Annotated in this window: 51 protein-coding genes and 1 tRNA gene (2 of these 52 cut by a window edge); 13 read left to right on the top strand and 39 right to left on the bottom strand. The window is 67.4% G+C overall.

Annotated features, from left to right (window positions below):
* The 4 genes from guaA to guaB form a co-directional block, all read right to left on the bottom strand.
* A protein-coding gene (gene guaA / locus AC1DSA_RS14405) for a glutamine-hydrolyzing GMP synthase (protein ID WP_477890285.1) crosses the window boundary here: on the bottom strand, window positions 1-515 show its 5' end (the start). It extends 1,099 nt beyond the left edge of the window; the window shows 515 of its 1,614 coding nt (coding positions 1-515); its start codon is at window positions 513-515; its stop codon lies off the left edge, out of view.
* Window positions 516-517: 2 nt separating this feature from the next.
* Window positions 518-934 carry a type II toxin-antitoxin system VapC family toxin gene (locus AC1DSA_RS14400; protein ID WP_477890283.1) on the bottom strand — a complete coding sequence of 139 codons (417 nt, stop codon included), beginning with the start codon at window positions 932-934 and terminating at the stop codon, window positions 518-520.
* A complete protein-coding gene (locus AC1DSA_RS14395) occupies window positions 921-1,232 on the bottom strand; it encodes a type II toxin-antitoxin system Phd/YefM family antitoxin (RefSeq protein ID WP_477890281.1) in 312 nt (103 codons plus the stop codon). Before AC1DSA_RS14395 ends, AC1DSA_RS14400 begins: the two co-directional genes overlap by 14 nt.
* A 94-nt stretch (window positions 1,233-1,326) precedes the next feature.
* Complete coding sequence (gene guaB, locus AC1DSA_RS14390) at window positions 1,327-2,796, bottom strand: IMP dehydrogenase (protein WP_477890279.1); 1,470 nt, start codon at window positions 2,794-2,796, stop codon at window positions 1,327-1,329.
* A gap of 124 nt (window positions 2,797-2,920) precedes the next feature.
* Between guaB and AC1DSA_RS14385 the strand changes: the two genes are divergently transcribed.
* The gene (locus AC1DSA_RS14385) at window positions 2,921-3,424 is read left to right on the top strand and encodes a DUF4124 domain-containing protein (protein WP_477890278.1); all 504 of its coding nucleotides are present in this window, start codon (window positions 2,921-2,923) and stop codon (window positions 3,422-3,424) included.
* On the opposite strand, the gene AC1DSA_RS14380 is transcribed toward AC1DSA_RS14385, so the two are convergent.
* Together AC1DSA_RS14380 and AC1DSA_RS14375 are read right to left on the bottom strand one after the other, a co-directional pair.
* Window positions 3,418-3,744 carry an RnfH family protein gene (locus tag AC1DSA_RS14380; RefSeq protein WP_477890382.1) on the bottom strand — a complete coding sequence of 109 codons (327 nt, stop codon included), beginning with the start codon at window positions 3,742-3,744 and terminating at the stop codon, window positions 3,418-3,420. The genes AC1DSA_RS14385 and AC1DSA_RS14380 overlap by 7 nt on opposite strands.
* 4 nt (window positions 3,745-3,748) lie before the next feature.
* Window positions 3,749-4,189 (bottom strand): type II toxin-antitoxin system RatA family toxin, encoded by a 441-nt coding sequence (locus AC1DSA_RS14375; RefSeq protein WP_477890276.1) that lies wholly within the window; start codon window positions 4,187-4,189, stop codon window positions 3,749-3,751.
* Window positions 4,190-4,249: 60 nt separating this feature from the next.
* Between AC1DSA_RS14375 and smpB the strand changes: the two genes are divergently transcribed.
* The 5 genes from smpB (at window position 4,250) to AC1DSA_RS14350 (ending at window position 6,886) form a co-directional block, all read left to right on the top strand.
* Window positions 4,250-4,726, top strand: coding sequence for an SsrA-binding protein SmpB (gene smpB, locus AC1DSA_RS14370; RefSeq protein ID WP_477890274.1), 477 nt, complete (start codon window positions 4,250-4,252; stop codon window positions 4,724-4,726).
* Between the two features lie 82 nt (window positions 4,727-4,808).
* Complete coding sequence (locus AC1DSA_RS14365; RefSeq protein ID WP_477890272.1) at window positions 4,809-5,183, top strand: COG4315 family predicted lipoprotein; 375 nt, start codon at window positions 4,809-4,811, stop codon at window positions 5,181-5,183.
* Between the two features lie 2 nt (window positions 5,184-5,185).
* On the top strand, window positions 5,186-5,524 hold the full coding sequence (locus AC1DSA_RS14360; RefSeq protein WP_477890270.1) for a hypothetical protein: 339 nt from the start codon (window positions 5,186-5,188) through the stop codon (window positions 5,522-5,524).
* A gap of 10 nt (window positions 5,525-5,534) precedes the next feature.
* Window positions 5,535-6,068 carry a sigma-70 family RNA polymerase sigma factor gene (locus tag AC1DSA_RS14355; RefSeq protein ID WP_477890268.1) on the top strand — a complete coding sequence of 178 codons (534 nt, stop codon included), beginning with the start codon at window positions 5,535-5,537 and terminating at the stop codon, window positions 6,066-6,068.
* A gap of 8 nt (window positions 6,069-6,076) precedes the next feature.
* A complete protein-coding gene (locus AC1DSA_RS14350; protein ID WP_477890266.1) occupies window positions 6,077-6,886 on the top strand; it encodes an anti-sigma factor family protein in 810 nt (269 codons plus the stop codon).
* Window positions 6,887-6,943: 57 nt separating this feature from the next.
* Here AC1DSA_RS14350 and AC1DSA_RS14345 read toward each other — a convergent pair whose 3' ends face one another.
* The 17 genes from AC1DSA_RS14345 to AC1DSA_RS14265 all read right to left on the bottom strand — a co-directional run bounded on the left by AC1DSA_RS14345 (window position 6,944) and on the right by AC1DSA_RS14265 (window position 25,869).
* Window positions 6,944-8,026, bottom strand: a complete 1,083-nt coding sequence (locus tag AC1DSA_RS14345) for an enoyl-CoA hydratase/isomerase family protein (RefSeq protein WP_477890264.1) — start codon at window positions 8,024-8,026, stop codon at window positions 6,944-6,946.
* On the bottom strand, window positions 8,023-8,898 hold the full coding sequence (locus AC1DSA_RS14340) for a DMT family transporter (protein WP_477890262.1): 876 nt from the start codon (window positions 8,896-8,898) through the stop codon (window positions 8,023-8,025). The genes AC1DSA_RS14345 and AC1DSA_RS14340 overlap by 4 nt, the downstream gene beginning before the upstream one ends.
* 103 nt (window positions 8,899-9,001) lie before the next feature.
* Window positions 9,002-10,828 (bottom strand): translational GTPase TypA, encoded by a 1,827-nt coding sequence (gene typA, locus AC1DSA_RS14335; protein WP_477890260.1) that lies wholly within the window; start codon window positions 10,826-10,828, stop codon window positions 9,002-9,004.
* Window positions 10,825-11,778, bottom strand: a complete 954-nt coding sequence (gene truB / locus AC1DSA_RS14330) for a tRNA pseudouridine(55) synthase TruB (protein WP_477890258.1) — start codon at window positions 11,776-11,778, stop codon at window positions 10,825-10,827. The genes typA and truB overlap by 4 nt, the downstream gene beginning before the upstream one ends.
* Before the next feature lie 2 nt (window positions 11,779-11,780).
* Entirely contained in the window at window positions 11,781-12,149 is a 369-nt protein-coding gene (gene rbfA / locus AC1DSA_RS14325; RefSeq protein ID WP_477890256.1) for a 30S ribosome-binding factor RbfA, read from the bottom strand.
* Window positions 12,150-12,168: 19 nt separating this feature from the next.
* Window positions 12,169-15,057 (bottom strand): translation initiation factor IF-2, encoded by a 2,889-nt coding sequence (gene infB / locus AC1DSA_RS14320; protein WP_477890254.1) that lies wholly within the window; start codon window positions 15,055-15,057, stop codon window positions 12,169-12,171.
* A gap of 19 nt (window positions 15,058-15,076) precedes the next feature.
* Window positions 15,077-16,582 carry a transcription termination factor NusA gene (gene nusA, locus AC1DSA_RS14315; protein WP_477890252.1) on the bottom strand — a complete coding sequence of 502 codons (1,506 nt, stop codon included), beginning with the start codon at window positions 16,580-16,582 and terminating at the stop codon, window positions 15,077-15,079.
* Entirely contained in the window at window positions 16,579-17,148 is a 570-nt protein-coding gene (rimP, locus tag AC1DSA_RS14310; protein WP_477890250.1) for a ribosome maturation factor RimP, read from the bottom strand. Before rimP ends, nusA begins: the two co-directional genes overlap by 4 nt.
* Window positions 17,149-17,315: 167 nt before the next feature.
* Window positions 17,316-17,885, bottom strand: coding sequence for a hypothetical protein (locus AC1DSA_RS14305; protein WP_477890248.1), 570 nt, complete (start codon window positions 17,883-17,885; stop codon window positions 17,316-17,318).
* Complete coding sequence (locus tag AC1DSA_RS14300) at window positions 17,882-18,523, bottom strand: nucleotidyltransferase family protein (RefSeq protein WP_477890246.1); 642 nt, start codon at window positions 18,521-18,523, stop codon at window positions 17,882-17,884. Before AC1DSA_RS14300 ends, AC1DSA_RS14305 begins: the two co-directional genes overlap by 4 nt.
* On the bottom strand, window positions 18,520-19,650 hold the full coding sequence (locus AC1DSA_RS14295) for a vWA domain-containing protein (RefSeq protein ID WP_477890244.1): 1,131 nt from the start codon (window positions 19,648-19,650) through the stop codon (window positions 18,520-18,522). Before AC1DSA_RS14295 ends, AC1DSA_RS14300 begins: the two co-directional genes overlap by 4 nt.
* A complete protein-coding gene (locus AC1DSA_RS14290) occupies window positions 19,644-20,522 on the bottom strand; it encodes an AAA family ATPase (RefSeq protein WP_477890242.1) in 879 nt (292 codons plus the stop codon). The genes AC1DSA_RS14295 and AC1DSA_RS14290 overlap by 7 nt, the downstream gene beginning before the upstream one ends.
* Window positions 20,523-20,532: 10 nt before the next feature.
* Complete coding sequence (locus AC1DSA_RS14285; RefSeq protein ID WP_477890240.1) at window positions 20,533-21,144, bottom strand: SRPBCC family protein; 612 nt, start codon at window positions 21,142-21,144, stop codon at window positions 20,533-20,535.
* A 12-nt stretch (window positions 21,145-21,156) separates the two neighbouring features.
* On the bottom strand, window positions 21,157-23,553 hold the full coding sequence (locus AC1DSA_RS14280) for an aerobic carbon-monoxide dehydrogenase large subunit (RefSeq protein ID WP_477890238.1): 2,397 nt from the start codon (window positions 23,551-23,553) through the stop codon (window positions 21,157-21,159).
* Window positions 23,554-23,574: 21 nt separating this feature from the next.
* A complete protein-coding gene (locus AC1DSA_RS14275) occupies window positions 23,575-24,057 on the bottom strand; it encodes a (2Fe-2S)-binding protein (RefSeq protein WP_477890236.1) in 483 nt (160 codons plus the stop codon).
* Window positions 24,058-24,080: 23 nt separating this feature from the next.
* Entirely contained in the window at window positions 24,081-24,944 is an 864-nt protein-coding gene (locus tag AC1DSA_RS14270) for an FAD binding domain-containing protein (protein WP_477890234.1), read from the bottom strand.
* Window positions 24,945-25,074: 130 nt separating this feature from the next.
* Window positions 25,075-25,869, bottom strand: coding sequence for a PAS domain-containing transcriptional regulator (locus AC1DSA_RS14265; protein ID WP_477890232.1), 795 nt, complete (start codon window positions 25,867-25,869; stop codon window positions 25,075-25,077).
* A 193-nt stretch (window positions 25,870-26,062) separates the two neighbouring features.
* Between AC1DSA_RS14265 and AC1DSA_RS14260 the strand changes: the two genes are divergently transcribed.
* Both AC1DSA_RS14260 and AC1DSA_RS14255 read left to right on the top strand, forming a co-directional pair.
* Window positions 26,063-27,469 carry a selenium-binding protein SBP56-related protein gene (locus AC1DSA_RS14260; RefSeq protein WP_477890230.1) on the top strand — a complete coding sequence of 469 codons (1,407 nt, stop codon included), beginning with the start codon at window positions 26,063-26,065 and terminating at the stop codon, window positions 27,467-27,469.
* A complete protein-coding gene (locus AC1DSA_RS14255) occupies window positions 27,466-28,131 on the top strand; it encodes a hypothetical protein (protein ID WP_477890228.1) in 666 nt (221 codons plus the stop codon). Before AC1DSA_RS14260 ends, AC1DSA_RS14255 begins: the two co-directional genes overlap by 4 nt.
* A 4-nt stretch (window positions 28,132-28,135) precedes the next feature.
* On the opposite strand, the gene AC1DSA_RS14250 is transcribed toward AC1DSA_RS14255, so the two are convergent.
* The 4 genes from AC1DSA_RS14250 to AC1DSA_RS14235 are packed head-to-tail and all read right to left on the bottom strand — an operon-like array spanning window position 28,136 to window position 33,706.
* A complete protein-coding gene (locus tag AC1DSA_RS14250) occupies window positions 28,136-29,743 on the bottom strand; it encodes an ABC transporter ATP-binding protein (protein WP_477890226.1) in 1,608 nt (535 codons plus the stop codon).
* A complete protein-coding gene (locus AC1DSA_RS14245; RefSeq protein ID WP_477890224.1) occupies window positions 29,740-30,834 on the bottom strand; it encodes an ABC transporter permease in 1,095 nt (364 codons plus the stop codon). The genes AC1DSA_RS14250 and AC1DSA_RS14245 overlap by 4 nt, the downstream gene beginning before the upstream one ends.
* A gap of 16 nt (window positions 30,835-30,850) precedes the next feature.
* Window positions 30,851-31,882, bottom strand: a complete 1,032-nt coding sequence (locus AC1DSA_RS14240) for a microcin C ABC transporter permease YejB (protein WP_477890222.1) — start codon at window positions 31,880-31,882, stop codon at window positions 30,851-30,853.
* A 3-nt stretch (window positions 31,883-31,885) separates the two neighbouring features.
* Complete coding sequence (locus AC1DSA_RS14235; protein ID WP_477890220.1) at window positions 31,886-33,706, bottom strand: extracellular solute-binding protein; 1,821 nt, start codon at window positions 33,704-33,706, stop codon at window positions 31,886-31,888.
* Between the two features lie 37 nt (window positions 33,707-33,743).
* Between AC1DSA_RS14235 and fabI the strand changes: the two genes are divergently transcribed.
* A complete protein-coding gene (gene fabI / locus AC1DSA_RS14230) occupies window positions 33,744-34,526 on the top strand; it encodes an enoyl-ACP reductase FabI (RefSeq protein ID WP_477890218.1) in 783 nt (260 codons plus the stop codon).
* A 66-nt stretch (window positions 34,527-34,592) separates the two neighbouring features.
* On the opposite strand, the gene AC1DSA_RS14225 is transcribed toward fabI, so the two are convergent.
* Window positions 34,593-36,863 (bottom strand): Orn/Lys/Arg family decarboxylase, encoded by a 2,271-nt coding sequence (locus AC1DSA_RS14225; protein ID WP_477890216.1) that lies wholly within the window; start codon window positions 36,861-36,863, stop codon window positions 34,593-34,595.
* 113 nt (window positions 36,864-36,976) lie between these two features.
* Here AC1DSA_RS14225 and AC1DSA_RS14220 point away from each other — a divergent pair, with 113 nt between their 5' ends.
* Entirely contained in the window at window positions 36,977-37,402 is a 426-nt protein-coding gene (locus AC1DSA_RS14220; protein ID WP_477890214.1) for an NfeD family protein, read from the top strand.
* Window positions 37,403-37,411: 9 nt separating this feature from the next.
* Window positions 37,412-38,386, top strand: coding sequence for an SPFH domain-containing protein (locus AC1DSA_RS14215; protein ID WP_477890212.1), 975 nt, complete (start codon window positions 37,412-37,414; stop codon window positions 38,384-38,386).
* Here the strand turns inward: AC1DSA_RS14215 and AC1DSA_RS14210 are convergent.
* The 3 genes from AC1DSA_RS14210 to AC1DSA_RS14200 form a co-directional block, all read right to left on the bottom strand.
* Window positions 38,350-38,733, bottom strand: a complete 384-nt coding sequence (locus tag AC1DSA_RS14210) for a hypothetical protein (RefSeq protein WP_477890210.1) — start codon at window positions 38,731-38,733, stop codon at window positions 38,350-38,352. The genes AC1DSA_RS14215 and AC1DSA_RS14210 overlap by 37 nt on opposite strands.
* Window positions 38,734-38,750: 17 nt before the next feature.
* Window positions 38,751-40,295, bottom strand: coding sequence for an adenylate/guanylate cyclase domain-containing protein (locus tag AC1DSA_RS14205; RefSeq protein ID WP_477890208.1), 1,545 nt, complete (start codon window positions 40,293-40,295; stop codon window positions 38,751-38,753).
* 466 nt (window positions 40,296-40,761) lie between these two features.
* On the bottom strand, window positions 40,762-41,448 hold the full coding sequence (locus tag AC1DSA_RS14200; RefSeq protein ID WP_477890206.1) for a recombinase family protein: 687 nt from the start codon (window positions 41,446-41,448) through the stop codon (window positions 40,762-40,764).
* A 254-nt stretch (window positions 41,449-41,702) separates the two neighbouring features.
* On the opposite strand from AC1DSA_RS14200, the gene AC1DSA_RS14195 reads away from it, so the two are divergent.
* Window positions 41,703-42,626, top strand: coding sequence for a class I SAM-dependent methyltransferase (locus AC1DSA_RS14195; RefSeq protein WP_477890204.1), 924 nt, complete (start codon window positions 41,703-41,705; stop codon window positions 42,624-42,626).
* A gap of 544 nt (window positions 42,627-43,170) precedes the next feature.
* Here AC1DSA_RS14195 and AC1DSA_RS14190 read toward each other — a convergent pair.
* Complete coding sequence (locus tag AC1DSA_RS14190) at window positions 43,171-43,938, bottom strand: LuxR C-terminal-related transcriptional regulator (RefSeq protein WP_477890202.1); 768 nt, start codon at window positions 43,936-43,938, stop codon at window positions 43,171-43,173.
* Window positions 43,939-44,381: 443 nt separating this feature from the next.
* Here AC1DSA_RS14190 and AC1DSA_RS14185 point away from each other — a divergent pair, with 443 nt between their 5' ends.
* Window positions 44,382-45,023: a hypothetical protein gene (locus AC1DSA_RS14185; protein WP_477890200.1), complete on the top strand. Its 642-nt coding sequence runs from the start codon at window positions 44,382-44,384 to the stop codon at window positions 45,021-45,023.
* A 137-nt stretch (window positions 45,024-45,160) separates the two neighbouring features.
* Here AC1DSA_RS14185 and AC1DSA_RS14180 read toward each other — a convergent pair.
* From AC1DSA_RS14180 to AC1DSA_RS14150, 7 genes are all read right to left on the bottom strand, one after another.
* Window positions 45,161-45,251: transfer RNA gene (locus AC1DSA_RS14180), tRNA-Ser, on the bottom strand.
* Window positions 45,252-45,271: 20 nt separating this feature from the next.
* Window positions 45,272-47,344, bottom strand: coding sequence for a hybrid sensor histidine kinase/response regulator (locus tag AC1DSA_RS14175; RefSeq protein WP_477890198.1), 2,073 nt, complete (start codon window positions 47,342-47,344; stop codon window positions 45,272-45,274).
* A gap of 13 nt (window positions 47,345-47,357) precedes the next feature.
* Window positions 47,358-53,636, bottom strand: coding sequence for a HAMP domain-containing protein (locus AC1DSA_RS14170; protein ID WP_477890380.1), 6,279 nt, complete (start codon window positions 53,634-53,636; stop codon window positions 47,358-47,360).
* A gap of 611 nt (window positions 53,637-54,247) precedes the next feature.
* Entirely contained in the window at window positions 54,248-55,375 is a 1,128-nt protein-coding gene (locus AC1DSA_RS14165; protein WP_477890196.1) for a branched-chain amino acid ABC transporter substrate-binding protein, read from the bottom strand.
* Between the two features lie 138 nt (window positions 55,376-55,513).
* Window positions 55,514-55,822: a hypothetical protein gene (locus tag AC1DSA_RS14160; RefSeq protein ID WP_477890194.1), complete on the bottom strand. Its 309-nt coding sequence runs from the start codon at window positions 55,820-55,822 to the stop codon at window positions 55,514-55,516.
* Window positions 55,819-56,259 carry a DNA polymerase III subunit chi gene (locus AC1DSA_RS14155; protein WP_477890192.1) on the bottom strand — a complete coding sequence of 147 codons (441 nt, stop codon included), beginning with the start codon at window positions 56,257-56,259 and terminating at the stop codon, window positions 55,819-55,821. The genes AC1DSA_RS14160 and AC1DSA_RS14155 overlap by 4 nt, the downstream gene beginning before the upstream one ends.
* 4 nt (window positions 56,260-56,263) lie before the next feature.
* Window positions 56,264-56,791: the 3' portion of a leucyl aminopeptidase gene (locus AC1DSA_RS14150; protein ID WP_477890191.1), read on the bottom strand. Its footprint extends 993 nt past the window's final position; the window shows 528 of its 1,521 coding nt (coding positions 994-1,521); its start codon lies beyond the right edge, outside the window; it ends in the stop codon at window positions 56,264-56,266.

Genomic DNA, 56,791 nt, shown 5'->3' with positions numbered 1-56,791 from the left:
TTCTCGTCCGCCATCCCGGCGATCGGGCAGCTTTCAGTGGAGGCCATGAGCCGGAACCCGGGCGGCATCTCGACCACCTTGTCGCCGTGCGACATCCACACGTTGAGCATGCCGTGGCCTTCGGCGGTGGTGTAGTCGGCGATGTCGCGCAGCAGCTCCGTATGTCCGCGGGCGCGCACGGCGGCAAAGCCGAACTCGCGTTGGTGGCCGCTTTCGACCTTGCCTCCGAGCTGGTGGGCCATGGTCTGCATGCCGTAGCAGATGCCCAGCACCGGCACCCCCAGCTCGAACACCGCCTGGGGCGCCTTGTCGGTGGATTCCTCGTACACGCTCGCGTGGCTGCCGGAGAGGATCACGCCCTTCAGCCTGCCGTCCGCGGCGTACTTTCGCACCCACTCGTCGCTCACGTCGCAAGGATGGACTTCCGAGTACACGTGCGCCTCGCGCACGCGGCGGGCGATCAGCTGGGTGACCTGGGAGCCGAAGTCGAGGATGAGGATCTTGTCGTGTTGCATGGTCAGGCCAGGTCGGTGATCAGGGGATGTTCGAGCTTGAGGCAGGCGCGCTGCAAGGCGCGGTCCATCGTGACGAGAGGGGCTTTGAGGTCCAGCGCGACCTTCAGGTACGCAGCGTCGTAAGGGGTGAGTTCCAGCGACTGCGACCAGTTCCAGAACTCCAGCGGCGAGACGCGCAGGGGAGCCAGGGACACCGGCAGGCGGCTGAGCAGGCGCAGCACGTGCTGGTGGGCGCTCGGCGTGAAGCGGCCGCGGGTGAGGGCGAGTCCCGCGGCATGCAGTGCCTCGAGCGGGAAGATCGCCGCGCTGGTGGCGCTTTCCTCCTCGGTCATCACGCGGATCAGGGCCTGCGAGACCTTGTCCCCGGACTGGTCAGGGAAGGCCCAGCTTGCGAAAGCGGAGGCATCAACGACCAGCACGCGCGCCCTTCGGGTCGTCGGTCCAGGCGCCGCCGCGGGCGCCGCCCTCGTGCTTGTGTTTTTCCCACAGGTCCTGGAACGCCGGACCGGCTGAACCCACCTTGAACCGCAGAGCTTCCAGTTCGGCCAGGATGGCCTGCCGTCGCGCCTCGATGCTGGGCTGTTCGGTCTCGGGCTCCTTGATCAGCCGGATGACGCGCTTGCCATGCCGCGTCAGGACCACCTCCTCGCCCTGCTCGACGGCGCGGATCAGTTCGGACAGCTGGCTCTTGGCTTGGTGGATGGGAACCGTCAGCATATTCTGGCTCGACTGGCTTGTAATCTGGCCATATTGTAGCCAAGACCAACGAAAAGGGCCAGATTAATCTGGCCCTTTTCTGGGATGCCGTCGTTCAGTCCGCGCGGTAGTTCGGCGCTTCCTTGGTGATCTGCACGTCGTGCACGTGGCTTTCGCGCATGCCTGCCGCCGTGATCTGCACGAATTCCGCGCGCTGCCGCATCTCCTCGATGTTCCCGCAGCCGCAGTAGCCCATGGCAGCGCGCACGCCGCCAGCAAGCTGGTACACGATCGACACGAGGGAGCCCTTGTACGGGACGCGCCCCTCGATGCCTTCCGGCACCAGCTTGTCCGCGTTCGGGTTGCCCGTGGTGGCTTCCTGGAAGTACCGATCCGCGCTGCCTTGCTGCATGGCGCCGATGGAGCCCATGCCGCGGTAGCTCTTGTAGCTGCGGCCCTGGTACAGCACGATTTCGCCGGGCGCCTCCTCGGTGCCGGCGAACATCCCGCCCATCATGACGGTGCTCGCACCGGCGGCGATCGCCTTGGCGATGTCGCCCGAGTAGCGCACGCCCCCATCGCCGATCAGGGGAACGCCGCTGCCCGCCAGCGCGGTGGCGACGTTGTCGATGGCCGTGATCTGCGGCACGCCGACCCCGGCGACGATGCGCGTCGTGCAGATGGAGCCGGGACCGATCCCGACCTTCACCGCATCGGCGCCCGCCTCCACCAGCGCGCGGGCGGCTGACCCGGTGGCGATGTTGCCGCCGATCACGTCCACCTGCGGGTAGTTCTGCTTGACCCAGCGCACACGGTCGATCACGCCCTTGCTGTGGCCATGGGCCGTGTCCACCACGATGGCATCGACGCCGGCCTTGACCAGCGCTTCCACGCGCTCTTCGGTGCCCTCGCCGACACCCACCGCCGCGCCCACGCGCAGGCGGCCGCTGGCATCGCGGGCCGCATTGGGAAAGCTGGTCTGCTTGGTGATGTCCTTGACGGTGATCAGGCCCTTCAGCTCGAAACCGTCGTTGATCACCAGCAGGCGTTCCAGCTTGTGCTTGTTCAGTAGCGCTTTCGCCTCGGCGGCGCTCGTCCCCTCGCGGACGGTGATCAGCTTGTCCCGCGGGGTCATGATCTGGCTCACCGGAACGTCATAACGCGTCTCGAAGCGAAGGTCGCGTCCGGTGACGATGCCCACGACCTTGCCGCCATCGAGCACGGGAAAGCCGGAGATGCCCAGCTGCTCCTGCATCGCGATCACCTGCCGCACGGTGTGCTCGGGCGTGATCACGACCGGGTCGCGCAGCACGCCCGATTCGTAGCGCTTGACGCGCGCCACTTCGGCGGCCTGCTGCTGCGGCGTGAGGTTCTTGTGGACGATGCCGATCCCGCCTTCCTGGGCGATGGCGATCGCCAGGCGCGCCTCCGTCACCGTGTCCATCGCTGCGGACACCAGTGGCAGGTTCAGCTGGATGTTGCGGGAGAACTGGGTGGAGAGGGAAGTGTCCTTGGGAAGGACCTGGGAGAACGCCGGCACCAGCAACACGTCGTCGAAGGTGAGCGCTTTTCCGAGAAGGCGCATTGTGAGAGCTCCAAAAGAAGAATTGTACCCGCGTGCACTTTTGCACGACCCTCGTGGGGCTTGCGCGCCACGGTGAAGCCATCGCCGCAACGCTCGCTGCGAATGGCCGGGCTACACTGAAAAGATGAAAGCTGCCCGCATCGCCTTGCTCGCCCTCGTGTGTTCCGTGCCGCTCGCGGCTTCGGCCCAGTGGATGTGGCTGGACAAGGGCGGCCGCAAGGTCTTCAGCGACCAGCCGCCGCCGCCGGACGTGGCCCCGGACCGCGTCTTGAAGCAGCCAGGCATGCGAGGCAGCTCCGCGGCCGTGCCGACGGTGGCCGCCGCACCTGCCGCCGCGCCGGCCAGCCTGCCGAAGCCGGCCGGCAAGGACAAAGCGCTGGAGGACAGGAAGAAGCAGGCCGAAGCCGCGGAAGCGGACAAGAAGAAGGCCGAGGAAGCCAAGGTCGCGGCGGCGCGTGCGGAGAACTGCAGCCGCGCGAAAACGAGCCGGGCCAACTACGAGTCCGGCGTGCGGCTCTCGCGCATGAACGACAAGGGCGAGCGCGAGATCCTGGACGACAGCCAGCGCGCCGCGGAGATGAAGGTCCTCGACCAGGTCATCGCCCGCGACTGCCAGTCGCCTCAGTAACCGGGCTTGGCACCCGGTCGCCGCTTGGCGAACAAGCCCGCGGCCCGCGCCCCCTGCTTCGTGAATCGCTCCCGTCGCGCCACCTTGGGATCGACCAGCAGTCCACGGTAGATTTCCACGCGGTCGCCTTCGCGGACCGGTTCCGCGGGCGTGCAACGGCGTCCCCAGATGCCCACGTCCTGCGCATCCAGGCCGGGGCAAGCTTCGCCGAAGCCACTGGCCAGGATCGCGTCCCGCACGGAGGCGCCTACGGGCACTTCCAGCACCCACTCCAGGATACGTCGCGGGCCCGGCGAATACATGACCGTCACGCGCGGCATGGTGTCAGCCATACACCTGTTCGGCGCGCTTGACGAATGCATCCACCATGCTGCCGGCAATGCGGTCGAACACCGGCCCCACCAGTGCGGCGAGCGCCGCGCTCTTGAACGCGTACTGGAGTTCCAGCGTCACCTTGCAGGCGCGCTGCCCCGCTCCCCCCAACGGCTCGAACTTCCAGCACCCATCGAGGTTGGAGAACGGGCCCTCCAGAAGCTTCATGCGCACCTCGCGACCGGGCACTTGCGTGTTGCGCGTCGTGAAGGTCTGGTGGATGCCGGAGAACGCGATGCCGATTTCGGCTTTCATGACGTCCGGCGCGACTTCCAGTACGGAGGCACGGTCGCACCAGGGCAGGAACTCGCAGTACTTCGCCACGTCGGTGACCAGCGCGAACATCTCCTCGGCGCTGTACCAGATGAGCACGGACTTATGGACTGTTTTCATGGAGAATTGCGGTCCCGCGCGGGATTGTAGAGAGCCGTTGCCGGGCCCATCTGTCAGCCCATGACGACAAAGAAAAAAGAAACCCCCGCCCGCATTGCCGACAACAAGAAAGCCGCCTTCAACTACTTCTTCGAGGAGCGGTTCGAGGCCGGCATGGTCCTGGAAGGCTGGGAGGTCAAGGCGGCCCGCGAGGGAAAGGCCCAGCTCACCGACGGGTATGTGGTGATCCGCAACGGCGAGCTGTACCTGATCGGCTGCCTGATCAACCCTCTGAAGACGGCGTCCACCCACGTCAATCCCGACTCCGCGCGCACGAAGAAGCTCCTGATGCACAAGGACGAGATCCGGCGCCTGGTCGGCAAGGTGGAGCAAAAGGGCTATACGCTGGTCCCGATCCAGCTGTACTGGAAAGCGGGCAAGGTCAAGTGCGAAATCGCGTTGGCCAAGGGCAAGGCCGAACATGACAAGCGCGACACGATCAAGGACCGCGAGGGCAAGCGCGAGGTCGAAAGGGCGATGAAGGAGCGGCACCGCTGATCCCCGATGGGCGGCGCGGGGAATAAACCCAACCGTGGGCGCGTTCATGGAGGTGAAGCCCACCCCCAAGGAGAAAAACCCCATGAGCCCTCGCATCGCCGCCCTTGCCCTCGCCTCCCTGCTCACCGCGTGCGCCTCGATGACGGCACCCGCCCCCGCCAAAGTCGCTGACGGCGTGTTCGTCGGCGCGAACGGCATGACCTTGTACACCTTCGACCGCGACGCCATGGGCTCCGGAAAGTCGGCGTGCAATGGGCCGTGCGCCGCCAATTGGCCGCCCCTGATGGCAAGCACCAGCGACAGCGCCTCCGGCGACTGGAGCATCGTCACCCGCGACGACGGCAGCCGCCAGTGGGCGTACAAGGGCAAGCCGGTCTACTTCTGGGTCAAGGACACCAAGTCTGGCGATCGCACGGGCGACGGCGTCAACAACGTCTGGCACCTCGCCCGTCCCTGAGCGTGGCCTTTTTCCCCTTCTCCTCCTCGTTCCAGGCTCGCTTCGACGCGCCGGGATGGCAGGTGAGCGTCCGCAACGTGGATGTGGACGGCGACCCCGTGCACGAAGCCATGCTGCGCCTCGCCGCCTCCCTGCGTGGCAGTCGCGCCACCGTGCTGGCGGAAGCCATCGGCGGCTGCCGCACGCTCGGCGAACTGTGCGAGCTGAGGCGCCCTTTGCTGCAGGCGCTGACGGAGGACCGGGGCGAACTGCACGCGGTACGGCAGATCATGCGGATCGACGCGATGGTGCTCGACGTCTGGCCGGAAGCTCCTGTTTCGCGTCCGGCCGCTCTCGGATAGGCTTGGCACCATGGCCACCCCTTCCGCCTCCAACAGCCTGGTCGGACACATCCCCGACCTTCGCCGCTACGCCCGCTCCCTCACGGGCGACTCCTGGATGGCGGACGACCTCGTGCAGGACACGCTCGAGCGGGCCTGCGAAAGGTGGCAGCTGTGGGCCGCGGGAAGCGACCTCCGGGCCTGGCTCTTCACGTTGATGCACAACCTGTTCGTCGACACGGCCCGTCGCGCGGTGCGGCAGCAGGCCGGCCAGCACGTGGACGTGGATGACGTCGCCCATGAATTGCAGTCGCCGGCGGGCGTGCCCGACCAGGCGATGGACCTGCAGCGCTGCCTGCTGCGCCTGCCGGCGGAACAACGTGAGGTGCTGCTGCTGGTCACCTTGCAGGATCTTGGATACGAAGAAGCGGCGCGCATCACCGGAGTGCCGATCGGCACGGTGATGTCCCGGCTTTCGCGGGCACGCGCGCGCCTGCGGGACCTGATGGATGGGCGCGCCCCTGCCGCCGGGCCAGCCGCTCCGGCCTTGCGGCGCTTGAAATGAGAACGAAGATGAAGGACGAAACTCCCCTGCTGCCCGACGAGGAAGCCGAACTCCACGCCTACGTCGACGGGCGGCTGGATGCCGCACGCAGGACGGCCGTGGAAGCCAGGCTCGCCCAGGATACCGCGGCCGCCGAACGCGTGCGTGCGTGGAAGCAGCAGGCCCAAGCGCTGCGCACGCTGCATCCCGAAATGCTGATGGAGCCGGTGCCCGCGCACCTGCTGCAGGCCGCCATGCGGCTGGACCACCGTACCAATCGGCTGGCGCAGTGGCAGCGCTGGGGTGGCATGGCCGCCGCGGTCCTGCTTGCCTTCGGGCTCGGTTGGGGCGGCCACGTGCAGTTCCAGGACGTGCGGGCGCGCACCGGCCTGTCTCCGGCGGTCATGAGCTTCGCGCACCAGGCGGTCGCCGCGCATGCGGTCTACATGCCCGAAGTCCGGCACCCGGTCGAAGTCGAAGCCGCCCAGCAGCAGCACCTGGTGCAATGGCTGTCCAAGCGGCTGAACCGCCAGCTCAAGGTCCCCAATCTCAGCGCGACCGGCTACGAACTCGTTGGCGGCCGCCTGCTGCCCGGTGAGAACGGCGCCCGCGCGCAGTTCATGTACCAGAACGCGGCCGGCGAGCGCGTCACCCTGTACGTCGGTGCCGTGGACGGGGCCAACTCCAAGTCCATGGATGAAACCGCCTTCCGCTTCGCCAACGAAGCCGGGATCGCCAGCTTCTACTGGGTGGACCAGGGCTTCGGCTATGCGCTGTCCGGCAAGCTGCCGCGGCAGGGCCTGCTGGTGCTGGCCGAAAGCGTCTACAAGCAGCTCTAGACGAATCCGCTGGAGACGGCGACCGCGGCTCGTCGCGGTCGGCGCCCTCTGCGTCGGTCAGCCCAGGGTTCGCAGGGGATGCGCGTGCGCGGGCCAGGGGCTCTCGAAGAACGCGCCCACCATGTCCGGAGTGACTTCCTCGATCCGCGCGGGATTCCAGCGCGGCGCCTGGTCCTTGTCGATCGCCAGGGCCCGGATGCCTTCGAAGGTTTCGCTGGCGGCGCCGGGCCGCAGCCGGAAGCAGTTCCGCACCATGTCCCGCTCCATGCGCAGGTCGGCCGCCAGCGTCATGTGGCGGGCGCGGCGCAGGTGCTCCAGCGTGACGTGCAGCATCAGGGGCGAGCGTTTGCGAAGCAGCGCAGCGGTCCCTGCTGCCCAATCGCTACCGTCGGCTTCGAGGGCCTGGACGATCTCCGGCACGCCGGCAAGCGCAAAGAATCGGTCGATGTCGCCGCGGCGCGCCGCCAGTTCGCCCTGCGGCTTGCTGGCCGTGTGCAGGGCATCCCGGACCCGCTCGAAGCGCTCCCCGTCGGCGAGGCTGTCCCAGACCGCGGGCAGATCCGATGAGGCGAGCACCCCGTCGGCCAGGCGCGCCGCCACGGCATCGGCGCCGGTGATCGGCTGCCCCGTCAGGGCGAGGTATTCGCCGATGCGGCCAGGACAGCGCGCCAGGAACCAACCTCCGCCGACGTCCGGGAAGAGGCCGATGTTCGTCTCCGGCATGGCCATCCGGGTGCGCTCGGTCGCGATCCGCAGGCCGTAGTCGCTGCCGTGGGCGGAGATGCCCATGCCGCCGCCCATCACGATGCCGTCCATGAAGACGACGTAGGGCTTCGGATAGGCGTGCACCATGTGGTTGAGTGTGTATTCCTCGGTGAAGAAGTCCTCCAGCCTCGGGTCGCCGGTGAGCACGGCCTGGTGGAAGAAGCGGATGTCGCCGCCTGCGCAGAACGCGCCAAAGGGCCCCTTCCGGCCCATGCCACGCACGCCTACGCGCTCCACGCGCGGGTCGTCGCGCCAGGCGAGCAGCGCCGCGCTGAGTTCGCGGATCATGCCCAGCGACAGCGCGTTCAGCGCCTTCGGGCGATTCAGCGTGATCAGGCCGGCGCTGCCCCGGACCTCGGCGAGCACTTCGCTCATGAGGCCCTCTGCCTCCAGCCCACCATCTCATTGGCGACCAGCGCCCCGATCACCAGCGCCCCGCCCGCGAGCACCGTCTGGCTCGGGATCTCGTCCGCGCCGATCCACGCGAGGACGATGCCGAAGATCACCTCCAGCAGCGCCAGCAAGGCGATTTCGGGGGCCTTGAGCACCCGGGCGCAGACCACCGCCAGCGCGCAGGGGATGGCCAGCTGCACCAACCCCAGGACGGCCAGCAGACCGACGTCGTGGGCGGAGGCTTGCAGCGGCATGGCCAGCGGCAGGGACACCAGCGAGGAGATCGCGGCACCCACCAGCACCGCCGGCACGAGGTCCACATCGCGGCCCTGCGCGTGCGAGCGCTGCGTGACCGTCCAGTTCACGCCACTGGCGAGCGGCACGAACAGCGCCACCACGGTGCCGGCGACCTGACCGCCTTCCAGTTGCGCCGAAAACATGTAGGCAATGCCGGCGCCGGCGAGCAGGATCGCGCCCCAGGTGCGGAACGGGATGCGGTGGCCGATGAAGATGCGCGCGATCAGCGCCGTCAGGAAGGGGCCGATGGCCATCGTGACCAGCACGTTGGCCACGCTGGTGAGCGTGAGCGCCACCATGAAGGCGGTGAACATCACGCTCCAGCACAGGCCGGACAGCCACAGCGGCCAGCCACCCTCGCGGATGCGGGTGAACACGACGCGGCCCTGGAAGAAAGGCAGGATCACCAGCAGCGACGCCACCGTGAAGAAGCTGCGCCAGAAGGTGACCTCGAAGCTGCGCGCGTGTTCGAGGTGCCGCGTGATCACGCCCGCGATGGACCACATGAGGGTCACCGCGACCATGAGGAACACGGCCTTGGTATGGGTGAGTTTCATCTTGTTGTCGGCGCGGCGCGTCAAGCCGCGGCCGGGACGCTCGGCCCGGCGGAAATCCCGGGCATCTTAGCGAAGAAGCCCGGACGGGCCGGGCTTCTGGTGCTTACGCGGCCTCTCGCATCGCGCGCTTGCGGTCGTGCTCCTTCAGGAAGCGCTTGCGCAGCCGGATCGACTTGGGCGTGATCTCCACCAGTTCGTCGTCCTCGATGAACTCGACGCCGTATTCCAGCGTGAGGTCGATGGGCGGCGTGACCTTGATCGCGTCTTCCTTGCCGGACACGCGGAAGTTGGTCAGCTGCTTGGTGCGGGTGGCGTTCACCACCAGGTCGTTGTCGCGGTTGTGGATGCCGACGATCATGCCCTCGTACACCGGGTCGTTCGCCTTCACGAACATGCGGCCGCGGTCGTCCAGCTTGCCCAGCGCGTAGGTGAAGATCTCGCCGTCGTCCATGGAGATCAGCACGCCGTTCTTGCGGCTGGCGATCTCGCCCTTGTGCCCTTCCCAGCCGTCGAAGATGTTGGAGATCAGGCCGGATCCGCGCGTCAGGTTCAGGAACTCGTTGGAGAACCCGATCAGGCCCCGGGCGGGAATGCGGTACTCCAGGCGGACACGCCCCCGGCCGTCCGGCTCCATGTTCATCAGCTCGCCCTTGCGCTCGCCCAGCGCCTGCATCACGCCGCCCTGGTGCTGCTCCTCGATGTCGGCGGTGACCAGCTCGATCGGCTCGCACTTGACGCCGTCGATCTCCTTGAACACCACGCGCGGCTTGGACACGGCGAGTTCATAGCCTTCCCGGCGCATGTTCTCGACCAGGATGGTCAGGTGCAGTTCGCCCCGGCCCATCACCTCGAACACGCCTTCCTCGGCGGTCTCGCTCACGCGAAGCGCCACGTTGGACTGCAGTTCCTTCTGCAGCCGGTCCCAGATCTGCCGGCTGGTGACGTACTTGCCTTCTCGGCCCGCCAGCGGGCTGGTGTTGACGCAGAAGTTCATCGTCAGGGTGGGCTCGTCCACCTTGAGCATGGGCAGCGGCGCCGGATTGAGCGGGTCGGTCACGGTCACGCCGATGCCGACGTCCTCGATGCCGTTGATCAGCACGATGTCCCCGGGGCCCGCTTCTTTCACCTGCACGCGGGTCAGGCCTTCGAACGTGAGCACCTGGTTTACGCGGCCCTTGACGGCCTTGCCGTCCGGGCCTTCCATTACCAGCACGTCCATCATCGGGCGGATGGTGCCCTGGTTGATGCGCCCGACGCCGATGCGGCCCACGAAGCTGGAGTAGTCCAGTGCGGAGATCTGCAGCTGCAGGGGTGCCTCGGGGTCGCCCTCGTGCTGCGGGACGTGCTGCAGGATGGTGTCGAACAACGCGGACATGTCGGGGCCCCATTGCTCACCCGCCGGCCCTTCCTTCAGCGAGGACCAGCCGTTGATGCCGGAGGCGTACACCACCGGGAAGTCCAGCTGGTCGTCGGTCGCTCCGAGCTTGTCGAACAGGTCGAACGCGGCGTTGATGACCTTGTCGGGGTTGGCGCCCGGCTTGTCGACCTTGTTCACGACCACGATCGGCCGCAGGCCCAGGGCCAGCGCCTTCTTGGTCACGAAGCGGGTCTGCGGCATCGGGCCTTCCTGCGCGTCGATCAGCAGCAGCACGCCGTCCACCATGGACAGGGCGCGCTCCACCTCGCCGCCGAAGTCCGCGTGGCCGGGCGTGTCCACGATGTTGATGTGCGTGCCCTTCCAGCTGACGGCGCAGTTCTTGGCCAGGATGGTGATGCCGCGCTCGCGCTCGATGGCGTTGTTGTCCATCACCGTGTCGACCACCTTCTCGTGGTCGGCGAAGGTGCCGGACTGGCGCAGCAGCTGGTCCACCATGGTGGTCTTGCCATGGTCGACGTGGGCGATGATGGCGATGTTTCGGATTTGCGTCATACGGGTAGGGGCTCCTCTGAACCCAGGATTTGTTGAATTTCGATCGGGCTCAGCAGGCGGGAGGGAATCAATTCCCCCGCCTGGACGTGAGCGGTACCGAGGAGCGCGCGCGGAGCCTCCCCGAAAACGGCAACCTGTTGCGCATCGCCCCAGCCGCCGCGTCGCCGCAGCCCGCTGAGGAAGCGACCAGCATCTTCCGTGCCCAGCGTGACCCGGGCATGACCAGGCAGCAGCGACTCCACGGGCAGCAGCCGGGCCTGGCGGTCGGACTCGGGCAGCGCTTCGAGTTCCGCCAGCGTCAGGCATTGCGAACCATCGAACGGCCCCGTGGCCGTCCGGCGCAGCGACACCAGGTGGGCTCCGCAACCCAGGGCCTGGCCGATGTCTTCCCCCAGCGTGCGGATGTAGGTCCCCTTGCTCACGCGGGCGACGATCTTCAGCCGGTCGGGGGCGTCCAGGGTCAACTTCAGCGAAAACACGGTCACCTGCCGGGGCTCGCGTTCGATCTCGACGCCGGCCCGCGCGTACTCGTAGAGCGCCTTGCCATCCTTCTTCAAGGCACTGTACATCGGCGGCACCTGCACGATCGGCCCGGTGAACTCCGCCTGCACCTCCGCCAGCCGTTCGGGCGTGATCACCGGCACCTCGGCCCGGGCGATCACTTCGCCCTCGCTGTCCGCGGTCGCCGTGCGCACACCCAGCTGCGCCACGGCCTCGTAGGTCTTGTCCGCATCCAGGTGCAGCTGGCTGAACTTGGTCGCCGCGCCAAAGCAAAGGGGCAGCACCCCGGTGGCCATCGGATCCAGCGTGCCCGTGTGGCCGGCCTTTTCCGCCCGCAGCAGCCACTTGGCCTTCTGCAAGGCATCGTTGCTGGAGAATCCCAGCGGTTTGTCGAGCAGCAACACCCCATGCACAGGGCGCCGCTGCACCCTGGTGCGTGGCGCGTTCACGGCTAGTCCTCCTTTGCCCGGGAGGAAACAGCCTTGGCGATCAGGGCGTTCATGTCCGCCGCGCGCTCGGTCGTGCGGTCGAACTGGAAATGCAGCGTCGGCACGGTGTGGATGTGCAGGCGCTTGAACAGGTGGTTGCGCAGGAAACCGGCGGCCTGGTTCAGGGCCTCGGTCGTCTCCTGCGGATCCCCCACGAGGATGCTGAAGAACACCTTCGCGTGCGCGTAGTCCGGCGTGACTTCCACGGCGTTGATCGTCACCATCCCCACCCTCGGGTCTTTCAGCTCGCGCGCGATCAGCTCCGACAGATCGCGCTGGATCTGGTCGGCGACCTTGAAGCCGCGGTTGGGGGTGGATGACTTTCGCTTCATGGACTCACCGGGACAGCGCTTACAGCGTGCGCGCGATCTCCTTGACTTCGAAGAATTCGAGCTGGTCGCCTTCCTTGATGTCGTTGTAGTTCTTCAGCTTGATGCCGCACTCGAAGCCTTCCTTGACCTCGCGCACGTCGTCCTTCAGGCGCTTGAGCGACTCGAGCTCGCCCGTGTACACCACCACGTTGTCGCGCAGCAGGCGGAAGTGCGCGCTGCGGGTGACCTGGCCCGAGGTGACCATGCAACCGGCGACCGTGCCGATCTTGGAGGCCACGAAGACGGTGCGGATCTCGGCGGAGCCGATGACCTCTTCCCGTTTCTCGGGCGCCAGCATCCCGGACATGGCGGCCTTCAGCTCGTCCACCGCGTCGTAGATGATGTTGTAGTAGCGCAGCTCGATGCCGTTGCCTTCGGCCAGCTTGCGTGCGCCGGAGTCGGCGCGCACGTTGAAGCCGATGATGATGGCCTTCGAAGCGATCGCCAGGTTGACGTCCGACTCGCTGATGCCGCCGACGGCCGCATAGACCATCTGCACCTTCACTTCGTCGGTCGACAGCTTCAGCAGCGACTGCGCCAGCGCCTCCTGGGAACCCTGCACGTCGGCCTTGACGATGATCGGCACCGTCTTGACCTCGCCGGCGGTCATGTCCGAGAACATGTTCTCCAGCTTGGCGGCTTGCTGCTTGGCCAGCTTCGTGTTGCGGAACTTGCCCGCGCGGTAGGTCGCGATCTCGCGCGCACGGCGCTCGTCGGACATCACCATGAACTCGTCGCCGGCCTGCGGCACCTCGGTCAGGCCCTGGATCTCCACCGGGATGGAGGGACCGGCCGCCTTGATGCTCTTGCCGTTCTCGTCCAGCATGGCGCGCACGCGGCCGAAGGTCTGGCCGGCCAGCACCACGTCGCCGGTCTTCAGCGTCCCGGACTGCACCAGGATGGTCGCCACCGGGCCGCGGCCCTTGTCCAGCTGCGCTTCGATCACGAGGCCCTTGGCCATCGCGTCCACCGGCGCCTTCAGTTCCAGCACTTCGGCCTGCAGCAGCACCTGCTCCAGCAGGTCGTCGATGCCCTGGCCGGTCTTGGCCGACACGGCCACGAACGGCGACTCGCCGCCGTACTCTTCGGGCACGACCTGTTCGGCCACCAGTTCCTGCTTCACGCGGTCGGTGTTGGCATCCGGCTTGTCGATCTTGTTGATCGCCACCACGATAGGCACACCCGCCGCCTTCGCGTGCTTGATGGCTTCCTTGGTCTGCGGCATGACGCCGTCGTCCGCGGCCACCACCAGGATCACGATGTCGGTCGCCTGGGCGCCGCGGGCCCGCATGGCGGTGAACGCCTCGTGGCCCGGGGTGTCCAGGAAGGAGATGACGCCGCGCGGCGTTTCCACGTGGTAGGCGCCGATGTGCTGCGTGATGCCGCCGGCTTCGCCCGCCGCCACCTTGGCGCGGCGGATGTAGTCCAGCAGCGAGGTCTTGCCGTGGTCGACGTGGCCCATGACGGTGACGACCGGCGCACGCGGGAGCGACTCGGCCGTCTGCTGGCCAACGTCTTCCTCGGTGAACGCTTCCGGGTCGTCCAGCGCCGCGGTCACGGCCTTGTGGCCCAGTTCCTCGACCACGATCATGGCCGTGTCCTGGTCCAGCGACTGGTTGATGGTGACCAGCTGGCCCATCTTCATCAGCGCCTTGATGACTTCCGAAGCCTTGATCGCCATCTTGTGGGCGAGCTCGGACACCGTGATGGTCTCCGGCACGTGCACTTCGATGACGCGCTGCTCCACCGGAGCGGCCTGCTGGTGGTCATCGCGGTCGCGATGGTCACGCCGGCCACCGCGCGGGCCGCCACGCCATGCATTGCGGCCGACGCCGCCGGACGAGTCGCCGCGGGTCTTGATTTCCTTCTTCTTGGCAGGATCATTCGCCCAGCTGGAGGACAGCTTGGCGGACTTGACTTCCTTGCCGGCGCCCGGGCCGGTCGGCGACGGAGCAGCGCCCGGCGCGGCGGGACGGCCCGGTTGCGCGGGCGGCTTGTGGAGCGTGCCCTTGACGCCCGGCTTGGCGGGCTCCGGCGCCTTGGCCACCGGCTTTTCCGGCGCCTTGGCCACCATGACCTTCTTGGGTGCGCTCATCATCGAGCGGATGGCGGCGGCTTCGGCCTCGGCCTTGCGGCGACGCTCGCCCAGGTCGCGGGCACGCGCGGCTTCCTCGTCGGCGCGGGCCTTCGATTCGGCGGCGGCCTTCTCGCGAGCCTCGGTGACGGCCTTGTCGCGGGCTTCCGCCTGCGCCTTGGCCACGGCCTGGGCCGCTTCGGTTTCAGCGGCCTTGGCGGCGGTCGCGCCTTCCTTGGCCGCGGAATAGGCTTCCGCCCGGACTTCCGCTTCCCTTTCGGCAGCGGCACGCGCCTCTTCGGCGGCGCGCTCGCGGGCTTCCTGCTCTTCGCGCTCCTGGCGCTTGGCGGCCAGCTCTTCTTCCTGGCGGCGGATCAGCTCGGCCTGGCGGCGGGCTTCCTCCTCGCGGCGGGCGAGCTCGGCTTCGTCCGGGCCTTGCGACGCGGGCGCGTGGGCCACTTCGGGCGCTTCCACCACGGCGGTGTCGGATCCTTCGTCCCTCTTGATGAAGGTGCGCTTCTTGCGCACTTCCACCTGGATCGTGCGTGCCTTGCCCGTGGAGTCGGCCTGCTTGATCTCGCTGGTGGACTTCTTGACCAGCGTGATCTTCTTTCGCTCGGGCGTGGCGGTGCCGTGGCTGGCCTGGAGGTAGCCCAGCAGCTTCTGCTTGTCGGCATCCGAGAGAGGATCGGTCGGCGCGGATTTGGCCACGCCGGCGCTCTTCAGCTGTTCCAGCAGCGTCTCGGTCGATTTCTTGAGTTCGTTGGCGAACTCGGCGACGGTGGTACTCGACATGTGTTCTCAGTTCCTCCCATCACTCATGCGCGGCTGCAGTGGCAGCCTGGCCCGTGAACCAGTGTTCCCGCGCCTTCATGATCAGGGTCTTGGCTTCGTCCGCGGACTGGCCGGTGATGTCTGTCAATTCATCGACGGCCAGGTCGGCCAGGTCGTCGCGGGTGTGCACGCCGGCATCGGCCAGCTGCGCGATCAGTTGCGGGTTGAGGCCATCGAGGTCGCGCAAGTCCTGCGAAACCTCCTCGACGCTCTCCTCGCGGGCGATCTCCATCGTCAGCAGCGCATCCTTGGCGCGCGTGCGAAGCTCGTTGACCGTGTCCTCGTCGAAGGACTCGATCTCCAGCATTTCGGAGATGGGCACGTAGGCCACTTCCTCGAGGCTGGTGAATCCTTCCACGATCAGGATGTCGGCGATCTCCTCGTCGACGTCCAGCTTCTCCATGAACAGGGCGCGGATCGTGGACTGTTCCTCGGCCTGCTTCTGCGCAGACTCGTTGGCGTCCATGATGTTGATCTTCCAGCCGGTCAGTTCGGACGCCAGGCGCACGTTCTGGCCGCCGCGGCCGATGGCGATGGCGAGGTTCTCCTCGTCGACCACCACGTCCATCGCGTGCTTCTCTTCGTCGACGACGATCGAGCTCACGTTGGCCGGCGCGAGCGCGCCGATCACGAACTGCGCCGGGTCTTCCGACCACAGCACGATGTCGACGCGCTCGCCGGCCAGTTCGTTGGTCACGGCATTGACGCGCGAGCCGCGCACGCCGACGCAGGTGCCGATCGGATCGACCCGCTTGTCGTGCGAGACCACGGCGATCTTGGCGCGCGAACCCGGGTCGCGGGCGCAGCTCTTGATCTCCAGCAGGCCCTGCTCGATCTCGGGCACTTCCTGGCGGAACAGCTCGATCATGAACTCGGGGGCCGAGCGCGACAGGATGATGGGAGCGCCGCGCAGCGTCAGGTCCACTTCCATGATCATGGCGCGGACGCGGTCGCCGTTGCGCAGGTTTTCCTTGGGGATCATCTCGCCGCGGCGCAGGCGTCCCTCGACGCGGCCGCTCTCCACGATGATGTCGCCCTTGTCCATGCGCTTGACGGTGCCCACGAAGATCTTGTCGCCGCGCGACATGAAGTCGTTCAGCAGCATCTCGCGCTCGGCGTCGCGGATCTTCTGCAGGATCACCTGCTTGGCGGCCATGGCGCCGATGCGGCCGATCGGCAGCGACTCGATGCCTTCCTCGATGTGCTCGCCCGCCTCGGCGTCCGCGACGCGTTCCTTGGCGTCCATCAGCAGTTCCTCGGCGTCCGGGTTCTGCAGGCCGGCCTCGTCGGGGACCACCAGCCAGCGGCGGAAGGTCTCGTAGTTGCCGGTGTCGCGGTCGACCGCCACGCGGATGTCCACTTCGCCCTGGTACAGCTTCTTGGTGGCCTGGGCCAGGGCTGCCTCGACCGCGCCGAAGACGACGTCACGCTCGACGTTCTTCTCCCGCGAGATGGCGTCCACCAGCATCAACAGTTCGCGATTCATTTCCCTTGCTCCTGAACCCCGGCGCGCTTGCGCCCCTTGAAATCCACAATTGGCGCCAGACGCGCTTCCTTCAGTTCGTCCAGCGTGAAACCCAGGACCTGCAGCGGCGCAGGCTCCCTCTTCCTGGAGACCTTCTGGCCCGGCTTCGGCTCGGGCTCATCGCTCCAGGTCAGCTGCCAGCCGGCATCCGCTTTCTCCAGCGTGCCGCGAAACTTGCGCCGGTTGGGCGCGACCTGCCCCGCGGCGGCGGCCCCCATCGGCGCCTTCAGCGTGATGTCGACGACCTCGCCGGCATAACGTTCGAAATCCTGCTCGTTCCGCAACGGCCGATCGATGCCGGGCGACGACACCTCCAGCCGCTTGTAGTCGACTTCCTCGACTTCGAGCGTGTACTGCAGCTGCCGCGTGACCCGCTCGCAGTCCTCGACGTTGACCGAGCGCTCTTCCCCCGGCTGCCAGGGGAAGTCGATCGTCACGCGCAATGTTCCCCCGGCGGAGCGTTCCAGCTCCACCAGCTCATAGCCGAGGCCGGCCACGGTTTGCGCGACGATGTCCTGAAGTGCCAAGTTGGTAGTCGATCAGCCAAAAAAAACGGGCGGTTGGTACCCGCCCGTTTGGTCGTGAAGCCGGTATTGTAGCCTGCAAAGACTTGATTCGCAATGCATTCGGGTGTAGGCGCCGCAGGAGCGGCGCGTTCGGGCTTGCATCCCAGCTGGCGATCTCGCCGCCGGATTCAAGGACCGCCGTGGGCCGCAGGCGGCGGGCCGTAGCTCAGCCGGATGAGAGCCTGCACCAGGCTGACGCTGGCGACCATGCCCCACACCATGCCGGCCGCCATTCCTGCCAGCACGGCGGCGGGCTCACGCACGGCGCCGCTCCAGCCGGCCAGCTGCAGGAAGACCAGCGATCCGGCGGCCATCCCGACCACCATCCAGCTGGAACACAGCAGGTTCTGCCCGAGCTGGGCGCAGAGTTGCCGGCGGCAGCCCCGGCGCAGCCTCGGCATCAGCGGCACTACGACCAGGCCACCGGCCAGCATCCCCGCGTGCGACAGCGGAAGCTGCGACAGGTGCAGGACCAGCATGCCTCCCAGGTCGGCGGGACCGGAGCACAGGGCCGCCAGTATTTCCAGTCCGCCCAGGCGGGCGTCCAGCGCCAGCCCGCATGCCATGCCGAGAGCGCCGAGCAGCAGCATCCACTGCGGCGAAGTGAGGCCGCCCCGTGCCGGCCGCAACCGGGCGAGCGCCAGCAGACCGGCCAGGACCAGCAGCACGCCCAGCGCTGCCCAGGTAGCGGCGGTCACGATGCCTCCGCCTCGTGGAGCAGGCCCAGCCGTTGCTGCGCCCGCCGGTAGTCCTCGGGGGTGTCGAGGTCGGTGGTGTAGCGGTCGTGGCGGACTTCGAAGTACCAGGTCTCCTCGGGATATTGCTGGGCCAGCTTGCGGCATCCAATCAGGCGGCGTCCGGCGGCCACCTCCGGCGCATACGAGGCGGCGAACACGATCGGGTTGCCGCGCGCGCCCTCGAAACGCGGGATCACGATGGACGCCTCGGGGTGCGCGCGGTAGGCGGCGAGCAGCTCCCGCAGGTCGTCCGGCGTGAGCAAGGGCATGTCGCCCGGGCAGACAAGGATGGCATCCGTGGCTTGCGCCAGCGCCGCCACGCCGGCCGCCACGGAACGCATCTGGCCGTCCTCGTGGCGCAGGTTCGGCTGCACGGTGACGGGCAGGTCCAGCACGGCCCGCATGACCTCGCGTCCCTGGTGGCCGGTCACCACCACGGTTTCCTGCATGCCGGCCTGCAGCACGGTCTGCAGGGTGCGGCGGATCAGCGGTTCGCCCGCCAGGGGCAGCAGCAGCTTGTTGGGCCCGCCCATGCGCGACGACTGTCCGGCCGCCAGCACCACGGCGGAACAACGGAAACCAGCCGGATCGGTGTTCATTGCAACGCCTCCAGGAGCTCGGGCAGGACCGCGGCGATCGCCTTGAGGCTGGCGCCGGGCGCCAGCAGGTCCAGGTGCGGCAGGGCCGCCTGCATGCCCTGGCTGACCGGCGCATAGCCGGGCCGTCCGCACAGGGGGTTGAGCCAGACGATGCGGCGGGCCCGCCGGCGCAGCTGCGAGAGCGCCTGGCCCAGTTGCGCCGGGTCCCCCGTGTCGTAGCCGTCGCTCAGGACCAGGATCGCGGTGCGCGAATGCACCAGCCTCGGGGCGTGCTCGCGGTTGAACTGCGCCAGGCTTTCGCCGATGCGCGTGCCGCCGCCCCAGCCCTGCGCCAGAAGGTGCAATCGCTCCTGGGCGCGCCAGGGGTCGGGGTCTCGCAACGCCTCGGACACCGCGGTGATCCGCGTGTGGAAGATGAAGCTGTGCACGTCGGCCAGCTCGCTGGCGAGGGCGCGGGCCAGCCGCAGGTAGAAGAAGCTGTAGGCCGCCATGGATCGGCTCACGTCCAGCAGCAGCACCAGCCGCGGTTGCACGCGCCGCGGCGCCTGCCAGCACAGGTGGAAGGGGGTGCCGCCGCTTTCCACGCTGCGCCGGATCGTGGCGGGCAGCGACAGCCGCCGGCCCTGGCGGTCGCGCGCCTGCCTGCGCACCCGGATCGGCTGCAGGCGGCGGGCGAAGCGCCGCATCAGCGCCTCGATCTCCAGCAGGTGTTCGCGCTCGTCCAGCGTACGGAAGTCGGCCGAGGACAGCGCTTCCTCGCGGCTCGCTGCATCGCGCGGACGCAGCGGATCGTCCTCGGCGGGCGCCGCACCGGCTTGCGACAGGGCGCCCTGCGCGCCGGCCCGCGCCTCCACCTCGCGCAGCTGCGGCGCAGCCCAGCGATTCGCCGGCAGGAACCAGGCGTCGAACAGTTCGTCGAAACGCCGCCACTCGTCGCAGCGGCCGCACAGCAGCGCCTTCAGGCTCCAGCGCAGCCGCTGCGGATCGAGCACGCCCACGCGCCCCGCGGCCTGCAGGACCTCCACCGCGTCTCCGGCTCCCAAGCCGAACCCGTTGGCGCGCAGGAAACCGGGAAAGCCGGCCAGCCGCTCGCCGGCACGCGCGGCCACGGCGTCGGTGTTCAGCATGCTGCCGCCAGCCGCGCGACCGCTTCCCGCGGAAACGCGGCCCGGTCCTCGCGTGTCTTGATGAGCGCGCCCAGGGTCTGCAGGATGCGCTCGGCGCCGTCCCGGTCGATGGTCGCGATGCCCAGGCGCAGCAGCGCCGCCGTCCAGTCGAGCGTTTCGGCGACGCCGGGCTTCTTTTGCAGTTCGAGCTGGCGCACGGCCTGCACGAAGGAAACGATCTGGCGCGCGAGCGCCGGCGCCGCCTCGGGCGCCTTCATGCGAACGATGGCCAGTTCCTTCTCGTGGTCGGGGTAGTCGATGTACTGGTACAGGCAGCGCCGGCGCAGCGCATCCGAGAGTTCGCGGGTTCCGTTGGAGGTGATCACCACCAGGGGCCGGCTGACGGCGCGCACGGTGCCGAGCTCGGGAATCGAAAGCTGGAAATCCGAGAGCAGTTCCAGCAGGTAGGCCTCGAAGGCCGCGTCGGCGCGATCCACTTCATCGATCAGCAGCACAGGCGGCTGGTCGCAGCTGATCGCCTCCAGCAGTGGGCGCTTGAGCAGGTAGCGTTCGGAAAAGATGTCCTGCTCCTTCTCGGCCACGCTGCGGTCGTCCTGTTCCAGCAGCTTGATCGCAAGGAGCTGGCGCTGGTAGTTCCATTCGTACATGGCCGCGTGCGCGTCCAGGCCCTCGTAGCACTGCAGGCGGATCAGGCGCGTCGCGCGCACGGCAGCCAGCGCCTTGGCCACCTCGGTCTTGCCCACGCCCGCGTCGCCTTCCAGCAGCAGGGGCCGCTGCAGGTCCAGCATCAGCAGCAGGGCCGCCGACAGGGCCGGCTCCGCCACGTAGCCGGCCTGGGCCAGTGCCTGCTGCAGGCTCGCGACCTCGTTCATGGGCCTCCCCTCAGGCCCGCCGCGCCGCGAACAGGCGGTGCAGCCAGCTCCGAAACATGGCCCAGGCGAGCGCCAGGCCGTTGAGTTCGCGCGCGGGGGGCGGGATCGCTGGCGTAGCGACCGCGGCCGTTGCCGCCGCCGTGTCCTGCGCCGTCGCATCGGCGGCGACTGCGGGCAGCCGCTGGGCGAAGTTGGCGACGAACTGCTGCAGCACCTGGTCGGCGACGCCCTGCATGAGACGCCCGCCAAAGGTCGCTGCCTTGCCGCTGACCGACACCTCGCTGCGCCCCACGAGGCGGCAGGACGCCGCATCGACGACCTCCACCCGGGCGTGCAGGTCCATCGTGGCACCGGAGCTCCCGGTGGTGTCCATGCCGCGGCCGGCCAGGCGCAGCGAACGCGCGGCGGCGTCCACGTCCTTCACCTCGACCTCGCCGCGGAACGCCATGCTGGCGGGCCCCAGCTTGACGGTCACGGTGCCCTTGTAGTGGGTGTCATCCACCCGTTCGGTGATGCGCGCGCCCGGCATGCAGCCCGCCACCGCCTCGACGTCCTGCAGCAGCGTCCAGGCGGCCTCGACCGGAGCCGGCAGGGGAAAGGACTTCTCCAGCTCCACTTTCATGGCGGCGTTCCTTCAGTGGCGGTCGATGCCCAGCGCGTGGCACTGCTGCCAGACCCGCCAGGCGCTGTGCGGCATGTCCATGTGCGTCACCCCCAGGTGGGCAAAGGCATCGATCACCGCATTGCTGATGCAGGGGATGCCGCCCACGTGCGGCGACTCGGCGACCCCCTTGGCCCCCAGCGGGTGGTGCGGCGACGGCGTGACGGTGTGGTCGGTTTCCCAATGCGGCGTTTCCACCGCCGTCGGCAGGAAGTAATCCATCAGGCTGTTGCCCAGGTGGTTGCCGTTCTCGTCGAAGGGGATCTGCTGGCCCAGTGCCACCGCCAGCGCCTCGGTCAGGCCGCCGTGGATCTGCCCCTCGATGATCATCGGGTTGATGCGCGTGCCGCAGTCGTCGAGCGCATAGAGGCGCCGCACCTTCACCTCGCCGGTGAAGCGGTCGATGTCGACCACGCAGACATACGCGCCGAAGGGATAGGTCAGGTTCGGCGGGTCGTAGTACGCCACCGCGTTCAGGCCCTGCTCCATCCCGTCCGGCAGGTTGCCGGTATGGGCCGCCATGCAGATCTCCTTCATGGTCTTGGCCTGGCCGGGGTTGCCCTTGACGGTGAAGCGATCGACCTCCCACTCCAGGTCGCCCTCGCCCACTTCCAGCAGGTGCGCCGCGATCTGGCGCGCCTTGTCCTTGATCTTGCGGGCGGCCTTGGCGGTGGCGGCTCCCGACACCGGCGTGGAGCGCGATCCCCAGGTGCCGGCACCATAGGGCGCCTTGTCGGTGTCGCCCTCCTCCACCACGATGTCGCTGGCCGGCAGGCCCAGCTCGGTGGCGATGATCTGCGCGTAGGTGGTCGCGTGGCCCTGCCCCTGGCTCATGGTGCCCAGGCGGGCGATCACGCCGCCGGTGGGATGCACGCGGATCTCGCAGCTGTCGAACAGGCCGATGCCCAGGATGTCGCAGGCCTTGGTGGGACCCGCGCCGACGATCTCGGTGAAGGTGGAGAGGCCGATGCCCATCAGCTCGCCCTTCGCCCGCTTCTCCGCCTGTTCGCGCCGCAGGCCTTCGTAATCGACGGCATTGAGCACCTTCTCCAGCGCCGGAACGTAGTCGCCGCTGTCCAGGGTCCAGCCCAGCGACGTGGTGTAGGGGAACTGCTCCTTCTGGACGAAGTTGCGGCGACGGATCTCCGCCTTGTCGATGCCCAGCTTCTGCGCCAGCACATCGATCATCCGCTCGATCAGGTAGACCGCCTCGGTCACCCGCAGCGAGCAGCGGTAGGCCACGCCGCCCGGCGCCTTGTTGGTGTAGACCGCGTCGACCCGGCAATAGGCGTTGGGGATGGCGTACGAGCCGGTGCAGATGGAGAACAGGCCGGCCGGGAACTTGGTCGCCGAAACGTGCGAATTGAAGGCGCCGTGGTCGGCCAGGGCGGTGAAGCGCAGGCCCTTGATGCGGCCGTCGGCGTCGGCCGCCAGTTCGCCGATGCCGTGGTAGTCGCGGGCGAAGCCGGTGGTGGAGATGTTGTCGATGCGTGATTCGATCCACTTGATCGGCACGCCGGTCACGATGGAAGCGACGATCGCCACCACGTAGCCCGGATACACCGGCACCTTGTTGCCGAAGCCGCCGCCGATGTCGCCCCCGACCACCCGGATCTTGCTTTCAGCGATGCCCGACAGCATGGCGAGCACCGTCCGCACGAGGTGCGGCGCCTGGCTGGTGAGGTACACGGTCAGGTTGCCGGTCGCCTTGCTGAAGGAAGCGACGCAGCCGCAGGTCTCCAGCGGACAGGGATGCACCCTCGGGTTGAGGATTTCCTCGCGCACGGTCACCGCCGCGCCGACGAATGCCGCATCCGCCGCCGCCTTGTCGCCGGCCTCCCAGGTGAAGATGTGGTTGGGATGGGTGCGCGGCCCATGGCCGACCTCCTTCTTCTCGGCGATGTCCTCGCGGATCACCGGGGCGTCGGGGGCCATGGATTTCTTCGGATCGACGATGGCCGGCAGCTCTTCGTAGTCCACTTCGACGAGGGCGGCGCCATCGGCGGCCGCATAGCGGTCGGTCGCCAGCACCATCGCCACTTCCTGCAGCTGGAAGCAGACCTTCTGGTCGGCCAGCACCGCCTGCACGTCGCCGCCCAGGGTCGGCATCCAGTGGAGCTTGACCGGTTTCAGGTCGTCGGCCGTCAGCACGGCGACCACCCCTGGGCAGGCCAACGCCTTGCTCTTGTCGATGCCCTTGATGCGCGCGTGCGCGTAGGGGCTGCGCACCAGCGCGCCGAACAGCATGCCCGGCAGCTTGATGTCGTCCACGTAGCTGCCCTGGCCGCGGATGAAGCGCGCGTCCTCCTTGCGCAGGAGGGAGGTGCCCATGCCCTGGAGGGCGTCCTCGCGTTGCTGGAGTTCAGACATGTCGCCCATGGTCGTTCTCCCTCAGGCCGGCTGCGCCAGCTTCTGCGCGGCCGCCTGCACCGCCTTGACGATGTTCTGGTAGCCCGTGCAGCGGCACAGGTTGCCGGAGATCCAGTAGCGGATCTCCTCTTCGTTGGGATTGGGGTTCTCCTGCAGCAGGCGGTAGGCCCGGGTGATCATCCCCGGCGTGCAGAAGCCGCACTGCAGGCCGTGCTGCTCGTGGAACGCCTGCTGCAGCGCATGCAGCACGCCGCCCTGCTCCAGCCCCTCGATGGTCAGCATCTCGGCGCCCTCGCACTGCACCGTGAGCATGGTGCAGGACTTCACCGAGGTGCCGTTCAGGTCCACCGTGCAGGCCCCGCAGTGCGAGGTCTCGCAGCCGATGTGCGGGCCGGTATGCAGCAGACGCTCGCGCAGCGTATGGATCAGTAGCTCGCGCGGCTCCACCGCCACGTCGACTTCCTTGCCGTTCAGCCGGAACGACACCACGTGCTTGTTCGCCATGTCCACTCCTTGGGTTTCCGGCCTCAGGCCGCGCGCTGCTGGGCCTTCAGGAGGGCGCGGCGGGTCATCTCCCCGGCCATTGCCCGCTTGTAGTCGGCGTCCCCGCGCTGGTCCGCCACGGGATCGCAGATCTCCATGGCCAGGCGTGCCGCCTCGGACAGCGCCGCTTCGTCCAGCGCGCGCCCGATCAGCGACGCTTCGGCGGCGGTCGCCTTCAGGGGCGTCGCGCCGGCATTGGTCAGGGCGATGCTGACCCGGGCCACCCGGCCCCCGTCCAGGGCGAGCAGCACGGCGGCCGCCGCCGTGGCGAAGTCGCCGATCTTTCGCTTGAGCTTTTCGTAGGCCCAGCCGGTACCGGGCGGCGGGATCGGGACCTGGATGCGGGTGAGCACCTCACCCGCCTGCAGTTCGGTGGCATACAGGCCCTGGAAGAAATCCGCCGCCTTCACCACGCGCTCGCCCCGCGGCCCGCGCAGGACGAAGGACGCGTCCAGCGCCAGCATCAGCGCCGGGTGGTCATTGGCAGGATCGCCGTGGGAGATGTCGCCGCCGACCGTGCCGCGGTAGCGGACCTGCGGGTCGGCGATCCAGCGCGCGCCCTCCACCAGCAGCGGCACCTTGTCGGCCAGCAGCTTCGACCACACCAGCTCGTTCTCGGTGGTCATGGCGCCGATGTGGATTTCGTTTCCGGCTTCGGAGATGCCCCGCAGGTCGGGGATGCGGCCCAGGTCGATCAGGTGGGCCGGCGCTGCGAAGCGCAGCTTCATCATCGGCAACAGGCTGTGGCCGCCTGCCAGCAGCTTGGCCTCGTCGCCGAAGCGGCCGAGCAGGGCAATGGCGTCGGGCAGGCTGGTCGGGGCGTGGTATTCGAAAGCGCTGGGGATCACGCTCGTCTCCTGAAGCGGGCTGACCGGCCCGGGCGCAGGACTGTAGGGAAAGGCGCGCGGGGTGAGGGAACGGCGCAACCAACGGCCGTCCGGCTGCACGAACGGCGTCAGGGCTGCACGAAACGGCCGTTCAGGTACGCGTCGGCAAGGCGACGCCGTCGCCCAGCCCGAGCTGCTCCATGAGGTGCGGCGCGCTGGCCCGCGACACGGGGATGTCCACGGGGGTGGAACCCATCATGCGCAGCACCATGCGCCCGTCGTCGCGCACGATCTCGTCCACCTGCGACAGGTTGACGATGTAGCTGCGGTGCACCCGCAGGAACAGCTGCGGGTCCAGCCGGCTTTCCAGGTCGCCGATGGTGAGGTTGCAGAACTGGCTGCCCTGCGGCGTGTGGACCCAGGTGTAGTGCCCCTCGGAGCGGATGAACTGCACGCCGGGCACGTCCACCAGCAGCACGCGGTTCTTCTTGATGGTGGGGATCTTGCGCAGCAGCCGGCGCTCCACGCCCTCGCGCGCGGGGCCGCCGTCGACCTTGTGGCTCACCACGTCGGTGATGTCATAGAAGACCAGCGTGTAGCCAATGGTGCCGCCCTGGGCGTCGCCCATCTTGGACACCTTGATCAGCAGCACGCGGTCCGGGATGTTGATCATCAGCGCCATCGGCGGCGCGTTGTTCACCGGGCATTCCGCCTGGCCCAGCAGGAATTTCAGCTTCGCTCGCGCGGCCTCCGGGTGGAACGACGTGACGATCTTGCCGAAGGGCAGCTTCTCCTGCACCGGCAGGCTGCGGCGCGCGAAGTCGTTCATGCCGACCACGCGCAGTTCGCGGTCGATGTGCACGACGCCCACGTCGAAGCGCTCCAGCAGGTACAGCCACGAGCTGGACGGCGAGGCCGGTTCGGCGCTGAACGGGCAGGTCTTCACGGGGACGGAAAAACTACTCCGATTGCCGGCCGTGCGCAAGCGAAGCAACGCCTTCCCGCCACGGCCGGGCTGGGCCGCCCCGGCTTGCCCCTCCCATCAACATGCGCTTGAACTCCGGTGCGTGGCGATCTATTCATGAGGCTCTCCGCCAGCGTCGGCACCCAGCGCGCGGCGGCACGAACGAGGAACTGCCATGACCCAACCCCTGCGCCCCGATCCCACCTTCCATCCCTCGCCCCGCCTGGCGATGGAAGCGGAACCCGAACGTCTGGCCTACACCGCCCTGCTTTCGCCCGACCGCTCGCGGCCCGATGCGATCGCGGTGGTCGACGTCGACCCGTCCTCCAAGCACTACTCGAAGGTGCTCAAGCGCGTCGACCTGCCGAACCGCGGCGACGAGCTGCACCACTTCGGCTGGAACGCCTGCAGTTCGGCCCTGTCGCCGCTGACCGGCCACCCGTTCCTGCAAAGGCGCTACCTCATCGTGCCGGGCATGCGCTCCTCGCGCCTGTACATCCTCGACACGCAGCCGGACCCGGCGGCGCCCAGACTGATCAAGACGATCGAGCCGGACGAGATCCTGCGCAAGACCGGCTATTCGCGTCCGCACACGGTGCACTGCGGTCCCGAGGGCATCTACGTCAGCACGCTGGGCGGCGCCGGCCCGGACGGCACCCAGGGACCGCCCGGAATCTTCATCGTCGACTGCCAGACCTTCGAGGTGCTGGGGCGCTGGGAGATCGACCGCGGTCCGCAGACCAAGCACTACGACTTCTGGTGGAACCTGCCGCGCGACTACATGGTCTCCAGCGAATGGGCGCTGCCGCCGCAATTCGAAAACGGCATCGTGGCGGAAGACCTGCTGGCCAACAAGTACGGGCATGCGCTGCACTTCTGGAACCTGCGCGAGCGCAGGCACGTGCAGACCATCGACCTCGGCGCCAACCACCAGATGGCCCTGGAGATCAGGCCGGCGCACGATCCGAGCCGCGAGTACGGTTTTCTCGGCGTGGTCGTGGACACCACCAATCTCGAAGGCTCCATCTGGACCTGGTACCGCGAAAACGGGACCTTCCATGCCCGCAAGACGGCCACCATTCCCGCGGAGCCGGTGCCCGCCGACCAGCTGCCGTCGCTGCTGAAGGGCTTCGGCGCGGTGCCGCCGCTGATCAGCGACATCGACCTCTCGCTGGACGACCGCTTCCTCTACGTGGCGTGCTGGGGCACGGGCGAGCTACGGCAGTACGACGTGACCGATCCGATGGCCCCCAGGCTGGCGGACAGCGTGCGCGTCGGTGGCATCGCGCGGCACGAGAAGCATCCCACGGGGCGGCCGTTCGGCGGTGGACCGCAGATGACCGAGATCAGCCGCGACGGCAAGCGCGTCTTCTTCACCAACTCCCTGTACAGCACCTGGGATGCGCAGTTCTATCCCGAAGGCGTACCCGGCGTGCAGGCGATGTGCAAGGTGGGCGCGAACGGCGGCATGGAGCTCGATCGCGAGTTCTATGTCGATTTCGGATCGGAGTACGGCGCGCACCAGGTCCGCCTGCAGGGCGGCGACTGCTCCACCGACTCGTTCTGCTATCCCTCGGCTTGAACGCCACCGCGGCGCTCTGGCTCGCGATCGTCGCCGTCGGGCTCTACCACGGCCTGAACCCCGCGATGGGTTGGCCGCTGGCCGTGGCCAACGGCCTGACCGAGCGGCGCGCCGGCGCCGTGTTCCGCACGGTGCTGCCCCTGGGCGGCGGACACTTCGCGGCCATGGCCGTGGTGCTGGTGCCGCTGGCCGGACTGGTGTGGACCAACGAATGGAGCCGCGCCATCCGGCTGGGCGCCGGCCTGCTGGTGCTGCTGTTCGGCCTTTACAAGCTGGTGGACCGGCGCCATCCCCGCGCCCTGGCGCGGATCCCGCCGACGCGGCTCGCCTGGTGGTCCTTCCTCATGGCCACGGCGCACGGCGCCGGACTGATGCTGCTGCCCTTCCTGCTGGGCCTGTGCGGTCCGGAGGATGCAGGAACGGGCCTCGGTGCGGCGCACAACGCGATCGCGCGGGCCTTGGCGCGCTCGGGGACCGCGACGGCGCTGGCGGTGGCCACCGTGCACACCCTGGCCATGATGCTGGCCGGCATGGCGATGGCCTGGGCCGTCTATCGCTACCTGGGCCTGCAGTTCCTGCGCCGGGCCTGGTTCAACCTGGACGCCGCCTGGGCCGCCAGCCTGGTGGTCGCCGGGGCGGCGGGGGTGTGGATGGCCCTGTGAGCGCTCAGGCCGCCGCCGCCACCAGCGCCTGGGTATATGGATTGCGCGGCGCGGCGAGTACCTCGTCGACGCTGCCCGATTCCAGGATCAGCCCGTCCTTCATCACCAGCACCTCGTGCGCCATCGCGCGGATCACGTCCACGTCGTGGGTGATCAGCAGGTACGACAGGCCACGCTCCCGCTGCAGACGCTGCAGCAGGCGCAGCACCTGCTTCTGGATGGTGACGTCCAGCGCGCTGGTGGGTTCGTCCAGCACCAGCACCTGCGGCTCCACGATCAGGGCGCGGGCGATCGCCAGGCGCTGGCGCTGGCCGCCGGAGAATTCGTGCGGGTAGCGCCCCAGCAGCCCCGGGAACTGCGATTCGGACAGGCCGACCTCCTCCAGCGTGCGGTAGACGCGCTCGCGCCGCTGCTCCTCCGTCAGTGCCGGCGCGTGGACCAGCAGGCCCTCGCCCACGATCTCCTCCACCGTCATGCGCGGCGACAGCGAGGAAAAGGGATCCTGGAACACCACCTGCACCAGCCGCCGGATCGCCCGGTTGCCGGCGCTGTCCGGGCCCCAGCGCTTGCCGACCACCTCCAGTTCGCCCTCGTGCGGGATCAGGCCCAGCGCCGCCAGCGCCATGGTGGACTTGCCCGAGCCGGACTCTCCCACGATGCCCACCGTGCCGCCGGGCGGCAGTTCGAATTTCGCTCCCTGCACCGCGACGAATTCGCCCTTGCGGAACCAGCCCTTGAAACCAGCCAGCGGCACCGGGTAGATCACCCGCAAGCCATCCGCCCGCATCACCGCCGTCCCGCCGGGGGCCGGCTGCTGCACGTCCCGCACCGGCTTGCTCTCGATCAGCTTGCGGGTGTAGGCATGCTGCGGCTGCCGGAACACCGTCTCCACCGGTCCCTGCTCCACCAGGTGCCCGTCTTCCATGACCGCGATGCGGTCGGCGAAGCGCCGCACCAGGTTCAGGTCGTGCGTGATCAGCAGCACCGCCATGCCGGTCTGCCGCTGCAGGTCCGCCAGCAGGTCGAGGATCTGGCCGCGCAGCGTCACGTCCAGCGCGGTCGTGGGTTCGTCGGCCAGCAGCAGGCGCGGCCGGCAGGCGAGCGCCATGGCGATCATGGCGCGCTGGCGCTGGCCGCCGGAGAGCTGGTGCGGGAAGGACTGCGCCCGGCGAGCGGGTTCGGGAATGCCGGTGGCGGCCAGGGCCTCGATGGCGCCCTGCCAGGCCTGGCGGGTCGTCAGTCCCTGTTTCAGCTGCAGCACCTCGGCGATCTGCTCGCCCACCGAGAACAGCGGGTTCAGGGCCGTCATCGGCTCCTGGAAGATCATGGCGATGTCGCCGCCGCGGATGCCCAGCATCACGCGTTCCGGCGCAGCCAGCAGGTCGAGGCCGTCAGGCCCGCGGTCGCCGCCATGGAAGCGGGCCGTGCCCGCGAGCCTGGCGTTCTGCACCAGGCGCAGCAGGGCCAGGGCCGTCACCGTCTTGCCGGAGCCGGATTCGCCGACGAGCGCCAGCTTCTCGCCGGCGGCGATGTCGAAGCTGACCCCGTGCACCACCTCCTTTCCGGCAAAGGACACGGACAGGTCACGGACTTCCAGCAGCGGTTGCGTCATTGGTCGGCCTTGCGTGGGTCGAGCGCGTCGCGCAGCGCGTCGCCCATGAAGGTCAGCAGCAGCAGCGTCAGCACCAGCACGGCGAAGGTGGACAGGGAGATCCACCAGGCGTCGATGTTGTTCTTGCCCTGGGACAGCAGTTCGCCCAGGGAGGGCGTGCCCGGCGGGACGCCGAGCCCGAGGAAGTCCAGCGAGGTCAGCGCCAGGATGGCGGCGCTCATGCGAAAGGGCAGGAAGGTCACCACCGGCGTCATGCTGTTGGGCAGGATGTGCTTCCACATGATCCGGCCATTTCCCACTCCCAGGGCCCTGGCGGCCCGCACGTAGTCCATCTGCCGGTTGCGCAGGAATTCGGCGCGCACGTAATCGGCCAGCGACATCCAGCCGAACAGGCTCAGCAGCGCCAGCAGCAGCCCGATGCTGGGCGCCAGCACCGCGCTGAAGATGATCAGGAGGTACAGCTCCGGCATCGAACTCCAGATCTCGATGAAGCGCTGCATCGCGAGGTCCGTCTTGCCGGCGAAGAAGCCCTGCACCGCACCGGCCAGGATGCCCAGGGCCGTGCCGATCACCGTCAGCGCCAGCGCGAACAGCACGCTGACGCGAAACCCGTAGATCAATTGCGCCAGCAGGTCGCGTCCGCGATCGTCGGTGCCGAACCAGTTGTTCCAGGTCGGCGGCGCCGGACTGGGCGATTTGGCGAAGTAGTTGATCGTCTTGTAGCCGTAGGGGTTGGGGGCGTAGAGCGCCCAGTTGGAGCCGGACGTGATGCGTTGGCGGATGAAGGGGTCGAGGTAGTCCGTGGGCGTCGGAAAGTCGCCGCCGAAGGTCTTCTCCGAATACTCCTTGAAGATCGGGAAATACGTCTGGCCCTCGTAACGCACCACCAGCGGCCGGTCGTTGGACAGCACTTCGGCCAGCAGGCTCAGGACCACCAGGCCGACGAACAGCACGAGGCTCACGTAGCCCAGGCGGTTGCGGCGAAAGCGCATCCACGCACGGCGCGCGGGCGAATTGTGGACGCTCGGTGCGCTGGCGCCGCCGACTCGGGCCGGGCCGGCACCGGGCGGCGCCTCGTGGGCAGGGAGCACGGCGGCTTCGGGGGAGTCAGTCGAACTTGACACGCGGGTCCACCCAGACGTAGCTCAGGTCGCTGACCAGCTTGGTGACCAGCCCGATCAGCGTGAACAGGTAGAGCGTCCCCAGGACCACCGGGTAGTCGCGCCGGATCACGCTCTCGTAGCTCAGGAGCCCCAGGCCATCGAGCGAGAACAGCGTCTCGATCAGCAGGGAGCCGGTGAAGAAGGCGCCAACGAAGGCCCCCGGGAACCCTGTGACGATCGGGATCAGCGCATTGCGGAAGATGTGCTTCCACAGCACCTGCCGTTCGCCCAGGCCCTTGGCCCGGGCCGTCAGCACGTATTGCTTGCGGATCTCCTCCAGGAAGGAGTTCTTGGTCAGCATGGCCGTCACGGCAAAGCTGCCGAGGACCATGGCCGTCACCGGCAGCGTGATGTGCCAGAGGTAGTCGACGACGCGGGCCGGCCAGCTGAGCTCTTCCCAGTTGGGCGAGGTCAGGCCCCGCAGCGGAAACCACTGGAGTTGCCCACCGAAGATCACCAGCAGCGCCACGCCCAGGACGAAGCCCGGGATGGCATAGCCCACCAGCACGATGAGGGTGGTGACGAAGTCGAAGCGCGAGCCCGCCCGGACGGCCTTGGCCACGCCGAGCGGCACCGCCACCCCGTAACTGATCAGGAAGGTCCACAGCCCCAGGCTGATGGACACCGGCATCTTCTCGAGGATCAGGCTCCAGACGTCCTTGTTCTGGAAGAAGCTCTTGCCCAGGTCGAACCGGGCGAACTGGCCCAGCATCTGCACCAGCCGTTCGTGGGCTGGCTTGTCGAAGCCGTACAAGGCCTTGATCTCGGCCAGCCGCTTGGGGTCCACCCCCTGGTTGCCGCGGTAGGAGGAGCCGCCGGACTCGAAGCCGCCGCGGCCCGCGGCCGCCTTGGCCTCGGACAGGTACTGATCCACCGGCCCGCCGGGCACGAACTGGATCACCGCGAAGGTGACCAGCAGCACCCCGATCAGGGTCGGGATCATCAGCAGGAGGCGCTTGAGGATGTACGCGAACATGGCCTAGCGCGGGTCCGGGCCGCCGCGCGACCACCAGTAGAACATGACCCACTCCTCGGCACCGGCATAAGGCGGCATGGGGTCCTTGAAGGCCAGCCGCCAGGCGTTGTAGGCCATGCGGTGCGACGTCAGGGTCCACTGCGGGATCAGGTAATGGCTGTGCATGATGACCCGGTCCAGGGCCCGGCAGGCGGGCAGCAGTTCCGCCTTGCTCTTCGCCCCGGCCACCGCGGCGACCAGCGCATCGACCGCCGGGCTCTTGACACCCATGTAGTTGCCCGAGCTCTCCGTGTCCGCCGCCTTGCTGCCGAAGATGTCGGCGAGCTGCTGGCCGGGGTTGTGGCTGCCCGGGAAATTGATGGTGGTGATGTCGAATTCGAACTTGTCCAGGCGCTGCTGGTACAGCGCGAAATCCACCGAGGCGAAGTGCAGTTCGACGCCCAGCTTCTCCAGGTTGCGCATCCAGGGGCCGACGGTGCGGATGCCGCCCTCCCTGCTGTCCAGGTATTCCAGCACCATGGGGTCGCCCTTGGCGTTGCGCAGGGCCCCATCGCGGTATTCCCAGCCGGCCTCCTTCAACAGCGCCTGGGCATGCCGCAGGTTGTCGCGCAGGGAGTGCCCGGCGCCTTCTGTGATGGGCGGCGTGTACATGGTCCCGAACACGGCATCGGGCACCTTGCCCCGCCAGGGTTCCAGCAGGGCCTGCTCCTGCGGTGAAGGCGTGCCGGTGGCAGCGCAGTCCGTGTTGCCGAACAGGTCCTTCACGCGCGGATAGCCGTTGTAGAACATCTGCCGGTTCATCCACTCGTAGTCCAGCGCCAGGCCCAGGGCCTCGCGCACCCGGGGATCCTGCATCTGCGGGCGGCGTGCGTTGAGGACGTAGCTCTGGAAGCCGGCGGGCTGCCGGTGTTCGAAGGAGCGCTTGACCAGTTCGCCCGAATTGAACTTGCGCCCATTCACCCGGCGGGCCCAGTCGCCCGCGGAGTAGAAGGTCATCATGTCGAATTCGCCGGCCTTGAGCGCCTCCAGCCGCGCCGTGTTGTCCTTGTAGATCTTGACCGTGATGCGTTCGAAATTGGCGCCACCGCGCCGCACGCCGAGGTCGCGCGCCCAGTAGTTCGGGTCGCGCTGGTAGGTGATGTCCTTGCCGAAGCGCACCGGCCCGATCTTGTAGGGACCGCTGCCGATCGGGATGTCCATCACGATCTCGTCGAAGCGCTTGCGCTTGCCGCCGACCACCCCCCAGTCGCGGCTGAACACGGGCAGGCCGCCGACGGTCAGCGGCAGCTCCCGGTTCGGCTTCTTGAAGCGGAAGCGCACGGTGCGCTCGTCCAGCACGTCGCAGCCGGCGACGTCTTCCAGCAGGGTCTTGAAGCCGGGCTGGGCGTAGGCGCTGATCAGGGTCTCGTAGCTGTGCTGCACGTCCGCGGCCAGCACCGGCGACCCGTTGTGGAACCGCGCCTGCGGCCGCAGCCGAAATGTGGCGCTCAGGCGGTCGGGCGCCACGGTCACGTCCTCGGCCAGCAGGCCGTAGCCCGATGCGGTCTCGTCCATCGATCCGGTCAGCAGGGAATCGAACAGCAGGGTCGCCAGGTAGGCCGGTGGCGCCCCCTTGATGGTGAACGGGTTGTATTTGTCGAAGGTGGAATAGCGCTGGTTGCTGACCAGCCGCAGTTCCCCGCCCTTGGGCGCGTCGGCGCGGGCATAGTCGAAAGCGGCAAATCCTGCGGGGTATTTCAGGTCGTCCCACAGTGCGTAGCCATGCGCGGACCACGCGGCCGGGCACAGGAAGGCACAGGCCAGCAATAGCAGCAAACCTCGCATGAGACAATTCTGCCGAGTTTTTTCAAATGAGAGACCCATGGGCTTCCTGACAGGCAAGAAATTGTTGATCACCGGCGTGCTGTCGAACCGCTCCATCGCCTACGGCATTGCCCGGGCCTGCCACCAGCAGGGCGCGGAGCTGGCCTTCAGCTACGTGGGCGAGCGCTTCAAGGACCGCATCACCGAGTTCGCGGCGGAATTCGACTCCAAGCTGATCTTCGACTGCGACGTCGGGGACGACGCCCAGATCGACAAGCTGTTCAAGGACCTGTCGGCCACCTGGCCCAGGTTCGACGGCTTCGTGCACAGCATCGGCTTTGCCCCGCGCGAGGCCATCGCCGGCGATTTCCTGGACGGGTTGTCGCGGGAGGCTTTCCGCATCGCGCAGGACATCAGCGCCTACAGCTTCCCGGCTATGGCCAAGGCGGCCCTGCCCTATCTCAACGACAAGTCGGCGTTGCTGACCCTGTCCTATCTCGGTGCCATGCGCATCGTGCCCCACTACAACACGATGGGGCTGGCCAAGGCGGCGCTGGAAGCTTCCGTGCGCTACCTGGCGGGCTCGCTCGGTCCCCGGGGCATGCGCGTGAACGGCATCAGCGCCGGCCCGATCAAGACCCTGGCCGCCAGCGGCATCAAGGACTTCGGCAAGCTGCTGTCCATCGTCGAAAAGGGCTCGCCCCTGCGGCGCAACGTGACCATCGAGGACGTCGGCAACGTGGCCGCCTTCCTGCTCAGCGACCTGGCTGCTGGCGTGACCGCCGAGATCACCTACGTGGACGGCGGCTTCAGCCAGACGGCGATCGCGGTCGAAGAGTAAGGCCGCGGCCGCGGGCCCACCCAAGCAGCCGCCCTCGGGCGGCTTTCTTGCGGGCCTGGCCGCGGATCAGGCTTCGGCCTTCACGCAGTCCGCGAAGTAGCGCAGCTTGCCGTCGGGCCCGGCTTCGGCCACCAGGCCGTGGATGTCCGTCTCGAAGCCGGGGCACTCCTCGTTGAAGGCGCGGGCGAACTTCAGGTAGTCGACGATCTTCTTGTTGAACACCTCGCCCGGGATCAGCAGCGGAATGCCGGGCGGGTACGGCGTGATCAGGGCCGTCGTGATGCGCCCTTCCAGGTGGTCGATCTCCACGCGGTCCGTCTTGCGGTGGGCGATGTGCGCGAAGGCGTCGCTCGGCTTCATGGCCGGCTGCAGGTCGCTCAGGTAGATGTCCGTCGACAGCTTGGCGATGTCGTACTTGGCGTACAGCTCGTGCACGTACTGGCACAGGTCGGCCAGGCCCATGCGCTCGTAGCGCGGGAACTGCTGGCAGAACTCCGGCAGGATGCGCCACATCGGCTGGTTCTTGGCGTAGTCGTCCTTGAACTGCTGCAGCGCGGACAGCAGCGTGTTCCAGCGGCCCTTGGTGATGCCGATGGTGAACAGGATGAAGAAGCTGTAGAGGCCGGTCTTCTCCACGATCACCCCGTGCTCCGCCAGGAACTTGGTGACGATGGACGCCGGGATGCCGGTCTTGGCGAACTTGCCGTTCAGGTCCAGGCCGGGCGTGACGATGGTGGACTTGATCGGGTCCAGCATGTTGAAGCCCTCGGCCAGGTTGCCGAAGCCGTGCCACTTGGCCGAGCGGGACTCGCCCTTGATGATCCAGTCGTCGGCGCGGCCGATGCCCGCGTCGGCCAGCTTGTCGGGACCCCAGACCTTGAACCACCAGTCCTTGCCGTATTCCTGGTCCACCTTGCGCATGGCGCGACGGAAGTCCAGGGCTTCGATGATGGACTCCTCCACCAGCGCGGTGCCGCCGGGGGGCTCCATCATGGCCGCCGCCACGTCGCAGCTGGCGATGATCGCGTACTGCGGGCTGGTGGACGTGTGCATCAGGAACGCCTCGTTGAACAGGTGGCGGTCCAGCTTGTTCTCCTCGGCGTCCTGCACCAGCACGTGGCTGGCCTGGCTGATGCCCGCCAGCAGCTTGTGGATCGACTGGGTGGAATACACCAGCGATTTCTGCGGCCGCACCCGCTTCTTGCCCATCGCGTGGAAGCTTCCGTAGAAGGGGTGGAAGCAGGCGTGCGGCAGCCAGGCCTCGTCGAAGTGCAGCGCCTCGACGTAGCCGTCCAGCATGGCCTTGATGGTCTCGGTGTTGTACAGGACGCCGTCGTAGGTGGACTGGGTGAGCGTCAGGATGCGCGGCTTGACCGTCTCGGGGTCGACCCCTTCCAGCAGGGGGTTCGCCTTGATCTTGGCCTTGATGGCCTCCGGCGTGAATTCGCTCTGCGGGATCGGCCCGATGATGCCGAAGTGGTTGCGCGTCGGCTTCAGGAAGACCGGGATCGCCCCGGTCATGATGATCGAATGCAGGATCGACTTGTGGCAGTTGCGGTCGACCACCACCACGTCGCCTGGCGCCACCTCGTGGTGCCAGACCATCTTGTTGGAGGTGCTGGTGCCGTTGGTGACGAAGAAGCAGTGGTCGGCATTGAAGATCCGCGCCGCGTTGCGCTCGCTGGCCGCCACCGGGCCGGTGTGGTCCAGCAACTGGCCCAGTTCGTCGACCGCGTTGCAGACGTCGGCCCGCAGCATGTTCTCCCCGAAGAACTGGTGGAACATCTGGCCCACCGGGCTTTTCAGGAACGCCACGCCGCCCGAGTGGCCGGGGCAATGCCACGAATAGGAGCCGTCCTCGGCGTAATCGAGCAGCGCCTTGAAGAACGGGGGCTGGATGCCCTCCAGGTACGACTTGGCCTCGCGGATGATGTGCCGCGCCATGAACTCCGGCGTGTCTTCATACATGTGGATGAAGCCGTGCAGCTCGCGCAGGATGGCGTTGGGCAGGTGCTGCGAGGTCTTGGTCTCGCCGTAGACGTAGATCGGCACGTCCGGGTTCTTGCGCCGCACCTCCGAGATGAAGTTGCTCAGGTTCAGCACCGCGGGATCGAGATCCGGCCCGGGCGAGAACTCCTCGTCGTCGATCGACAGGATGAACGCACTGGCCCGGCTTTGCTGCTGGGCGAACTGCGACAGGTCGCCGTAGCTGGTGACGCCCAGCACCTCGAATCCCTCGGACACGATCGCCTCGGCCAGCGCACGGATGCCGAGGCCGGAGGTGTTCTCCGAGCGGTAGTCTTCGTCGATGATGACGATGGGAAAGCGAAACTTCATGCGGGGCGGTCCAGGGCGGTAAAGGGAGAACGAGGGGCGAAGTGTAGAGAATTCGCAGCACCGCGTTCCAGGGCCGGCGCTGTTTTCGCCCACAATGCGGCCAAAGGGGACCTATGGCTGACTCGACACTCTGGTGGCTGCTTGCCGGCGCGGCGGTGGCCATCGAATTGCTGACGGGCACTTTCTATCTGTTGATGCTGGGAATCGGCATGGTGGCGGGGGCCCTGGCCGCCCACGCGGGCCTTTCGACGCCACTGCAGCTGGTGGTCGCCGCCGTCGTCGGCGGCGGCGCTGTCGCCGTCTGGCACGTCGTGCGGCGCCGGCACCTGGTACCCGGGACCGCCGGCAAGAGCACCAACATGGATTTCGACGCCGGGGAGCCGGTGCACGTGGACGCCTGGTCGGCCGACAACACGGCGACCGTGCGTTACCGCGGCACCGTCTGGACGGCGGTGCCGGCCGGCGGCACCCCGCAGGGCTCGGGCGCCTACCGGGTCCGGGCCGTCGACGGCAGCCGGCTGATCGTGGAAAAAATCTGAAGGGAAGCCATGGAAATCGCAATCGTCCTGTTCGTCATCGCGGCCATCTTCGTGGTGCGCGCCGTCAAGGTCGTGCCGCAGCAGAACGCCTGGGTGGTGGAGCGCCTGGGCAAGTACCACGCCACGCTGACACCCGGCCTGAACTTCCTGGTGCCCTTCGTGGACGTCGTGGCCTACAAGCACAGCCTGAAGGAGATCCCGCTGGACGTGCCCAGCCAGATCTGCATCACGCGCGACAACACGCAGCTGCAGGTGGACGGCATCCTTTACTTCCAGGTGACCGATCCGACGCGGGCCAGCTACGGCTCATCCAACTACATCGTGGCGGTCACCCAGCTGGCCCAGACCTCCCTGCGCAGCGTGATCGGAAAGCTGGAGCTGGACAAGACCTTCGAGGAGCGCGACATCATCAACGCCCAGGTGGTGCAGGCCATCGACGAAGCCGCGCTGAACTGGGGCGTGAAGGTGCTGCGCTACGAGATCAAGGACCTGACGCCCCCCAAGGAGATCCTGCATGCCATGCAGGCCCAGATCACCGCGGAGCGGGAGAAGCGCGCGCTGATCGCGGCCTCCGAAGGCCGGCGCCAGGAGCAGATCAACATCGCCACCGGCGAGCGCGAGGCGTTCATCGCCCGGTCGGAAGGCGCCAAGCAGGCGGAGATCAACAAGGCGCAGGGCGAGGCGGCGGCGATCGTGGCGGTGGCCGACGCGACGGCCGAAGCCATCCGCAAGGTCGCCGAGTCCATTCGCCAGCCGGGGGGCGAGCAGGCCGTGCAGTTGAAGGTGGCCGAGCGCGCGGTCGATGCATTCGGCAAGGTGGCCCAGGATTCCAAGACCACCCTGGTCATCCCCGCGAACATGGGCGAGGTGTCCGGCCTGATCGCCTCGGCGATGAAGATGATCACCGCAGTCCGGCCGCCGGAGCCGCCGGCGGCGGCCTCCAAACCTCAGGTGTCTTCCGAGTGGGGGCGCGAATTGCGGTAAGGGGGGTTGAGCGGGCTGGGCCGCGAGCGCAGCCCGCTGGGCAGCAGGTCCGAGAACATGGAGCTCAACTCGTCGACCTTCTCCCAGGCGGCGGCCTCGCCGCGCGTGCGCGCCAACAGTTGCATCACCTCTCCCCGCATGAACCACAGCGCCTGCAGGTCGGTCGCGTAGCGGATGCGCCGCGCCAGTCCGCTGCCCCGGTCACCGCCCTCTTCCTCCGCCACGGCCAGCATGGCCTCGCGGATCTGGTCCATGGTGGCGGCGTCATCGAGCCGGGGGCGCGCCGTGCTGACGGACAGCAGGGCGTACAGGCTGCTCCTCAGGTCTTTGGTCTTGAACCAGCGCATGGGGTTGTCCTTTCCGTTCAGCTGGCGCCGCGAGGCCCAGGGAACGCAGTCGAGGGGGGATTCAAGTCCAGGAGCTCCGCGACGGCGAGGTCGGCAAAGCGGGCCGGCACCGGCTGGGGTGCGGCCATGTCGGCAAGCCTGGCAAAGGTGAAGAGAACCGGCGCGTCTGAGCGCGCGCCTTCGAGGCGGGGAACACCGAAAGTGAGACGCTGGCGGTCGTCCGTGGGCAGCTTGCCCAGGAGACTGCGGGTGACCAGGATGGCGCCCATGCGGCTGACGCGAGAAAGCTGCTCCGCGTGGTCGGCCGTATCGCCGACCACGCGGAGCGCTCCCTCCCCCCTCGCCGCTCCCACGACGCCCATCCACTCTTGTCCTTCGTCGACGCCGACATTCATGCTCAGCTCGACGTCCCAGCCCTTGCGCACCTGCCACCGGTGCGAAACCTGCCGCATGGCGTCGCGCGTCTGGTGCGCGGCGGCCAGGGCATTCCACAGGTAGCTGCTGTCCGCCTGGGGCAGGAAGTAGCAGACCAGCACCTCGCCGCCCTGCGGGCCGGCGCGGCCGCGATGGCGGCGGAAGATGCGGTCCAGTTCTGCCCACACCTCGTTGAGCAGCTCGAAATACTCCTGCGCGGTGAGCTTCACCCACAGGCCGCTCGCGTCCTGCAGCGTGCTCACCAGGACGGCCACGGGCGTGACCGTGGGTTCCATGCGCGCTGCCAGGGCGGGGGCGAAGGCCGCCTCCTGCTGGGGAGCGTAGGCAAACAGCACGCCCTCACGGAACTGCACGGCGTAGACAGTACGGGCCGGGAGCCCCTCCCCTGCCGGCAACGCGGCCTGCATCACGAGGCCGGGCTCACCGGGCTGGGCTTCGTCCAGCAGGCGCTGCAAGCGGGATGACTCGGTCGGCGGCACGTCGCGGAACAGGCCCGCGGTGGCGCCCCGCGCCCGGGCCACCTGCAGGTGGAAGCGCAGCAGAGCGTCGCCGCCACGGGCCTGCTCCACCGAAGTCAGTTGGCTGAAGGCGTTGCTGCCTTCGACGGCGGAACGCTGGACCAGCGGGGACAGCGGGTCGGTGCGCGCCTGGTCGTTGGCCCAGACGATCCGGAAACTGTCGTTGACGAGATAAGCCGGGTGGGCCACCTGGGCACCGAGCTGGCCAAGGGCGGAAGGCAACTGCGCCGGCCGCGGCGCGAACGGGGCCGCCGTGGGGGATACGCCCGCGGCGGGGGCGGCAATCGGTGCGGCGGGCTGCTGGCCCGGCGGGTGCGCGGCCAGATGCTCGGCAATGCGGGCGATGCTCCAGCCTTCGCGCTTCAGGCGCTGGATCTCTTCGACCCGCGCAATCGTGTCGTCCGGGAAATAGCCGATGCGAGGCGCAGCGCCATGCTCCGGTCCCGGCGGCAGGACCTGGGGCCGCGGCACGAGGCCGCTGGCGATGTAGTTGTTGAGAGTGGCACGCGAGATGCCGGTTCTCTCGATGATCTCTTTGCTGGTCAGCAAGAGCGCCTCGTTGTTTAGACTGTGTAGACGCAATGTAGCTCTGCCTAAACGCGAGGTCAACAGTCTAGTGACTAATTGTTTGGACAAAGCAACACAGTGTTGCGATGCAGCTCGGACAGATCAGGCCGTTTCATTGAGAGAATGGGAAGCGATACACATGAATTGGACTGTGTCCAAACGCGTTTGCCTAGGTGTTTCGCTAGTGTCTACATCGCTTGGTCAGTGTCTATGTGTCTAAGTTGATTGCTTGGACAGTTCTAGACAGACACGCGAAAGCGCTGCCGAAAACCTGCCTGTGACCCGGTGGGTAGCCATGGCGGTAGCGCCACTTCCGAGGTGGCAACACGAAGGGCCACGATGCTTGGCCGGACCACGGTCTGTACGGAATCCGTGGCCTCAAGAGCGAAACTGCTCAGCGCGTGCTTCAGCGTCAGGCGTCGCCCGCGCAGCGGTGATTCCACCCCACTGCTGGCACCGGGCATCGCTGCTGGTCCGGGCCCCGAGTCCCGGACCAGCAGGACGAACCTCAAGCCGCCGCGTCCGCCGGAAGCCGGGCGAGCACGCGCTGGAGCTGCACGAGCGACCATGTGCCGCCGCCGGCCGCACGGATGCCCTGCTCGTTCAAGGACGCCACCATCTCGCGCTGGCTCATGCCAGCGCTGCGGTAGGCCCTGAGCGTCGGCGCCAGGCGGTTCGCAAAGGCCTGCGCGTCGTCGGCCCGCCGCTGGATGTGCGGCGTCAGCGTGGACGGGTTCCCCAGCGGATTCGGCTGCCCGCCGGCGAGCGCCGCCCGCTTCTTCGCTTGCAGGGACGCGGAAATGCGGCCGGCGACCTGCTCGCGCGCACGCTGGGCGACCCCCGCGTAGATGTGGAGCATGAACGCATCGGCGTCGGGGGTGTCGGCGGCGGCGAATTCCACGCCGGCCTCGAGAAGGCCGGAGAGGAGGTGCACGTTGCGGGACAACCGATCGAGCGTGGAGACCACCAGCACCGCCTGGCGCTCCTTCGCGAGCGCCATCGCCTCCTGCAGCTGCGGCCTGAGCTCCAGGTCCTGGCTGCCCTTGCCCGCTTCGCGCTCGACGAAGTCGCGCAGCAACACGCCCGCACGGGACTGGACGAACTTGAGGATCGCCGCGGCCTGCGCCTCGAGCCTGACCGCGGGGCGGCGCCGTTCGGACTGGGTGACCCGTCGATAGGCGATGAAGTCCTGCAACCTGGGCTCCTGACAACAGATCAGTAGTTTAGTTCGTCTGTTGTCATTCGGACAATCAATCCTTTTGACAACATACAAATTGATCTTCGTGTGTTGTCAATTGAAAGCGGCTTCGTGATTGCGGCCTTTGCGTTTCCGTCCGGGTGCAGCATTGCTCTTGGAGATACAGCGCCCCAGCGAGGGGACTCGCATCTCCCTCCGCGCCAGCTCCCACGTCGTCGATCGCCGGAGAATCCGCGTGCTACCGTCGGGCTATGGATCCCTGCCCGTTTTGCGGTGGTGCGCTCTCATCGCTGTTCGCCACCCGTGACCACCGTCGTGCCGGTGACCAGGGCCGTTACGAGGTCGGGTGGTGCGAGGCTTGCAAGTACGGCCGGGTCCTGGGCGACTACACGCCCGAACGCGTCAAGTCCTTCTACGAGATGCCGTACTACACGCACGCCCCCGAGTGGGTGGCCGGCGGCGGGCGTCCGTCCCTGATGGACAAGCTGCGGATGCACCTTGCCTGGCGAACGGACTCGGGAACGGACTTGCAGCCCACCGAGGGAGTGGGTCGCACCTTGCTCGATATCGGTTGTGGGAACGGAGGAAATCTGTCCAGGTTCGTCGCGGCCGGCTTCGTCGCCACGGGAATCGAACCCGACCCCGAAGCACGCAAGGTCGCCATGCAGGTCGGCGAAATTTACGAAGGCACCGCGGAAGCCTTGCCGCAGGACCTCGGTGGGCGCAGGTTCGACACCGTGCTCTTTTCGCATGTGCTCGAACACTGCATCGATCCGGCAGCCGCACTGGCGAACGCGAGGAACCTGGTTGCGGCCGGCGGACGGTTGATCGTCGAAGTGCCCAACAACGAGGCCCTGGCATTCTGGACGTTCAAGCAGTTGTGGCCGTTCACGGACGTGCCGCGCCACCTGCACTTCTTCACCGAGAGCTCGCTGCGCGAACTGGTGAAGGCGGCGGGCTTCCAGCCTACCGACCTCCTCCACGTCGGTTATTTCCGGCAGTTCCATCCGGAGTGGATTCGGCAGCAGGAAGAGATCTGGAAGACCGCCGGCGATGGCAGTGCCAAGCCGAACTTCGACTGGGCCGCGTGGAAACTTCTTGCCAGAACCTGGAGCGCCAGTGCGCCACGCAAGTACGACTCCATCCGGATCCACGCGTCGCCGATCGAGGGCTGACGCAAGCCCATCCCAACACGGCGCTGGGGCGATCGCGTGGCAGGCCGGCTCTTGGTGATCTGTCGGTCGCGAGCCCCGTCACTTCAGGGCCAACCAGGAGGCGGTCGATGACGACTGATGATCCGAGCGGGCCCCTGCCGCGGCGGCCGGGGCCCGGCAATGTCGACCGCACCGCCTCCCTGTGTTCCCCGCCCCCATGCGCTCGGGCCCCAGCCGGCCCTTCGGGCGACTCTTGCGTGGCGCATGCCTTCGAGGCAGCCCCGCAGGTGCCGCATGTCCAACAGACGGCGGCGAAAGACGTCCAGGGCGCCGAGCAACTCTTCGTACGAAAGATGGTCAGCGCATCGTTCCCCTGAGATCACTCGCTCGGCGGCGTCGCGGTGCTCCTGGCAGTTCCGCCGGGTCTCCTCGAGTCCCTGCTCACCGGCGATGCGCGTGAGGTCGTCCTCGATCAGAGCCGCCAACACGACGATCTCGCAGCAGACTGCGACGAGGTGCAGCCGCGTGATTTCGCGGCCCTCGGGCCGGTGCCTGGCCAACTTGCCTAGCACGGGCGCCTGCCCAGGCCCTGCTGCTGCATGGCGAACGCCTGCAGGCCCAGGCGACCCGAAACTTCCAGCTTGGAATAGATGGACGTCAGGTGGTTGCGCAACGTGTGTTCGCTGATGCCCAGGCGTGCCGCGATGACCTTTGCCGGCGCCGAAGCGTCCGCGACGACTGCCGCAATGGTCTGCCGCTCCCTCTTCGTGAGCGACGAGAGCTTGCTGTCTTCAGGTTCCCAGCGTCGCAGGGGCGGCACTGCCGGTGCCAGTTGCGGCGGGATCTGCGGGCGATGGAGCAGCGCGCCGGACGGGAAGACCTCTCCCATGGCCACCATCTCGACGGCTCTCAGCAATTGCGTCGGTGGCTCGTGCTTGCGGAAGATTCCCCCGGCGCCCGCGGCGAGGACACGGCCAAGCAAACCGGCGTCGCCGACGCAAGTCAGCACTAGGACCTTGGCCCTGAGCCGCCCGGCGAGATCCGCGACGTGGTCAGGGCCGTACCCGTCATCCAGGTCCAGCAGCACCACATCGGCGCCCGAACGCTCGATCAGTGGGAGTGCATCGGCCAGCGTGTGCGAGACACCGACGAGCCTGACGGAGGATCCCGCGGTTTGCACCAGTCGCTGAAGTCCCCAGGACACGAGCGACGGCGCCACGATCTGGACCTGGATGGCGTATTGGGATTCCGAAAACCCCGAGGGGGCACCGAAGGGCTGCGCGATGCCGCCTTCGGCCTTGTGTTTATGGTGCTTGTCCCATGCAACGTTCACGCTGACCTCCCTAGGAAACGGCTTCACGATTGCAACAGAATGTCACAATCGTGAGTGAATCCGATGTTTGGCGTCAGTCCGAACCAAGAAGAAGTGCTTAGGAAGGTGCCCGATGTGTCAACGCACAGAGGAACACTTGGAGAAGCCGCGCCCCCACATCGAACCGCGACTCAATCCGGCCGGATCCCCGCATGGCGTACGCGATCGGGATGACTGGCGGCTGACGCTGTGTTGGCCCCAATGTGCCCTTGCCCGAAATCCTGCCGACTTCGAACATGGACCGATCGTTCATCAGGGCTGCCGCCGTGCCGTTGCCTGTCGCCCTGTTTGCCATTCGGCTCCGTGCTGGCCGGATCTCCCGGTTTTCCCGATCGTCGAGACGACCAATCCAGTCGCTGACGGCCCAACAGGAGCCCGTTGCTGGCGGGTCTGAAGGAGACTATATGAGCTTCCCACGCCTCCCCACTGTGCTGTGCTCTCTCGCGTTGGTGGTTGCCGCGCTATGCGCCCCAGCGGCCAACGCAGCTCCCGTGCAGGTTGACGTTACGAGCACGGTGACAGGAATCGACAACCACGCTGGCCTCGGATTTAACTATGCGCCGTTCTTGAACCTTGCAATCGGGGACACGGTCACGGGAAGCTGGGTTTATGACACATCCACACCGTATGGGGTCGTCCCCATCAGTGGAAGCCCGCTTGGCTACTTCATTCAGTCCATGAGCTTCTCGACCGGTGGAGGATTCGGCGCATATGCCAACTTTTCTGACAGTGGCTTGGCTACGTTCACGCGGCCTCTGTCGGGTCGGGTTTTCCCCGATCAGGGTTATTCGGTCTCCCTACAATTTGCGCCCAATTATTTCGACGCCATTCCTCCTTCGGCTCTCGACTCGAGCGCGCTTCTGTTCGGCTCGATCTTCGGCACCTACGCGATGAATCCCTTCAGCTTCATTTCTTTTTCGGCTGATGTAACGAGGATCTCGTCCTCGGTGGTACCCCTTCCGCCTGCCATCTGGCTGTTTGCGTCCGCTTTACTGGGGTTGTTGGGCGTCCAGCGATCACGTCGCATGCAACGGATGCCTCCATAGGCGCATGAACCTTCTCGCCAGTAGGCAGAACAGCCGCAGCATCGCCCCAAATGGACGACAGAAAACAAAAAAGCCCCGTGGCTAGGGGCTTTCCGTGGGGCTTGGAAGTCCGGATCGGACTACCGGAAACGCAGTGCTGGCGGAGAGGGCGGGATTCGAACCCGCGGAGGGCTATTAACCCTCACACGCTTTCCAGGCGTGCGACTTAAACCGCTCATCCACCTCTCCAGCAAGCCCGCGATTGTAGCTCACGCGGTCGTGACCGTTTTCCGCGCTTCCTGAGGATTCGCCAACATCGTGAGCAGCAGGTTCACGTCCGCCGGCTTGACCATGTGGAAGTCGAAACCAGCCTGCGCGGAGCGTGAGCGGCTCTCGGCCTCACCGTAACCCGTCAGCGCGATCAACAGCGCGTCCTGCGATTCCGGCTGGCTGCGCAGGCCGTGCGCGACCTCGAACCCGTTCATGCCGGGCAGGCCGATGTCCAGCAGGACCACGTTGGGCCGGAACTCGCGCGCGACGGACAGCGCCTCCTGCCCTTCGTGCGCCACGCGGACCTCGAAGCCCTCCATTTCCAGCAGCGTCATGAGCGTCTCGGCCGATGCCGCGAGGTCGTCGACCACGAGGATGCGCGCGTTTCCCGGCGCTGCAGCCGCCGGCGCGCGGGTGGCCGCAGGAATGGGCTGCGCCGCGCCCCGCGTGCCGATCCGTGCGGGCAGCGCGACGGTCACCGCGGCACCCTTTCCCAGGCCCTCGCTCTCGGCCCACACCCGCCCGCCATGGAGCTCGACCAGGTGCTTGACCAGCGTCAGGCCGATGCCCAGGCCGCCCTGCGACCGGTCGAGCGACTGGTCGGCCTGGGCGAACAGGTCGAACATGTGCGGCAGGAATTCCGGCGCGATCCCGGCACCCTCGTCCTTGATGCCGATCTGCAGTTCCCCGTCGGCGTAGCGCGCCTCCAGGCGGATGCGGCTCCTGGTGGGGGAGAACTTGCAGGCGTTGTTGATCAGGTTGGACAGCACCTGCGACAGCCGAACCGGGTCGCCGTCGATCTCGATGGGCTCCTTGGGCAGGTCCAGGTCCAGCACCTGCTCGCGGGCCGCCAGGCGGGGCGAGCTCGCCTCGACCGAACGCTCGATCAGGGTGGCCAGCTGCAGCTTCTCCGGCTTGACGGCCACCTTGCCCTGCACGATGCGCGAAACATCCAGCAGGTCGTCGATCAGGCGCGACATGTGGTCCGCCTGTCGGCCGATCACGTCGCGCGCCCAGGCCAGCTTGGGTGGCAGCTCCGCCGCGCTGGTCAGGATGTGCACGGCGTTCCGGATCGGCGCCAGCGGGTTGCGCAGTTCGTGCGCCAGCATGGCCAGGAACTCGTTCTTGCGGCGGTCCGCCTCCTGCACCGCGGAGTACAGGCGCGCGTTCTCCATCGCGATGGACGCCCGGCTGGCGAACTCGCGGATCAGCGCGATCCGGGTGGAGTCGAAGAAGGTCGCCTCGGCCAGCAAGGCCAGCGCACCCCGGATCTCGTCGCCGGCCATCAACGGGCAGATCGCAGCCGCCCGGTCGCCGAAGCGCGCGAGGTGGAACTGCTTGTGCTGGATGACCTGGTCCGCCGCGGCGCGAAGCTCGGGCGTGAACACCTCGCTGTCATCCGCCCGGGGCGCTGGATGCATCTCCAGCCGGCGCACGCCGCCCTCGCTGTCGGGAATGCCCAGGATGGCGCGCTCGCCCAGCATCGGAATGCACTGGTCCAGGACCGCGGCGATGGTGTCGTCCAGGTGGAGCGAGCGCGACAGCACCTGGCTCGCCTGGGCCAGGAAGTCCGCCCGATGGATCGCCTCTTCCGCCGCGGCCCGCCCGGCCTCGGAACGCGCCAGCTGTTCGCGTTGCGTCGCCTGCTTCTGCAGCTGGCGATTCATGCGGAACAGCTCGACGAACACCCGCACCTTGGAGCGCAGGACCTCGGGGACCACCGGGGACGGGATGTAGTCGACCGCACCCAGCGCATAGCCGCGCCGCGCCTGCAGTTCGTCCACGTAGGCAGTGATGAAAACGATCGGCGTCTGCGCCGACTTCTTGTACTGACGGATCAGGCTCGCGGTTTCCAGGCCGTCGATGTCGGGCATGTTGACGTCCAGCAGGATGACCGCGAACTCCATCTCGAGGATGAACTTCAGGGCCTCCTGCCCGGACCGGGCGCTCACGATGTTCTGGCCGAGCTCGTCCAGGATCGTCCGAAAGACGACGTGCTTTTCCGGCAGGTCGTCCACCACCAGGATGTTGACCTGGTCACGCAGCTCTTGCGCACTCGCGGTGCTCGTCACCGGCTCTCCCCGCTCATTGCTGCAGCCATGCGCGCAGCACCGCCAGCAAGTCCGGCGTGTTGACCGGCTTGGCCAGGTAATCCCAGGCACCTGCCTCGATGCACTTCTCGCGGTCGCCCTTCATGGCCTTCGCCGTGACGGCGATCATGGGCAGGTTGCGGCCCTGCGGCAGCTTGCGGATCTCCTTCATCGTCGCCATGCCGTCCATCTCCGGCATCATGATGTCCATCAGCACGACCTGGATGCCGGGATCGTTGGCCACCCGGTTGATCGCTTCGCGGCCGTTGTCGGCCCACACGATGTCCATGCCGTGCTCCTCGAGCACGGTGGCCAGCGCGAAGATGTTGCGCATGTCGTCGTCGACGATCAGCACGCGCTTGCCGGCGAGCAGCTTGGCGGACTCGTAGACGTTGTCGATCACGTCGCGCTTGACCTCGGGCAGCCGCGACACGCTCCGGTGCAGCGCGATCAGCGCCGCGTCGAACAGGCGGGCCTCGCCGTGCACTTCCTGCACGGTGATCGCCTCGTCCGAATGCCAGGAATGGCGCTTGCCCCCCTCGCCGCGATAGACGATCAGCGGCACCGGGCCGATGCCCGCCTGCCCGGCGATCGCCCGCCGGTACTCGCGCGGATCGACGCCGCCGTAGCCGTCCTCCAGCACGATCGCGTCGAAGCGGGCGTCGTCCAGCGCCTGCTGCAGCTGGGGCCCGGAGGCCACCACCGTCACGTCGATCTGTTCGCCTTCGATCCGGGACAGCAGCTGGTTGCGCACCACCTGGTCGTCCAGGGCCACCAGCAGGGTCTTCTCCGGACGGGACACGTAGTGGTGCAGCTTCTCCAGCATGCCGTCCAGCACCTCCTTGGAGCGGATCGGCTTCTCCAGGAACGCCAACGCGCCGGACTTGAACGCCCGGTCCTTGCTGTCGTCGGTGGAGATCACGCACACCGGAACATGCCGCAAGGCCAGGTCGTGCTTGATGCGGTCCAGCACGCGCCAGCCCGCCATGTCGGGCAGGTGCATGTCGAGCGTCACGGCGGACGGCTTGTGCTGGCCGGCCAGCGTCAATGCGCCGGCACCGGCCGTGGTCACCAGGCCCTTGAAGCCCTTGGCGCGCGCGGCATCCAGCAGGAAGCGCGCGAAGGCCAGGTCGTTCTCCACGATCAGCAGCACCAGGTCGCCCTGCTGGATGATGTCGCGGTCGTCGTTGGCCACGTTGTCCGCGGCCAGCACGTCCGCGCCTTCCGCGGGTTCGGTCGCCGCGTCGTCGACTGTTTCCACGTCCTGCACCGGCTGCTCGGCCAGCGGCGCCAGCGCTGGCGGCGGACGCTTGGGGATCGGCGCAATCGTCTGGTCGCCGCGGAAGTCCGTGCTGATGCGGCGCGCGGTGCGCGTGGCCATGTACACGAGCGGCAGGTACAGCGTGAAGGTCGAGCCCTGCCCCGGCGCCGACACCAGGCGGATCTCGCCGCCCAGCAGCTTGGACAGCTCGCGGCTGATGGCCAGGCCCAGGCCCGTGCCGCCGTACTTGCGGCTGGTGGAACCGTCGGCCTGCTGGAAGGCCTCGAAGATGATCTGCTGCTTGTCCGGCGAGATGCCGATGCCGGTGTCGGACACCGAGAACGCGATCACCTGCTGGGCGCGGCTCAGGTCCTCGTTGTCGGCGCCCCAGCCGGCGAACACCTCCTCGATGCTCAGCGTGACGTGGCCCTGGTGCGTGAACTTGAAGGCGTTGGACAGCAGGTTCTTCAGGATCTGCTGCAGGCGCTTGGCGTCCGTGACCATGGAGGCCGGCAGGTTGAGGCCGCTGCGGACCGTGAAGTCCACGTTCTTCGCCTCGGCCACGTGGCGGAAGGTGCGCTCCACGTACAGCTGCAGGTCGGACAGCCTCAGGTCGTTGACGTCCACCACCACCGTGCCGGACTCGATCTTGGACAGGTCCAGGATGTCGTTGATCAGCATCAGCAGGTCGTTGCCGGACGAGTGGATCGTCTTGGCGAACTCCACCTGCTTGGGCGTGAGGTTGCCCTCCGGGTTCTTGCACAGCTGGTCCGACAGGATCAGCAGCGAGTTCAGCGGCGTGCGCAGCTCGTGCGACATGTTGGCCAGGAACTCGGACTTGTACTTGGAGGTCAGGGCCAGCTGCTTCGCCTTTTCTTCCAGCGCCTGGCGGGCCTGTTCCACTTCCGCGTTCTTGCGCTCCACCTCCTGGTTCTGGTGGGCGAGCAGGCGGGCCTTCTCCTGCAGTTCCTCGTTGGTCTGCTGCAGTTCCTGCTGGCGGCTCTGGAGTTCCTGCGCCAGTGATTGCGACTGGGCCAGCAGGTCTTCCGTCCGCATGTTGGCTTCGATCGTGTTGATCACGATGCCGATCGATTCCGTCAGCTGGTCCAGGAAGGCCTGGTGGGTCGGATTGAAGCGCTCGACCGAGGCCAGCTCGATCACGCCCCGCACCTGGCCCTCGAAGATGATGGGCAGCACCAGCACGTTGAGCGGGGTCGACTCCGTCAGACCGGAGGCGATCTTCAGGCTCTCCGGGAAGCTGGAGGTCAGCATGATCTTCTTCTTGTCGAACGCGGCCTGGCCGACCAGGCCCTGCCCCAGGTCGATCTCCTTGCCGTAGGCGCCATGGCCGTCGGAGGCATAGGACGCCATCAGGCGCAGCTTGGGCTGCTCCTGGGTGTAGCGCAGCACGTAGAACTCGGCCTGCTGAGCGCCCACCACGGGCGCCAGTTCCGACAGGATCAGGTGGCCCACCGCGACCAGGTCGCGCTGGCCCTGCAGCATCCGCGAGAACTTGGCCAGGTTGGTCTTGAGCCAGTCCTGCTCCGTGTTCACCTGCGTCGTGTCGCGCAGGTTGCGGATCATCTCGTTGATCGTGTCCTTCAGCGCGGCCACTTCGCCTTGCGCCTCCACCGTGATGGAGCGCGTCAGGTCGCCCTGCGTCACCGCGGTCGCCACTTCAGCGATCGCTCGCACCTGCGTCGTGAGGTTGGCGGCCAGCTGGTTCACGTTCTCCGTCAGGCCCTTCCAGGTGCCCGCGGCGCCCGGCACCTTGGCCTGGCCGCCCAGCTTGCCTTCCACCCCCACCTCGCGGGCCACGGTGGTCACCTGGTCGGCGAAGGTGGCGAGCGTGTCGGTCATGGAGTTGATGGTGTCGGCCAGCGAGGCGATCTCGCCCTTGGCCTCAACGGTCAGCTTCTGTTCGAGATCGCCGTTGGCCACGGCGGTCACCACCTTGGCGATGCCGCGCACCTGCGAAGTCAAGTTGCCGGCCATGAAGTTCACGTTGTCGGTGAGGTCCTTCCAGGTGCCAGCCACGCCCTGCACGTAGGCCTGGCCCCCCAGCTTGCCCTCGGTACCCACTTCGCGCGCCACCCGGGTCACCTCCGAGGCAAACGAGGAGAGCTGGTCCACCATCGTGTTGATGGTGATCTTCAGTTCGGAGATTTCGCCCTTCACGTCCACCGTGATCTTCTTGGACAGGTCACCGGCGGCCACGGCCTTGGTCACGTCCGCGATGTTGCGCACCTGCGAGGTCAGGTTGCCGGCCATGAAGTTCACGTTGTCGGTGAGGTCCTTCCAGGTGCCGGCCACGCCCTGCACGTAGGCCTGGCCACCCAGCTTGCCCTCGGTACCCACTTCGCGCGCCACCCGCGTCACTTCCGAGGCGAACGAACGCAGCTGGTCCACCATCGTGTTGATGGTGTTCTTCAGCTCCAGGATTTCGCCCTTCACGTCCACGGTGATCTTCTTGGACAGGTCGCCGGCCGCCACGGCGGTCGTCACCTCCGCGATGTTCCGCACCTGCGCCGTCAGGTTGCCGGCCATCGAGTTCACCGAGTCGGTCAGGTCCTTCCAGGTACCTGCCACGCCCTGCACGTCGGCCTGTCCGCCCAGCTTGCCTTCGGTACCCACTTCGCGCGCCACCCGCGTCACTTCCGAGGCGAACGAACGCAGCTGGTCCACCATCGTGTTGATGGTGTTCTTCAGCTCCAGGATTTCGCCCTTCACGTCCACCGTGATCTTCTTGGACAGGTCGCCGGCCGCCACGGCCTTGGTCACGTCCGCGATGTTCCGCACCTGCGCCGTGAGGTTGCCGGCCATGGAGTTCACGTTGTCCGTGAGGTCCTTCCAGGTGCCGGCCACGCCCTGCACTTCCGCCTGGCCGCCCAGCTTGCCTTCGGTGCCCACYTCGCGSGCSACGCGSGTCACTTCCGAGGCGAAGGATCGCAGCTGGTCCACCATCGTGTTGATGGTGTTCTTCAGTTCCAGGATCTCGCCCTTCACGTCCACGGTGATCTTCTTGGACAGGTCACCCGCGGCCACGGCCTTGGTCACGTCCGCGATGTTGCGCACCTGCGCCGTCAGGTTGCCGGCCATGGAGTTCACCGAGTCGGTCAGGTCCTTCCAGGTGCCGGCCACGCCCTGCACGTCGGCCTGGCCACCCAGCTTGCCCTCGGTACCCACTTCGCGAGCCACCCGGGTCACCTCCGAGGCAAACGAGGAGAGCTGGTCCACCATGGTGTTGATGGTGTTCTTCAGCTCCAGGATCTCGCCCTTCACGTCCACCGTGATCTTCTTGGACAGGTCACCGGCCGCCACGGCCTTGGTCACGTCGGCGATGTTGCGCACCTGCGAGGTCAGGTTGCCGGCCATGAAGTTCACGGACTCGGTCAAGTCTTTCCAGGTGCCGGCCACGCCCTGCACATCGGCCTGACCTCCGAGCTTGCCCTCGGTACCCACTTCGCGCGCCACCCGGGTCACCTCCGAGGCGAACGAGGAGAGCTGGTCCACCATCGTGTTGATGGTGTTCTTCAGCTCCAGGATCTCGCCCTTCACGTCCACGGTGATCTTCTTGGACAGGTCACCGGCCGCCACGGCAGTCGTCACTTCCGCGATGTTCCGCACCTGCGCCGTCAGGTTGCCGGCCATGGAGTTCACGGAATCGGTCAGGTCTTTCCAGGTACCGGCCACGCCTTGCACGTCGGCCTGGCCACCCAGCTTGCCTTCGGTACCCACTTCCCTCGCCACCCGCGTCACCTCCGAGGCGAACGAACGCAGCTGGTCCACCATCGTGTTGATGGTGTTCTTCAGCTCCAGGATTTCGCCCTTCACGTCCACCGTGATCTTCTTGGACAGGTCACCGGCGGCCACCGCCTTCGTCACGTCCGCGATGTTGCGCACCTGGGCGGTCAGGTTGCCCGCCATGGAGTTCACCGAGTCGGTCAGGTCCTTCCAGGTACCAGCCACGCCCTGCACGTCGGCCTGGCCGCCCAGCTTGCCTTCGGTGCCCACTTCCCGCGCCACCCGCGTGACTTCCGAGGCGAAGGAACGCAGCTGGTCCACCATCGTGTTGATCGTGTTCTTCAGCTCCAGGATTTCGCCCTTCACGTCCACCGTGATCTTCTTGGACAGGTCACCCGCGGCCACGGCCTTGGTCACGTCCGCGATGTTGCGCACCTGCGAGGTCAGGTTGCCGGCCATGAAGTTCACGGACTCGGTCAGGTCTTTCCACGTCCCCGCCACGCCTTGCACGTCGGCCTGGCCACCCAGCTTGCCCTCGGTACCCACTTCCCGCGCCACCCGCGTCACTTCCGAGGCGAAGGAACGCAGCTGGTCCACCATCGTGTTGATGGTGTTCTTCAGCTCCAGGATCTCGCCCTTCACGTCCACCGTGATCTTCTTGGACAGGTCACCGGCCGCCACCGCCTTGGTCACTTCCGCGATGTTGCGCACCTGGGCCGTCAGGTTGCCGGCCATGGAGTTCACCGAGTCGGTCAGGTCCTTCCAGGTGCCCGCCACGCCCTGCACTTCCGCCTGGCCGCCCAGCTTGCCTTCGGTGCCCACCTCGCGCGCCACCCGCGTCACTTCGGCGGAGAAGGTGCCCAGCTGCTGCACCATCTTGTTGATGGTCATCGCGGTGCGCAGGAATTCGCCTTCCAGCGCGCGGCCATCGGCCTCCAGCGCCATCGATTTCGACAGGTCGCCCTGCGCCACCGCGCCGATCACCCGCGCCACTTCGGACGTGGGGTGCACCAGGTCGGAGATCAGCGAGTTGATCGATTCCGCGGAATCGCGCCAGAAGCCGTCGGTGCTGGGCATCGAGGCGCGCTCCTTGAGCTTGCCCTCCTTGCCCACCACGCGCGACAGCCGCGACAGTTCCTGCGAAATGCGAACGTTCTGGCCGACCACGTCGTTGAAGGCATCGGCCACCTTGCCGAACAGGCCCGTCCAGTCGTGCGGCAACTCGGTCTGCGGATTGCCCTTCTTCAGTTCGGTGAGGCTCCCGAGCATGGTGCGCGTGCGTTCGGAGACCAGCTCCACCTCGTCGAGCAGCGAGTTCACGCTGGCCACGTTCTCCTGCCAGAAGCCCGTCACCTTGTCGTCCGCCAGGCGCCGGCCTGCGCGCGCGCCAGTGTGCGGGCCGGCCACCACCGACTTGAGCCGGTTGTGGCTGCGGGCCGTCTGCGACGACAGTTCGTTGAATTCGGCCGCGATCTTTCCGTACAGCCCATCCCATTCGGTGGGCAGCGTCACCCCTTGCTCGCCGCGACGGAAAGCCGACAAGGCCTTCAGCACCAACTTCAAGTCCCCGTCTCGATGCTCAGCAGCAGGCAGCTTCGCCAGAACTTCCATGTGATCCCCCAGTGGTAAGCAACTGTTGGCACACCAACAGACCTTGGGAGGGTACTGTCTTCGACAACGGCCGACAACACGACTGGATTTCGCAACCGCCCGCAAAGCCAATGCTGGCGCGGGTTGTAGGAGCGCGCCGACAAGAAATGCGCGCCGGAACCTACAGTCGTGAGGCAAGCGCGCGACGCATGCGCAGCGACGCTGCCGCAACGAAAAAGGCCGCCCGGAGGCGGCCTTCTCGATACACGGGGTTACCGCGGATCAGCAGCTCAAAGCGGCGTCTTCTTGCCGTCCTTGTAGTTGTAGAGCGTGGTGGCGGCGTTCTTCAGTTCGCCGTTCGGTTCAAAGGCGATGGTGGAGGTCACGCCCTTGAAGTTGGTCTTGGCCAGTTCCTTGGTGTAGACCTTCGGGTCGACCGAGTCCGCGCGCTTCATCGCATCGACCAGCACGAAGGTCGCGTCGTAGGTGTACGGGCTGTAGACCTGGAACTGGTTGGGGTACTTGGCGTCGTACTTCGCCTTCCAGGCCGTGCCGCCGGGCATCTTGCCCAGCGAGGCGCCGCCTTCGGCGCAGATCACGTTGCCCAGCGTCTTGGCGCCGGCCGACAGCTTGGCGATTTCCGCGGTGCAGATGCCGTCGCCGCCGAAGTACTTCACGTTGGACATGCCCAGCTGTTCCATCTGGCGCAGCATCGGGCCGGCCTGCGGGTCCATGCCGCCGTAGAAGACCGCATCCGGGTTCTTGGACTTGATGGCGGTCAGGATCGCCATGAAGTCGGTGGCCTTGTCGTTGGTGAACTGCTCGTCGACCACGGTCATGCCCTTGGACACGGCGGTCTTCTTGAACACTTCGGCGACGCCCTGGCCGTACGCGGTGCGGTCGTCGATGATGGCGACCTTCTTCAGCTTGAGCGTGTCAGCTGCATACAGGGCCAGCGCCGCGCCCAGCGCGTTGTCGTTGGCGATGATGCGGTAGGTGGTCTTGTAGCCGGGCTTGGTCAGGTTGGGGTTGGTGGCCGCGCCGGTGACGTGCGGGATGCCGCAGTCGTTGTACACCTTGGAGGCGGGAATGGTGGTGCCGGAGTTCAGGTGGCCCACCACGCCGGCGACCTTGGCGTCGCACAGCTTCTGCGCCGCGGCCGTGCCCTGCTTCGGGTCGGCGGCGTCGTCTTCGGCCTGGATCTCGAACTTGATCGTCTTGCCGCCGATCTTGATCTTCTGCGCATTCAGGTCCTCGATGGCCATGCGCACGCCGTTCTCGTTGTCCTTGCCGTAGTGCGCCTGCGCACCCGACAGCGGCGCCACGTGACCGATCTTGACGACCTGTTCCTGGGCGGCGGCCATGCCGCAAGCCGCGGCGATCGCCACGGCAGCCGTCAATTTCAGTGTGAATTGCATAAAACCTCCGGGTTGGAAATATAGGTTGAGATCCATTTGTTGTTCGCTCAACGGGTGGCGACGTTATCGCAATTTCCGCGCCCGAACCATAGGGTAAGGTCTAGGTCGTCAGCGAACTGCGAGCTTCGTTGCTCCGCCTCAAACGCCCGAGCCGCTTCCCGGTTGACGCGCCCGCATCTCTTCGGCGACAGCTTCGGCCACGACCTCCCGCACGACCGACTCCAGGCGTTCACGCAACAGGGGCAGCAGCGCGCTGGTCTGCTCGAGGATCACGGTGGCGAGTTCCTCGCGCAGGCGCCGGTCCAGCGCCAGGTCCACGCGCTGCAGGACGCGCTGCGCGAGCTGCTCCTGCGACACGGAGGGCGTGGCGGGAGCCAGCGGCACCGGGCCGGATTGCACGACCTCGGTGAGGGTGGGCACGAAACGGGGCGGCGTCCGGTTGGTCATGCACCGGACTCCCGCTGCGCGAGGTCGTGCCGCTGGATGGCGTAGCCGCGGTCCGCGTAGTGCTTCCAGCGCACGCGTGCCTGCTGCCGGTCGCCGTCGTCCTGGCTGACCACCTCGATCAGTCGCTCGAAGCGTTCGAAGCCTTCCGGCACGCCTTCGCCCAGGTTCACCAGCACTTCCTGGTGCGGGGTGCCCCGGGGCGTATCGGCCAGCACCACCGGCGAGGCGGAGAGCACCTGCGCGTCGGCCGATGCGGCATGGCAATGCGGAATGAATTCGAGCGCGGAAAAGGTCCACAGCTCCGTGTCGAGCGTGCGCAATTGCTGGGACTCCCCCGTCACCACCACCTTCGACCCCGCCCCCGTGGCCTTGCGCAGCAACCTGCAGGCGTAGGCCAGCTTGTCGGGCACGTTGAAGTGGAAGGCGACCTCGGTCATGGGATCAGCTGGCGCGGGCCTTGCCCCTGCCCGCCTTCGCCCGGGCGGTCGGGCGCCTGGCCACGGCGGCTCCCTTGCCTCCGAAGCCGGACTCCTGCGCGATCAGGTACTCCACCAGCAGCCCCACGGGACGGCCCGTGGAACCCTTGGCCGAGCCGCCCTTCCAGGCGGTGCCGGCGATGTCGAGGTGGGCCCACGGATAGTTCTGGGTGAAGCGGTGCAGGAACTTGGCCGCCACCACCGCGCCGCCGGCGCGCCCGGCCACGTTGGCCACGTCGGCGAAGTTGGACTTGAGGCCTTCCGCATATTCGTCGTCCAGCGGCAGGCGCCAGCACGGGTCGAGCGCCGCGTCGCCCGCCGCCAGCAGCTGCTGCGCGAGGTCGTCGTCGGTCGCGAACAACCCGCTGCGAACCCCGCCCAGGGCGACGACGCAGGCGCCGGTCAGCGTGGCGACGTCGATCACCGCGCGCGGCTTGAAGCGTTCCGCGTAGCTCAGCGCGTCGCACAGGATCAGCCGGCCTTCCGCGTCGGT

The sequence above is a fragment of the Ramlibacter sp. P4_H7 genome (assembly GCF_056400765.1).
Note: the sequence above shows the minus strand (reverse complement) of the source record. Positions and strands in the feature narration are given on the sequence as shown.

Bases quoted from the DNA above. Each gene is read 5' to 3' on its own strand.
- AC1DSA_RS14375 (WP_477890276.1), bottom strand. From the start codon at position 4,189: ATGAAAACAGTCCATAAGTCCGTGCTCATCTGGTACAGCGCCGAGGAG.
- AC1DSA_RS14385 (WP_477890278.1), top strand. From the start codon at position 2,921: ATGAAAGCTGCCCGCATCGCCTTGCTCGCCCTCGTGTGTTCCGTGCCG.
- AC1DSA_RS14340 (WP_477890262.1), bottom strand. From the start codon at position 8,898: ATGAAACTCACCCATACCAAGGCCGTGTTCCTCATGGTCGCGGTGACC.
- AC1DSA_RS14225 (WP_477890216.1), bottom strand. From the start codon at position 36,863: ATGAAGTTTCGCTTTCCCATCGTCATCATCGACGAAGACTACCGCTCG.
- AC1DSA_RS14155 (WP_477890192.1), bottom strand. From the start codon at position 56,259: ATGACCGAGGTCGCCTTCCACTTCAACGTGCCCGACAAGCTGGCCTAC.
- AC1DSA_RS14295 (WP_477890244.1), bottom strand. From the start codon at position 19,650: ATGCTGAACACCGACGCCGTGGCCGCGCGTGCCGGCGAGCGGCTGGCC.
- smpB (WP_477890274.1), top strand. From the start codon at position 4,250: ATGACGACAAAGAAAAAAGAAACCCCCGCCCGCATTGCCGACAACAAG.
- AC1DSA_RS14280 (WP_477890238.1), bottom strand. From the start codon at position 23,553: ATGTCTGAACTCCAGCAACGCGAGGACGCCCTCCAGGGCATGGGCACC.
- AC1DSA_RS14260 (WP_477890230.1), top strand. From the start codon at position 26,063: ATGACCCAACCCCTGCGCCCCGATCCCACCTTCCATCCCTCGCCCCGC.
- AC1DSA_RS14165 (WP_477890196.1), bottom strand. From the start codon at position 55,375: ATGCAATTCACACTGAAATTGACGGCTGCCGTGGCGATCGCCGCGGCT.
- AC1DSA_RS14235 (WP_477890220.1), bottom strand. From the start codon at position 33,706: ATGCGAGGTTTGCTGCTATTGCTGGCCTGTGCCTTCCTGTGCCCGGCC.
- rbfA (WP_477890256.1), bottom strand. From the start codon at position 12,149: ATGAAGCGAAAGTCATCCACCCCCAACCGCGGCTTCAAGGTCGCCGAC.
- AC1DSA_RS14215 (WP_477890212.1), top strand. From the start codon at position 37,412: ATGGAAATCGCAATCGTCCTGTTCGTCATCGCGGCCATCTTCGTGGTG.
- AC1DSA_RS14185 (WP_477890200.1), top strand. From the start codon at position 44,382: ATGAGCTTCCCACGCCTCCCCACTGTGCTGTGCTCTCTCGCGTTGGTG.
- typA (WP_477890260.1), bottom strand. From the start codon at position 10,828: ATGACGCAAATCCGAAACATCGCCATCATCGCCCACGTCGACCATGGC.
- AC1DSA_RS14160 (WP_477890194.1), bottom strand. From the start codon at position 55,822: ATGACCAACCGGACGCCGCCCCGTTTCGTGCCCACCCTCACCGAGGTC.
- AC1DSA_RS14380 (WP_477890382.1), bottom strand. From the start codon at position 3,744: ATGCCGCGCGTGACGGTCATGTATTCGCCGGGCCCGCGACGTATCCTG.
- AC1DSA_RS14290 (WP_477890242.1), bottom strand. From the start codon at position 20,522: ATGAACGAGGTCGCGAGCCTGCAGCAGGCACTGGCCCAGGCCGGCTAC.
- AC1DSA_RS14345 (WP_477890264.1), bottom strand. From the start codon at position 8,026: ATGAGCGAAGTGCTCGCCGAGGTCCGGGGCAGCGCCGGCCTGATCACG.
- infB (WP_477890254.1), bottom strand. From the start codon at position 15,057: ATGTCGAGTACCACCGTCGCCGAGTTCGCCAACGAACTCAAGAAATCG.
- AC1DSA_RS14285 (WP_477890240.1), bottom strand. From the start codon at position 21,144: ATGAAAGTGGAGCTGGAGAAGTCCTTTCCCCTGCCGGCTCCGGTCGAG.
- AC1DSA_RS14350 (WP_477890266.1), top strand. From the start codon at position 6,077: ATGAAGGACGAAACTCCCCTGCTGCCCGACGAGGAAGCCGAACTCCAC.
- AC1DSA_RS14220 (WP_477890214.1), top strand. From the start codon at position 36,977: ATGGCTGACTCGACACTCTGGTGGCTGCTTGCCGGCGCGGCGGTGGCC.
- AC1DSA_RS14355 (WP_477890268.1), top strand. From the start codon at position 5,535: ATGGCCACCCCTTCCGCCTCCAACAGCCTGGTCGGACACATCCCCGAC.
- AC1DSA_RS14210 (WP_477890210.1), bottom strand. From the start codon at position 38,733: ATGCGCTGGTTCAAGACCAAAGACCTGAGGAGCAGCCTGTACGCCCTG.
- AC1DSA_RS14365 (WP_477890272.1), top strand. From the start codon at position 4,809: ATGAGCCCTCGCATCGCCGCCCTTGCCCTCGCCTCCCTGCTCACCGCG.
- AC1DSA_RS14395 (WP_477890281.1), bottom strand. From the start codon at position 1,232: ATGCTGACGGTTCCCATCCACCAAGCCAAGAGCCAGCTGTCCGAACTG.
- AC1DSA_RS14300 (WP_477890246.1), bottom strand. From the start codon at position 18,523: ATGAACACCGATCCGGCTGGTTTCCGTTGTTCCGCCGTGGTGCTGGCG.
- AC1DSA_RS14195 (WP_477890204.1), top strand. From the start codon at position 41,703: ATGGATCCCTGCCCGTTTTGCGGTGGTGCGCTCTCATCGCTGTTCGCC.
- AC1DSA_RS14250 (WP_477890226.1), bottom strand. From the start codon at position 29,743: ATGACGCAACCGCTGCTGGAAGTCCGTGACCTGTCCGTGTCCTTTGCC.
- fabI (WP_477890218.1), top strand. From the start codon at position 33,744: ATGGGCTTCCTGACAGGCAAGAAATTGTTGATCACCGGCGTGCTGTCG.
- guaB (WP_477890279.1), bottom strand. From the start codon at position 2,796: ATGCGCCTTCTCGGAAAAGCGCTCACCTTCGACGACGTGTTGCTGGTG.
- AC1DSA_RS14275 (WP_477890236.1), bottom strand. From the start codon at position 24,057: ATGGCGAACAAGCACGTGGTGTCGTTCCGGCTGAACGGCAAGGAAGTC.
- AC1DSA_RS14240 (WP_477890222.1), bottom strand. From the start codon at position 31,882: ATGTTCGCGTACATCCTCAAGCGCCTCCTGCTGATGATCCCGACCCTG.
- nusA (WP_477890252.1), bottom strand. From the start codon at position 16,582: ATGAATCGCGAACTGTTGATGCTGGTGGACGCCATCTCGCGGGAGAAG.